Origin of the sequence: Halomonas terrestris (assembly GCF_049166755.1) — a bacterium.
Lineage (GTDB): Bacteria > Pseudomonadota > Gammaproteobacteria > Pseudomonadales > Halomonadaceae > Halomonas.
Genome location: NZ_JBMHFZ010000010.1, coordinates 55888 through 111261 on the forward strand (window position 1 = coordinate 55888; position 55374 = coordinate 111261).

Genomic DNA, 55374 nt, shown 5'->3' on the forward strand with positions numbered 1-55374 from the left:
CTGGGGCCGCCCGCGCCCAGCCGGACCGTCAGTGCCCGTGCTGGTCGTTGCCATGGCCGGACATGCCCCCACTCATCACCTCGATGCGCCGTACGGGGGCGGCGAGGGTCAGGGTCTCGTCGTTGTCCAGCACCAGGGTGATCTCGATCTCATCGCCCTCGTGGAGCGGCGCCACCAGGTCGATCAGCATCAGGTGCAGGCCGCCCGGGGCCAGTTCGGTGCTGCCGCCGGCGGGCACGCTGATCTCGGGCACGCGCCGCATCTGCATGACACCTTCCACGTCGACATGGTTGTGCAGTTCGGTGATCTCGGCGGCCGGCGAGCGGGCGTCGACCACCGCCAGGTCGGCCTCGCCGCCGTTGTGCAGGACCATGAAGGCGGCACTGGTCGTCGAGACCGGCGGCACGGCGCGCACCTGGGCCTCCTCGACGCCGAGCGACTGGGCCAGTACGCCCTGGCTGGCGAGGCCGAAGGCCAGGCCGGCCAGGGCGAGACGCAGGGTGTGCAGCGGGGTGATGGACATGCAGAGACTCCTTGTTGGCTTCGCTCTCGGGGCAGTGGCCGCCCGCCCCGTGGTGGCTGGCGGATCCGGCGGCCGGGACCACCCCGGTATCCTACTGCGGGATCGCGGTCACCGCCGTGCGGCATAACGCCCCAGAACGTCGATGGGGCCTGCCCGATAATACCGCGCTAATCCCGGGCTGCCACTCTCGCGGGCAGGCGCGTGCGCGGCCCCCGTTACCGCGCCATCCACTCTGCCCCCTTTCCGGAGCCATCTGCCCATGCATGCACTGAACCAGAGCATCGCGGTCGGCCCGCTCGGGCTCTCGATCGGCCAGCTGCTGCTCGTGCTGGCCTTCGTCATCGCCCTGGTCGCCGGCGCACTGATCGGCCGACGCCATCGAACGCCGACGGCCGACACCCTCCTCACCCTGCTGCTGGTCGTGCTGGTGGGCGCCCGCCTGCTGTTCGTGATCCGCTTCTGGGGCAGCTACGAGGGGATCCTCCCCCGTCTGGACATCCGCGACGGCGGCTTCGACCCGCTGGGTGGCCTGGTGGCCGGCCTGTGCTACGTCGCCTGGCGACTGTGGCGAGTCCCCCGCCAGCGCATGGCCCTGGGCGGCGCCCTGCTGGCCGGCGCCCTGGCCTGGGGGCTGACCGCCGGCCCCCTGCTGCTGCTGGAGAGCCAGAGCCGTCCCCTGCCGGACACGCCGCTCGCCACCCTGGAGGGCGAGCCCATCGACCTGCCGGGGCTCGCCGAGCGCGAAGCCCGGCCCATGGTGGTCAACCTCTGGGCCACCTGGTGTCCGCCCTGCCGCCGCGAGATGCCGGTGTTCGAGCAGGCCCAGCGGGAGGAGCAGGACATCACCTTCGTGTTCGTCAACCAGGGCGAGGACGTCGCCCTGGTGAACCGTTTCCTCGACCACGAGTCCCTCTCCCTGGAGAACGTGCTGCTGGATAACCGCAACGCCCTGGGCGATGCCACCGGCGCCATGGCCATGCCGACCACTCTCTATTACGACGCCGAGGGGCGCCTGGTGGACACCCATTTCGGAGAGCTCTCCCGGGCCTCCCTCCAGCGCGGGCTGGAGCGCCTGCGCTGAGGCGGCCCCATCGCCACGCACCACCGCCACTCGACCCTGTCTCCACCCAAGGAACCACCGATGCGACCACGAACCCTCCTCCTCCCCGCCGGCCTCGCGGCCCTTGCCGTGGCGCCCCCGACCCTCGCCGATGACCACTGGCCGGCCCCCGTCCGGGCCCTCACCGACCAGGGGATCAGCATCCATGCCGAGTTCGAGGCCCCCGGCGGCCTCACCGGCTACGCCGCCAGCTACCCGGGCGGCGAGGTAGCCATCTACCTGACACCGGACGGCGAGCACGCCGTGGTCGGCACCCTGGTGGATGCCGAGGGCGAGGACCTCTCCAGGGCCGCCCTCGACGAGCACGTGCGTGCGGCCCGGAATGCCGAACTCTGGGAGAGGCTGGAGACCAGTCACTGGATCCTCGACGGCGACCCCGAGGCCGAACGGGTGGTCTACACCTTCACCGACGCCAACTGCCCCTACTGCCGCCAGTTCTGGGAGGAGGCGCGACCCTGGGTCGAGGCCGGCGAGGTCCAGCTGCGCCATATCATGGTCGGCATCCTGGCCTCCAACAGCCCGGCCAAGGCCGCGGCCCTGCTCGGCGCCGACGACCCGGCCGCCGCCCTTCACGCCCACAGCGGCTCGGGCGAGGAGGTCGAGCCCGCCGCCCAGCCCCGCGAGATCGAGGAGCAGGTCTATGCCAACAACCAGCTGTTCGAGGAACTGGGGCTGATGGCCACTCCCACCACCCTGTACCGCGACGGTGACGGCCTGGAGCGCATCCAGGGCGTGCCCAGCCCGGAGCGCATGATCGAGGCCATGGGCGGCGAGGCCCCCTGACGCCTCGACTCCCCGGACGCAGAGAGCCCCGCCTGGCAGGCCAGGCGGGGCTCTCTTGTGACTGGCTGCCGCATCGGCTCGTGGGAGCCGTGCGGAGCCAGACAGGTCGCCTCAGTCCTCGAGGTCCTCGAAGCGTGGCTGACCCACGTTCCAGGGACGCACGTCGCCCTTCTCGCCCGTGTTGTCGTGGTCGGCCAGGCGTGCGCCATCATGCTCGCGCACCAGGCCGTACCGGGTGTGCCGGTGGAAGGTCGGGCCGAAGCGCTCCCGGGTCTCCTCGACGTCGCCGGTGTAGCGCGGGTCCTGCGGACGCTCCTGGCTGGTGACGTACAAGGCGACGTCCCAGGCCTCCTGGTCGGTCAGTGACATCGGCTGGCCCAGTGGCATGTTGTGCTTCACGAAGCCGGCCATGGTGAAGGTCCGCGAGATCCCCGCGCCCCAGTTGTTGGAGCCGTCGCCCCAGGGCGCCGGGAAGACGTACTCGCCCCCCTGGTAGAGACCGGAGCCGTCCTCGCTGTGGCAGATCGCACACTGCTCCAGGTAGACCTGCTCGCCGCGCTCGTAGCTCGGCTCCTGCTCGGGGTCGTCCAGGCGCGGGAAGCCGCGGCCGTAGATCGGCTGCTCCGGGTAGACCGGCGCCCCCTTGGCCAGCCACTGGTGGTAGGCGGTCAGGGCCAGCATGTCGTCACTGCCGTACTCCGGCGGCGTGCCGTTCATGGAGTAGGCGAAACAGCCGGCGATGCGCTCTTCCAGGTTGTTGACGTGATCGTTCTTGCCGCGGTAGTCGGGCAGCGTCACCGCTGCCGGCCAGACCGGACCACTGAACGGCTGGCGCCCTTCACCCAGGTGGCAGCTGGAGCAGTTCATGTCGTTGAAGACATTCTCGCCCCGCAACTGCTGAGTGTTCATGAAGAGGTCATGGCCGCGGCGGATGACCTTCTTGGTCTCCGGATGCAGGTCGGACTCCTCGAGATCCTGCATGGTCGGCGGCACATGCACCAGCTCGCCCTCCTGGGGTGCCGGGTAGCCCATCTCGACCAGCTTCTCGTACTCTGTCGTGACCGGCTCTGCCCAGGCGGCCATGCCCGCGCCGGCGGCCAGGGTCGCGACGACCAGGGCCAGGGTTGTCCTGTGATGGTTCATGATCTGCTCCCCTTTTATTCGGACGCCACGGACTGGTCGGCCAGCCAGGCGGAGACGGCGGTGATGTCGTCGTCACTCAAGCGCTTGGCGATGGCCCCCATCAGGTTCTGCGGGTCGTTGCCCCGTTCATCGGCCTGCCAGGCACGCAGCTGCTTCTCGATGTAGCCGGCATGCTGGCTGGCGATGCCGGGGAAGGTGCTGCCCACCCCCGCGTTGCCGGGACCGTGACAGCTCTTGCAGGAGACGATGTACTCGTTCCAGTCGCCGTGCAGGGCCAGCTGCTCGCCGCGGGCCAGCAACGCGTCGTCGACGTCGCCGCCCTGGGCCGCGGTCACCGGCATCTCGCTGTAGAAGGCCGCCACGTCGGCGATCTGCTGATCGTCGAGCATGTTGGCGAACGGCAGCATGGTGGCGTTCTGGCGGCGGCCTTCCTTGAAGTCGTGCAGCTGCTTGGCGATGTAGTCGGCATCCAGTCCCGCCAGGCGCGGCCAGGATTCACCACCGGGCACGTTCATGCCGCTGCCGTCGGCCTGGTGACAGGCCACGCAGGTTCCCGCAGCCGCCTGGCCGCGCTCGGCATCGCCTTCCAGCGCCATGGCCTGGCCGGCGGCCAGGCCGACGCCCAGCAGCAGGCCGAGCCCACCCGTGATCCTCTTGCTGGTCATTGTGTTCTCCCCCTCGTATTGTCATCGACCCCTGTACGGAGTGTTCAACGGCCCACCTCGACCGGGAAGGTCAGGCGGGCCTCCAGCCCGGCCCCGTCGGGACGGGCAAAATCGAGCCGGCCGGCGAAGCGTTCGGCGATGGCCACCACGATGGCCAGGCCCAGGCCGCTGCCGCGCTGCTTGCTGGCCCGCCAGAAGCGCTGGCCCATCTGGCCCAGGGCCTCGTCGTCGACCCCGGGCCCATGGTCGCGTACCCGGAAGGTCAGCTCACCGGCCGACGCGTCCAGGCGGGCCTCCACCGCCACCGGTTCCCCCTCGCCGCCGTGGCGCAGGGCGTTGTCGACCAGGTTGCGCAGCGCGGTGACGGCCAGCTCCCGGGGCAGCGCCAGCTCGACCTCCGGCCACTGCTCAGGCATCCGGAAGCGCGAGGTCGCGACCCCGGTGTCGCGCAGGGCCAGCTCGACCACGTCGTCGACCCGGCTGCGCTCGCCGTCCTCGAACTGCGCGCGCCCCTCGACCCGTGCCAGCATCAGCAACTGGTCGAGGGTGCGTGACAGGCGCGCCACGCCCTCCTCGGCATGCGCCAGCGCCTGGCGCGCCGTCTCGCCCTCGACCCGGCTCGCCACCTGCAGGTGGGTCTTGATGGCGGTGAGCGGCGTGCGCAGTTCGTGGGCCGCATCGTTGGTGAAGCGCTGCTCGCGGATGATGGCCTGCTGGATGCGCGCCAGGAGTCCGTTGAGCGTCTCGATCAATGGCCGCACCTCGCCTGGCACCCCGTAGGTGGCCACCGGCGCCAGGGCATCCGGGTGGCGCCGGGCCAGGGAGTCGCGCAGACGCTGGAGCGGCTTGAGGCCCCGCACCACACCGAGCCAGAGCGCCGCCATGCTGCCGAGCAGTGCCACGATGAAGGGCACCACCGCCACCTGGATGACGTTGCGCAGCAGCAGGTTGCGCTCATCCATGCGGTCGGCGGTGGTGATGGTCAGGCCGCCGCGCTCGTAGGTGAACACCCGCCAGGTGACCCCACCCTCCTCGCGGTAGGCGTGCCCGCGCTCGCCAGCCGCCAGGATGGTCTCGAGGTCGGTGTGGGTGCGCGCCATGATCTCGCCGCGGGGCGAATGCACCTGGCAGGCCAGCCCCTCGATGGGCGGAATCGACAGCGCCCGCTGGTCGGCCTGCAGCCACACCTCCTCGGGGAGTTGCGCCATCAACCCGGCCACCATGCGTGCCGACTGGGCGAGCCGCTGGTCGAGAGTGGCGACGAACTGCTGGTGCAGGTCGCGCATCAGCCAGGCCGCCGCCAGGCTCCACAGCAGCGCCAGGGTCAGCCCCAGGGTCAGCAACAGGCGCGTGCGCAGGCTCACGACCGCCTCCCGCCGCCGGTGTCCGCATCCATCGGCACCTCCACCGCCGATGGCTTGCCGAGGCGATACCCCAGCCCGCGGACGGTCTCCACCACCCGGCTGCCGAGCTTGCGCCTCAGGTGGTGGATATGCACGTTGAGGGCGTTGCTCTCCACGTCATCGTTCATGCCGTAGAGGCTGTCCTTGAGCTGGTCGGCGGAAAGCACGCTGCGGGGTGCCTGCAGGAAGGCCTCCAGCAGCACCAGTTCCCGACGCGACAGGGCCACCGGCCGCCCGGCCACGGTGACCTCCCGCGCCACGGGGTCGAGGCACAGCGGGCCGTGCTCGATCAGCGCCCGGGGGCGCCCGGCGGCACGGCGCAGCAGCGCCAGCAGGCGGGCCACCAGTTCGTCGAGGTCGAAGGGCTTGACCAGGTAGTCGTCGGCACCGCCGTGCAACCCCGCGACGCGGTCGCTCACCGCATCACGGGCGGTGAGGATCAGTACCGGCGTGGTGATGCCCGCCGCTCGCCACTCCTCGAGCAGGGCCAGGCCATCGCCATCGGGCAGGCCACGGTCGAGAATCACCACATCGCTCGACACGGCCTCCATCGCCGACCGCGCCGCCGCCAGCGACGCCACATGGTCGACCACGAAGTCGTAGACAGTGAGCCCGGCCTGGATGCCGGAAGCGACGAGGGTGTCATCCTCGATGAGCAGAACGTGCATGGCATGGGATCCTTGTTGTGTGCGACATCCTGTCACTCGACCATTAAGAAGGCGTTAAATGGTTATAAGGCTAGAACCTCAAGCCGGCATCCATTGGTCTAACGGCAAAATCCCCCGACGGCCAGGCCAACGGGGGATGGGGCTGCCTCGGGTGCAGTGCTGTCAGGACCTGGCGGGAATCGCCCGGGCCAGGAACCAGCCGGCGATCATCGCCACCAGCATGGCAACCAGCGGTGCCGTGAGCCCGCCGATGGAAGCGAAGGCCGGGCCCGGGCAGTAGCCCGAGAGCCCCCAGCCGATGCCGAACAGCGCCGCGCCACCGATCAGCCTGCCGTCGAGGTCCTGCCGGGTCGGCAGCTGGAAGGCCTCGCCGTAGATCGGGTTGGGCCGCTTGAAGACCAGCCGATAGCCGATGAAGTTGGTCACCACGGCGCCGCCCAGCACGAACATCAGGGTCGGGTCCCAGGCGCCGAAGATGTCCAGGAAACCCAGCACCCGGGCCGGATCGGTCATGCCGGAGATGCCCAGGCCGAGGCCGAACAGCAGGCCGGCGACATAGCCCATCACGCTTCTCATGGTCTCGGTCTTCATGCGCCACCTCCGATCAGGTGCCGTACCGCGAAGACGGTGATGATGGCCGTCACCAGGAAGGTCACCGTGGCCACCATGGAGCGCACCGACAGCCGCGACAGGCCGCAGACGCCATGGCCGCTGGTGCAGCCGCTGCCCAGCCCGGTACCCAGCCCCACCAGCAGGCCGGCGAAGAGCATCAGCACCACGCCGCCCGCCGGCTCGCCGACCACCTCGCCCGGGTGGCCAACCACATTGCCCAGCCCGCCGCCGACCAGCATCAGCAGGATCGGGCCGCTGACGAGGCCGAGCAGGAAGGTCAGGCGCCAGGCGCTGTCGCCCCGGGGCCTGGCGGTGACGAGATTGCCGATGATGCCGCTGATGCCGGCGATACGCCCCAGGGTCGCCATCAGCCAGGTGGCCGAGAGGCCGATCAGCACGCCGCCGATCAACCCCTGAAGGCTCGCTGTCCAGTCCACGTGTCGTCTCTCCTCGATAGGTTCGCGTTCCACCAGCCGCCGGCTGGCGTCAGGATTTTCCCTTGCAGGTACTGATGCCCAGCAGGCTGTAGGCCGGGCAGGTATTGAGCACGCCGGTGGCCAGCGGCAGGATGCCGATCCAGCCCCAGGCGCCGATGGTGCCGGTCACTGCCAGCCCGATCAGCAGCGCCCCGACGACGATGCGTGCGATCTTGTCGATACCGCCTACGTTCTTCTTCATGGTGAGTCTCCTTGGTTCCAGCTGTGTGATCCGGCCGGTGGCCGGACACGGGTCATCTCATGGGAGGACCGCTACTTGCCGCTCGCCAGGTGCGCCTCCGGACAGGCCTTGCCGGCCGAGGGGGAAACGCCCTCCTCGTGCAGCGCCCGCCAGGCATCGTAGGTGCTGAGGAACACCTTGCCGGTCAGCTCGTGGCAGAACTCGGTGTTGTGCAACCGATCCATCACCGGCCCCTTCACCTCGGCCAGGTGCAGGCTCACCGCCGAATCCTTGAGCCGGGCATTGATCGCCTCCAGGCTCTCCAGCGCCGAGGCGTCGATGACATTGACCGCCTGGCAGGCCAGCACGAGGTGCCGAAGGCCCGGCTGCCGGGCGGCGATCTCCATCACGGTGTCCTCGAGATAGCGCGCATTGGCGAAGTAGAGGCTCTCGTCGACCCGCAGGATCACCAGCCGCTCGTCGGTCTCCACCGCGTGGCGCTGCACGTTGCGGAAATGCTCGCTGCCCGGCACCCGGCCCACCACCGCACTGTGCGGGCGGCTGGTGCGGTAGAGATGCAGCGCCAGCGACAGGCCCACGCCGACCAGGATGCCGCTCTCCACGCCATGGCCCAGGGTCACCACGATGGTCGCCAGCATGGCGGCGAAGTCGCTGCGGGAGTAGTCCCAGGTCCGCTTCACCGCGCCGATGTCCACCAGCGAGAGCACGGCCACGATGATGGTCGCGGCCAGGGTGGCGATCGGCAGATAGGCGATCAGCGGGGTCAGCAGCAGTGCCGCCACGGCGATACCCACCGCGGTGAAGGCCCCGGCCGCCGGCGTCTCGGCGCCGGCATCGAAGTTGACCACCGAGCGGGCGAAGCCGCCGGTCACCGGCATGCCCCCGGTGAAGGACGCGGCGATGTTCGAGGTCCCGAGTCCCACCAGCTCCTGGTCGGGGTCGATGCGCTGGCGCCGCTTGGCGGCCAGGGTCTGGCCCACCGATACCGACTCCACGAAGCCGATGATGCTGATCAGCAGCGCGGCCATGAACAGCTCGCGCCACAGGTCGAGCTCGACGCCGGGCAGGGTCAGCGGCGGCAGGCCCGCCGGCACGCTGCCGACCACGGCCACGCCCCGCGCGTCGAGGCCCAGCGCCCAGGTCGCCAGGGTCGTCACCGCCACGGCGAGGATGGGGGCCGCCTTGGTCAGCATGTCCGCCGGCCTGTCCGGCATGCCCAGGCCCAGCAGACCCGGCTTGAGCCAGCGCCGTGCCGCATAGAGGAAGACCAGGACCGACACCCCGATCAGCAGGGTCGGGGCGTTCACCCCGCCCAGGTTGGCGACCAGGCTCCCCACCAGTTCCAGCAGGTTGTGGCCCGAGGCCTCCACGCCCAGCACATGCTTGGCCTGGCTGGCGGCGATGATCAGCCCCGAAGCGGTGATGAAGCCGGAGATGACCGGGTGGCTGAGGAAGTTGGCCAGGAAGCCCAGCCGCGCCACCCCCATCAGGGTCAGGATCAGCCCGGACATCAGCGCCAGCACCAGGGCGGCACCGAGGTACTCCGGCGTGCCCTGGGGAGCCACCTGCCCCACCGCCGCCGCGGTCATCAGCGAGACCACCGCCACCGGCCCCACCGCCAGGGTGCGACTGGTGCCGAACACGGCGTAGACCACCAGCGGCGCGATGCTGGCGTAGAGCCCCACCTCCGGCGGCAACCCGGCCAGCATGGCGTAGGCCAGCGACTGCGGGATCAGCATGATGGTGACGATCACCGCCGCCAGCAGGTCGCTGGTCAGGGTGGCGCGACCATACTGGGGCAGCCACTGCAGGATGGGCAGATAGCGCTTCGGGTTCATCGCTCAGTTCTGCCCGGCGGCGGCTTCCAGCAGCGGACGCCGCTCCTCCAGGTCATGCCCGGCGGCGCGGGCCGCGGCCAGCAGTGCCGGGATGTCACAGGTCGCGCCCTGGCTGCGGGCATGGGCCCAGAGGTGCACGGCACGCCTTCCGGTCCTGCAGAAGGCCAGGATCGGGGTGGGCAGCTCGTCCAGGGCCCGGCCGAAGGCCGCGATGTCGGTGTCGCCGTACTCGCCCGGGGTCACCGGGATGCAGCGCCACTCGAGGCCGAGCTCGGCGGCCCGCTCGCTCAGGGCGCGATCGTCGGGGTGATCCTCGGCCGCGCCGGGGCGACGGTTGCAGATCACCGCACGGAAACCGCGCCGGGCGACTTCCTCGAGGTCGGCAGGGGTGATGGCGTCGGCGATGGCGAAGCCGGGTTCGAGTTCGTGGATCTGCATGGGCACTCCTCCGCAGGAAGGCGTTGAACGGGATGGACCAGGATCAGAACTTGTTGATCGGCACTTTCAGGTAGACCTGGCCGTTGTCCTCGGGCGGCGGCATGTGCCCGGCGCGCATGTTGACCTGCACCGACGGCAGGATCAGCCGCGGCATGTCGAGGGTCGCATCGCGCTCGGTGCGCATCCTGACGAACTCCTCCTCGCTGATACCCTCGTGCACATGCACGTTGTGGGCACGCTGCTCGGCCACGGTGGTCTCGTGCTGGTACTCCTCGCGCTCCGGCGCCTTGTAGTCGTGGCACAGGAAGAGGCGGGTCTCGCCGGGCAGGGCCAGCACCTTCTGGATGGAGCGGTAGAGGGTGCGGGCATCGCCGCCGGGGAAGTCGCAGCGGGCGGTGCCGTAGTCGGGCATGAACAGGGTGTCGCCGACGAAGGCGGCATCGCCGATCACGTAGGTCAGGCAGGCCGGGGTATGACCGGGAGTGTGCAGCACTCGCCCTTCCAGCTTACCGATGGTGAAGGTGTCGCCCTCCTCGAACAGGCGGTCGAACTGGCTGCCGTCGCGGGCGAACTCGGTGCCGGCATTGAAGGCCTTGCCGAAGACGTCCTGGACGACGGTGATGTTGGCACCGATGCCGGTCTTGCCTTCCAGCGCCTCGTGCAGGTAAGGGGCCGCGGAGAGGTGGTCGGCATGGACGTGGGTCTCGAGGATCCACTCCACCTCCAGGCCGTTGTCGCGCACGAAGGCGATGATCTCGTCGGCGGAGCGCACGTCGGTGCGCCCGGCGGCGTAGTCGAAGTCGAGCACCGAGTCGAGGATCGCGCAGGACTGGCTGTCGGGATCCTTCACCACATAGCTGAAGGTGTTGGTGGGCTCGTCGAAGAAGGGAGTCACGATGGGCCGGGACATGGCAGTCACCTCCAATGGATGTCGTTGCCTCTGCTATGCAAGACATTATAACGAAGTTTTCGTTCTATATATATACTGATTACTCATAAAAAAGAGCGAAGGGAAAGGCCCCGGGCATACCCCTGAGGATCCTGTTCCCCTCGCACGACCGCCTCATGCGGGCGGCTTCCCGGAGCCGACAGGCGTGCCGGCCCCGGCAACCTGGCCACCCATTTCCAACACACTGATAATGAAGAAATATTCCTGGGAATCCCTCAGGATTGGAGCCCGGCGGCTGCCGGCATCGAACCCTGTTTCACCCTAGTGTCAGGCCCGCGCGGACTTCTTGATCTGCAGCAAGACCATGGGGCCCGGCAGGGATGAAAAACATCAGCCGGCCCGCTCATTCCTGCAGCCTATCCGAGCGGGTCCCGACATCAGGATGGCCATCCCTGGCCCGAGGCTTCGATCACCACATCTCACCCCTCTCCCTCCGGTTGCCGGCGCGGGGAGCCGCGCCGGTCATTCAGTCCCAGGCCGCACCTTCCAGGGCGTCCAGGGGAATCTTCAGGTAGCGCCGGCCGTTGGCCTCGGGTTCGGGGAGTCGACCGCCCCGGGTGTTCACCTGCAGCGAATGCAGGATCAGCTTGGGCATCGGCAGTTCGCTGTCGCGCTGCTCGCGCAGGGCGACGTAATCGTCCTGGGTCATGCCGGCCAGGTGCGGGTTGCGGCTTCGCTGCTCGGCCACCGTGCTCTCCCACTCCGGCTCTCGCCCGCCGGGCATGTAGTCGTGGCCGGTGAACAGGCGCGTCTCGCCGGGCAGCGCCAGGATCGCCTGGATCGAGCGCCACAGCTGATGGGCGTCGCCACCGGGGAAGTCGGCCCGGGCGGTACCGAAATCCGGCTGGAAGAGGGTGTCGTGAACGAAGGCGGCATCGCCGATCACGTAGGTGATCGAGGCCAGGGTATGGCCCGGCGAGAACATCACGCTCGCCTCCAGCTCACCGATGCGGAAGGTGTCGCCCTCGGCGAACAGTCGGTCCCACTGGCGCCCGTCGGCAGGAAAGTCGGGCCAGTGGTAGATTCCCTTCCACAGCGCCTGCACCTCGACCACATGCTTGCCGATGGCGGTCGGCGCCCCGGTGCGCTCCTTGAGGTAGCGGGCCGCGGAGAAGTGGTCGGCGTGGGGGTGGGTGTCGAGGATCCACTGCACCTCGAGCCCCTGCTCCTTCACGTAGGCGAGCAGCTCGTCGGCATGGTGGGTGGCGGTGGCACCGGACTTCTCGTCGAAGTCGAGCACCGGGTCGATGATGGCGCACCGCCGTGAGACAGGATCGCTGACCACGTACTGCACGCTGAAGGTCCGCGGATCGAAGAAGCCGGCGACATCGGGCTTGCCGGCTCCCGTGCTGCGGGAAAGGGAAAACGTCTTCATGTTGGCCTCCTTACGCCTGAAACGTCGACTCGGGCCATGGGCCCCGGCAATCCACTGGGGCCCGGTTCGACCCGTGCTTACAGGGTCTTCTTGGAGAAGTACCAGTCGGTGTACTCGTAGCCCTGGTCCTTGCGGGCCTCGGCCTCGGCATCGGTGTGCGGCGGCGGCACGATGACCGGCTCGCCCGGCTGCCAGGCTTCCGGGGTGGCCACGCCATGCTCGTCGCTGGTCTGCAGAGCCTTGACCAGGCGCAGCACCTCGTCGACGGAGCGGCCGTTGCTCATCGGGTAGTAGATCATCGCGCGCAGGATGCCATCCGGGTCGATGACGAAGGTGGCACGCACCGCCGAGGTGTCGCTGGCACCCGGCTGCACCATGCCGTAGGCGTTGGCCACCTTCATGTTCAGGTCGGCGATGATCGGGAAGGGGATCTCGATACCGAAGTTCTCCTTGATGCTGCGGGTCCAGGCGATATGCGCATGGATGCCATCGATGGAGAGCCCCAGCAGTTCGGTGTTGACCGCCTTGAACTGCTCGGCACGGGTGGCGAAGGCCGAGAACTCGGTGGTGCACACCGGAGTGAAGTCGGCGGGGTGGGCGAACAGCACCAGCCACTTGCCCTTGTAGTCGGCCAGTGACTTCTCGCCCTGGGTGGTCTTGGCGGTGAAGTCGGGGGCCGGACGGTTGAGCTGCGGCATGACGGGCTGCTGGACGGCTTGCATTTCCATTATCGAACTCCTCGGGTCGCGATCGTGGAGAGCGACATGCCCTCCGCGTTTCTACGGTTATAAAGTTAGCTCAATATGGAATATATTGACCAATAAGTCTTTCCGATGAGCCGGATAGCCTGGCTACATCGTTGTTTTTTCAAGAAAATAAACAAGAAAGCCGCAACCCCCGGCAAAGGTCCGGGGGTCACGGCAAGGAGGTTCGGCACTCGCGCAACCGGCACGGAAGCGCGAGCGGCAGCCGGTATCAGAAGCTGTAGACGGGTATCGCCGGGTCGCGCATCATCTCTGCCATGGGGCCGGGAGCCGCCACGCCCACGCCCTCGCGCAGATCGCCTTCCTCGTGGTCGCTGTTGGGGAGGTAGATGGCGCAGACATCCACGCTGGCCCCGTTGCCCATCAGCATGCCCAGAATGCCCTCCGGCTTGACCTGGCCCGCCGGGTTGCTGGGGGGCGTGTTGATCGCCTCGGCGCTCTCGTAGCCCTGGATGGCCAGTTCGCCCGCTGCATCACACAGCAGGATGTGCAGGTCGGTCCCCTGCTGCTGCATGGCGTTGGAGAGGATCATCGCCATGCCCTGGGTCTGCAGGGAGTCGCTGGTGAGGATCACCAGGGCCCTGTCCTCGTGAGCGTTGCCACCGTGGCTGTCGGCCAGGGCAGCGCCGGAGAGGCCGATGGCAGCGGCAGCGGCCAGGATTGCCGTCTTCTTGATGGTCATGCTGTCACCTCTTGCTGGTTGTCGCGTTTCACGCCTCGGCGAGGCGTGTCTTGCGGTGTCAGGATCCGTCCGCGGGGCGCCAGGCGACGCCGGGGTCGATCTCGTAGCTCCAGGGCAGACCGGAGTTGCGCCAGCCGTTCAGTGCGCGCACGCCCCTGGAGTCGCCTTCCTTGAGGGTACTGCCCTCGAAACCGTCGCTCACCGAGTAGACCTGGCGGTAGCCCATCTCGGCGATCGCGTCGGCACCCGGCGCGCTGCGGGTGGAGCCGGAGCGGCAGATGACGATGATCGGGTCGTCCTCGGCCACGCCCAGGGCCTCGAGGCGCTCCTTCACCCGGGGCTCGAAATCGGCGTTGCGTACCATGGGCCAGGTCTTCGCCTCGTCGTCGAAGTTGCCGCGATCGGCCAGCACCCAGGGCACATGGATATCGGTGGGCTCGGCGAAGCCGGTGAACTTGATCTCGATCGGGTCGCGCACGTCGATCAGCACGGCGCGTTCGTTCTCCTGAAGCAGCTCGAAGGCCTCGACCGCCGAGACGTAGAGCCCGAGCCGGGTCTCGCGGTAGGCGTCGGCCTCCTGGGCCAGCCCGGGAGTACTCGCCAGGGCCGTGGCCAGGACGGAGCCTGCCAGCAGGCGCTTCATCAAAACGCTCATAACACATCCCTCTAAGCAAATAACTTATTGCAGTCAGACAAGCCTAGGGCATCCCGGGATGTTTCGCATGGGGCATGTGGCCGCACCTCGATCGAGGTCACGAGAAGGCTTCGCTCACCGACAGCCTGCTGCCGCCGGCCGAGGTGGCAGCGCGGCTCGGGGCCGGCGAGTCGCGCTGCCGCCGGGGGCAAGACGGCAGTTTGTCGCGGCTCAGAGCTCGATACGGTCGCCGTAGGCGGGTATCTCGGCCTCGATGTCGCTCTCGGCCAGGGCGGCCTTGAGCACTTGCTGGGTCTCGGGCTCGCCGTGCACCAGGTAGAAGCGCGGATCATTGCGGAAGGCCCCGGCCCAGCCGATCAGCTGGGTCTGGCCGGCATGGGCCGAGAAGCCGCCGATGGTGTGGACCTGCGCCTTGACCGCCAGATCCTGGCCGAAGACGCGCACCCGCTCGGCCCCGTCGACGATCTGCCGCCCGAGGGTACCGGCGGCCTGGAAACCGACGATCACCAGCCGGGTGGCGGGCTTCTCGAGGTTGTAGCGGAAGTGATGGATGATGCGCCCGCCATTGCACATGCCCGCACCGGCAATGATGATGGCGCCGCCATGGATGCGGTTGATGGCCATGGACTCCTCCACCGTGCGAGTCAGGCGGAGGATGGGCAGGTACTGGCTGGTGTCGCCGCTGGCGGCGATGTTGAGCACCTTGAGGTCCTCGGCATCGAGCGCCTTGCGCGCGCGATGGTAGAGCTCGGTGACCTTGATCGCCATGGGGCTGTCGAGGAACACCATCTGCTGGCGCAGCCGACCCTCGTGGTAGAGCACGCTGAGGTGGTAGAGGATCTCCTGGGTGCGCCCCACGGCGAAGGCGGGAATCAGCACATTGCCGCCCTCCTCGTGCGCCTCCTCCAGCACTCGGGCGAACTCCTCGAGGGTCTCCTCCAGGGGACGATGGTCACGGTCGCCGTAGGTGCTCTCCATCAGCACCAGGTCGGCATCGTAGACCTTCTCGGGATCCTTCATCAGCACCGAGCTGGGGTTGCCCAGGTCACCGGAGAACACCAGGCGCCGGGTCTGGCCGCCGGAGGGAATCCCCAGCTCGACGATGCCCGAACCGAGGATGTGGCCCGCATCGCGGAACACCAGGGTCGCGCCCCCGGGGAGGTTCACGGGCTGGCCGTAGCCATGGGACTCGCAGAGCGCCAGTGTCTGCTCCACGTCCTCCAGGTCGTAGAGCGGCTCGACCGGCGGCTTGCCGTTGCGCTTGCGCCACTTGTTCTCCCACTCGACGTCCTTGGCCATGACGAAGGCGGCATCACGCAGCATGATGTCCAGCAGGTCCCGGGTACCGCGGGTGCAGTGGATCGGCCCCCGATACCCCTCGCGCACCAGCTTGGGCAGCAGCCCCGAATGGTCGAGGTGTCCGTGGGAGATCACCACCGCCTCGAGCTGCCCGGCCAGGGCACCGAAGGGCCTGGCATTGGCCTCGTCGGCGTCGGCACCGCCCTGATGCAGGCCGCACTCGAGCAGCAGCTTGTGGGAGCCCCCATCGCCGTCCACCTCGATGAGATAGCGCGACCCGGTTACCTCCCCGACCGCGCCCTGGAATGTCAGTGTCGACATGGTGTTTCGATCCTTTCCCTGCTGAAGCCATGGCTTCAGCATACTGGATCGTGACGGCTCACGCGCTGCCCGCGGCCAACATCCTCACCTCAGCGATAGACCGGGAAGCGGGCGCAGACCGCCGCGACCTTCTCCTTGACGTCGGCCTCGATGGCGGCCGTGTCATCGCCGGCCGCCATGACGTCGAGGATGTCACAGATCCAGCCGGCCAGGTCGGCGCACTCGGTCTCGCCGAAGCCGCGGGTGGTGACCGCCGGGGTGCCGATGCGCAGGCCCGAGGTGACGAAGGGGCTCTGGGGATCACCGGGCACGGCGTTCTTGTTGACGGTGATGTGGGCGCGACCCAGGGCGGCGTCGGCGTCCTTGCCGGTCAGGCCCTGCTTGATCAGCGAGAGCAGGAAGAGGTGGTCCTCGGTGCCGCCGGAGACGATGTCGAAGCCACGCTCGATGAACACGCCGGCCATGGTCCGGGCATTCTTCACCACCTGCTGCTGGTAGTTCTTGAACTCGGGGGCCATGGCCTCCTTGAAGCAGATCGCCTTGGCGGCGATGACGTGCTCCAGGGGGCCGCCCTGGCTGCCGGGGAAGACCGCTGACTGCAGCTTCTTCTCGATGTCGGCGTCGCCCTCGCTGGAGAGGATCAGGCCGCCGCGTGGACCGCGCAGGGTCTTGTGGGTGGTGGTGGTGACCACATGGGCGTGGGGCAGCGGGGTCGGGTAGACGCCGGCGGCCACCAGGCCGGCGATGTGCGCCATGTCGACCAGCAGGTAGGCGCCCACCTCGTCGGCGATCTCGCGGAACCTGGCCCAGTCGATGACCTGGGAGTAGGCGGAGAAGCCGGCGATGATCATCTTGGGGCGGTGCTCGCGGGCGAGGCTGGCCACTTCCGCGTAGTCGATGCGGCCGTTCTCGTCGATGCCGTACTGCACGGCATTGTAGTGCTTGCCGGAGAAGTTGGGCCTGGCGCCGTGGGTCAGGTGGCCACCGGCATCCAGGCTCATGCCCAGCACGGTGTCGCCCGGCTTGACCAGAGCCTGGAAGACGGCGGCATTGGCCTGGGAGCCGGAGTGGGGCTGGACGTTGGCGTAGCTGGCGCCGAACAGCGCCTTGGCGTAGTCGATGGCCAGCTGCTCGACGATGTCGACGTACTCGCAGCCACCGTAGTAACGCTTGCCGGGATAGCCTTCCGCGTACTTGTTGGTCAGCTGGCTGCCCTGGGCCTCGAGCACCCGGGGGCTGGCGTAGTTCTCGGAGGCGATCAGCTCGATGTGGGCTTCCTGGCGGGCGACCTCCTTCTGCATCGCATCGAACAGGGCGTCATCGAAACCGGCAATCGTCATGTCACGGCTGAACATCGGCGGGAAACCTCGCATCAGGGGGAAATCCGAAAGGCGCATGATACCCCAGCCCATGACGGCTTTCACATGAAAGGCCGTCATGGGGAAGCCCATCTTTTCTCATGCAGGCTTTAGCCAGGCTACAGCGTCAGCGAGCCTCCACGCTCAGCGAGAGCTTGTCGGGCAGCGCCAGGGGGTCACCGGCCCAGGTTTCCAGGTCGCTCTCCGCCGGCAGGGTGATGCCGATCGCCAGCTCGCTGGCGTTCCCCTCCAGCAGGTCGACCAGCCCCATCAGCACGGACTGGACCTGGGGGCCGAACATCATGCCGAAGCCCTGGGCCTGGGTACGCGCCTGCTCGATGTACTGCGCCTCGGTCACCCCCTCCATGGCGGCCCCCAGGGTGGCCAGGCGGCCGAACAGTCCCAGGTCGGCCAGGGTCAGGTGGATCTCGCCTCCCAGCAGGGTGGCCGCCTCCAGCAGGTCGGTATCGGCGAACACCTCGACCGGGGCGATGCCGTCGGGCAGCACCAGCGGCAGCTCGATGTCGAAGAGCAGGCGCAGGGCGTCATGGGCGGTGACCTGGCTGTCGCTCCTCAGGATGCTGCGATCGCCGTCCTCCTCCCAGTTGCCGAGGAAGGCGGCATCCAGGCGCAACTCGCCGCTGCCATCGGTGAGCACGTTGCTGGCCATGCGCAGCTGGGTCCGCTCCTCCTCCGGGGCGAGCTCGATCATGCGTGCCAGGTCGAGGTGGAAGCCCTCGAGGCGCAATCCGCCGACACCGTCGCTGAAGTCCCCGTCGAGGTTCAGCTCCTCCAGCGATCCCACCAGACGGTCGGAGGCGATATCGAGGTCGCGCAGGGCCAGCAGGTCCAGGGTCTCCTCCTCGCCATCCAGCCCGGCCAGCCCCTCCAGGCGCAGCGAGGCGAGGCTGAAGGAGCCGGTCCCCAGGTCGCCCAGGTCCTGCCCGGTGCCGGCCACGTCGCTGAACTCCAGCATGCCGATGGCCGAATGGGATAGCGCCTCGCCGCGCACCCTGTCGATGGTCAGCCGGCCCTCGCCCTCGCGGAAGGCCGAGCCCTGGAAGAGGTCCTCGGCGATCTCCGAGGCCAGGTCGATGTCGATGCCGTCGATGGCCAGGCTGCCGATGCGCAGCGCCTCCGGGGCCAGGCCGCCATCCAGCGGCAACACGGCCCGGGAAGGCTCACCCAGGACGATGCGCTCGACGCTCACCAGCATCAGCTCGGTCAGGCTGTCCTCGATCCGCAGCCCCTCGAGGATCACCTCGTCCGGGCTGTCGTAGTCGCCGCTGACGATGTATCGCTCGATCAACAGGCGCTCGCCCTCCTGCGCCTCGAAGACGATATTCTCGGCGCTGACGCGTGAGCGCATCATGGCACTCGACACCTCCCCCAGCGAGAGGTTGCCGCCCTCGCCGAACAGCGCCCGCAGGTCGGCCTCCAGACGCTCGGCATCGGCGGCCGCGACACCGCAGGCGCCCAGGAGCGTAGCGAAGACCAGGATCTGGCCCAGGCGAGTCGCCTGGGGACGAAGTGCATGCATCGGCATCACCTCCTGTGTATGGACTCTCGCGCAGGGAAAGCGGCGACGTCAGCCGGCGCCACGATTACACAGTGTAACCGTAATGGCGCTATCGCTGCGGCATCGTGGGCGACGATGGCCAATGCCGGTTCAACGCAGTGGCCGACGTCGCGGCTCGGGTTCAGGCCTCTCCCAGCAGCCCGAGGCTGGCCGCCGGCGCCTGGCGGCGCAGGCTCCGGGAGAGCAGGTGGCCGATGACGCCGATCAGCAGCGCTCCCCCCAGCGGCAGCACCAGCCACAGCCAGCCATGCAGCCGTGGTGCCAGGTCGAACCAGGCCAGGTAGATGGCGGCGGTGGCGAGCTCGGCGAGCAGCGCCCCCATCAGGCCGCTGGCCAGTCCCAGGATGGCGAACTCGGCCCCCTGGGTCCGGGAGAGCAGCCGATTGCCGGCGCCGAACACCCGCAGCAGGCCGCTCTCGTGGGCACGCACCGGGCGGCTGGCGGTCAGGGCGGCATAGAGCACGCTGATGCCGGCCAGCAGCACGAAGCCGAGCACCAGCTCCACCGCCCGGGTCACCTGGGTGAGCACCTCGCGCACCTGGCCGAGGATCGCATCGATATTGAGCAGCGAGACCCCGGGGAACGCCCGCACCAGGTGGCGCAGGGTCTCGCCCTGCCCGGCATCGAGGTGGAAGGCGGTGATGTAGCTGTGGCCGAAGCGCTCCAGAACGCCGGGGGGGAAGATCACGTAGAAGTTGGGCCGGAAGCTGTCCCAGTCGAGGTCCCGCAGGCTGGTCAGCTCGCCGATGATCTCGGCCCCGCCGATGGTGAAGGTGAGGGTATCGCCCAGGGTGAGGCCGAAGCGCTCGGCCAGGCCGTCCTCCATGGAGATCGGCACCCTCTCGACGCGGGGCTCGGCCTCCACGGCACCGAGCCAGCCGGAGGCATCCGGCGCGTCCAGATCATCGAACCACTGCCCCGCCACCAGGCGGTTGCCCTCGGGCAGGGTCTCGCGCCAGGTCAGGTTGAGCTCACGACGCAGGGCGTTGTCGCCCCGGGACTCCACCGGCACCGCCTCGCGGGGCGGCATGTCGTTGATGGCGGTGATGCGTCCGCGCACCATGGGATAGAGGGCACTGCGGGCGTCGGCGGCATCCCCCAGGGCGTCCTCGAAGGCCTCGCGCTCCGCGGGCTGGATATTGATGGCGAAGTAGTTGGGGGTGTCCTCGGGCAACTGGTCCTGCCAGGTGGTCAGCAGATCCCCGCGTACCAGGGCGATCATCGCCATGGCGAAGAAGGTCACCGAGAAGGCGAGCAGCTGGCCGAGGCTGGCCCGCCGCCGACGGGCGAGCTGCTGCCCGCCCAGCCTGAGTGCCTGGGCGAGGCCGCCCTCCTGCCCGCCCCGCCGGGGAAGGCGCGCAGCGAGCCGCAGCACCAGCGAGAGCAGCAGCGCGCCCAGCCCCCAGAGCACCACCAGCATCACCAGGCCACCGAGCAGCAGCCCGGCGGAGAGGCCCGGGTCGCCGGAGTAGAGCCACAGCAGGCCACCGAACACCAGGGTGGCCACGGCCACCACCAGCCAGGCCGAGACGGGCAGCGGGTCGAGTTCGCGACGCAGCACCTTGAGGGCGCTGACCCGCTTGAGGCGCAGCAGGGTCGGGCCGGCGAAGCCCACCAGCACCGCCAGGGCGGTGAGCACCCCGAGCCACAGTGGCAACACCCCCGGCGGCGGCAGCTCCAGCGGCAGGAAGGCGGTCAACAGGCGCAGCAGCGCCGCCTGTCCGACCAGCCCCAGGGCGGCGCCGATCGCCGAGGCGACCAGCGCCAGCCACAGCAACTGCAGCGCGAAGAGCCCGGTGAGCTCGCGCTGGGTCGCCCCGAAGCAGCGCAGCAGCGCCGCAGTATCCAGGTGGCGGTCGACATAGCGCCGGGTGGCCATGGCCACGGCCACCCCCGCCAGCAGCACGGCGGCCAGCCCGGCCAGGCTCAGGTAGCGTTCGGCCCGCTCCAGGGCATTGCCGAGTTGCGGCCGGTCGCGACGCACGTCGCGAACCTCCACGCCGTCCCGGCGCAGCCGCTCGAGCAGCGGGGCGAGGCCATCCACCGCCTCCACCGGACCGGCAGCGAGCAGCTCGAAGGAGACCCGCGAGCCATCCTGCACCAGGTGGGTCGCCGCCAGGTCGTCGGCATGCATCATCAGCCGCGGATTGAAGTTGCCGAAGCCGCCCTGCTGGTCGGGTTCGCGCTCGATCAGGCCGGCGACGGTCAGCTCGGCCTCGCCCACCCGCACGCTGTCGCCGAGGTCGACCTCCAGCAGCAGTGCCAGCCGCGGCGCCAGCCAGGCCTCGCCGGGCGCCGGCCCATGGGCGACCGTCTCGCGCCCCTGCCCCTGATCGACATGGACCTCCCCGTAGAGGGGGTAGCGCCGGTCCACCACCTTGAGGCTGGCGGGCTGGAAGGCATCGCCGAAGCTGACCATGGAGACCATGCCGACCTGGTCGCTCAGGGTCAGGCCCGCCGCCTCCAGGTCCTGGCGCAGCGCGGCATCGAAGGGGCGGCTCTGCTCCAGCACCAGGTCGCCACCGAGCAGCTGGCCCGCCTGCCGGGTCAGCCCGCGGTCGAGGCGGTCGAGGAAGAAACCGATCATGGTGGAGGCGGCCACCGCCAGGGCCAGGGCCACGAAGAGCGCGCGCACGTCGGCCGCACGCAGGTCCCGGACCAGACCGCGGGCCGCCAGCCGCGGCATCCGCATCCTGCGGCCCAGGAAGGAGGCGATGTCACTCATGCGTCCACCTCATCGCGGGCCATCTCCACCAGCCGCCCCTCCTCCAGGCGCAGGCAGCGATCGCAGCGCCGGGCCAGGGCCTGGTCGTGGGTCACCAGCACCAGGGTGGTGCCCGCCTCGTGATTGAGCGTGAAGAGCGCCTCGATGATGCGCTCGCCGGTGGCCGGGTCCAGGTTCCCCGTGGGCTCGTCGGCGAACACCAGCTCGGCGCCGGTGACGAAGGCCCGGGCCAGGGCCACCCGCTGCTGCTCACCGCCGGAGAGCTGCTTGGGCAGGTGGTCCAGCCGCTCGCCCAGGCCCACCCGGGTCAGCCAGTCGCGGGCACGGGCCTCGGCGTCGGGCCGGGGGCTGAGCTCCAGCGGCAGCAGCACGTTCTCCAGCGCGGTCAGGGTCGGCAACAGCTGGAAGTTCTGGAACACGAAGCCCACCCGGCCGGCACGCAGCCGGGCCCGGCCATCCTCGTCGAGTGCCGCCAGCGACTGTCCGAACAGCTCGAGCTCGCCGCTGCTGGGGGCATCGAGCCCGGCCAGCAGTCCCAGCAGGGTCGACTTGCCGGCACCGCTCTGGCCGAGGATCGCCACGCTCTCGCCGGGGAACACCGTGAGCCCGAGGCCACTCAGAATGGTGAGCCGTCGCTCGCCGCTCCGGACCTGCTTGGCCAGCCCGTCGGCGTGTAGAATCGGTGCAGCATCCGTTCGAGAGGTGGTAGGCATGATGAAAGGGTTCCCTGTTGGTCTGGTACACGTACGGCAGTGGCCCGCCGGTCCCGCACGCCGGCGGGCATGGCGCTGCGGCCACCCGTGGTATCCGCTGGCACTCGCCTGGCTGGCCCTGGTGCTCGTCCTGGCGGGCGCCCCGGCACATGCCGAGTCGCGCCCGGTACTGCTGGTGCTCGGCGACAGCCTCAGCGCCGCCTACGGCATCGAACGGCAGGAGGGCTGGGTCAGTCTGCTGGAGGCGCGCCTGGACGGGAAGGTGCAGATGGTCAACGCCAGCATCAGCGGAGAAACCAGCGGTGGGGGCGCCAGCCGGCTGCCCGAGCTTCTCGGACAGCACGAGCCGGACATCGTTCTGCTCGAACTCGGTGGCAACGATGGCCTGCGCGGCCTGCCGCCGGGCCAGTTCGAAGCCAACCTGGCGACGATGATCGAGGCCAGCCGGGAAGCCGGCGCCGAGGTGCTGCTGCTGGGCATCGATATCCCGCCCAACTACGGCCAGGCCTACCGGGACGCCTTCACCGGGGTCTTCCACCGCCTCGCCGACGAATACGAACTGGCCCTGGTGCCCTTCCTGCTCGAGGGGGTTGCCCTCGAGGATGGCCTGATGCAGTCCGACGGCATCCACCCCACCGCCGCCGCCCAGCCGATCATCCTCGACAATGTCTGGCCGGCCCTCGAGCCGCTGCTGCAGGCGCATGATGTCCTGGTGGCGGAAGTCGATCAGGACTGAGCCGCCGGCGCCGGGCTCTTCTGCCACTGCTGAAGCCCCAGGCCACCGAGGATCAGCACCAGCCCCACCAGGGTCGAGGGCAGGATCGGCTCGCCGACCACCAGGAACAGCAGCACCAGCGACACCGGCGGCGAGAGGAAGATCAGGTTCGACACCTTGGCGGTACGCGATACCTTGTGCACCGCCAGCTGCCAGAGCACGAAGGCGATACCCATCTCGAACAGCCCCACGTAGACCCCGGCGCCGAGGCCTGCCCAGCCGTGCCATTGCAGGCCCGGCCCGGCCAGCAGCAGCACCGTCAGCACCGGCATCCCGACGCTGAAGTTCTGCCACTGAGCCACCAGCGGCGGACGGTGGTCGCGGGCGTTGAGCAGCCAGTAGAACGCCCAGAGCAGGGTCGAGGCGAGTGCCAGGCCGACACCCAGCGGGTCGGCGAAGGCGACGTCGAACACCGCCCCGCGGGTGGCGATCACCCACACGCCCGAGTAGGCCACCAGCCCGGCGACCACGTCGGTGCGGGTGAGGCGCTGGCCCAGGATCGGCACGGCGAGGAAGGCCATGGCCAGCGCCCAGGTATAGTTGAGCGCCATGGCCTCCTGCCCCGGCAGGCGGTCGTAGGCGGCGAACAGCACCAGATAGTAGGCCACCGGGTTCATCAGCCCGGCCCAGGCGGCGGTGCGCCAGCCACGCCTCAGCGCCTCGCCCAGCAGCCCCTGGCGGGCCACCAGCACGCCGATCAGCGCCCAGGAGACCAGCGAGGCGAGCCAGATCAGCTCCAGCGGCGACATGTAGGCGAGCGCCACCTTGAAGGCGGTGGCCACCGTCGACCAGAGCGCCACCGCGCCCAGCCCGTAGAGCATGGCCTGACGATCCCGTGTCATGTATCCCCTCCCTGTGGGCAGTGGCGGCATCCCGCTATCGATCGATGTGTCCCAGGTCGCGTTCGGGGTCGAGGCGATCCCGTACCGCCTGTTTCAGCGTCCTGCTGTCGGGAAAGCCGCCGTCGCGCTGGCGTTCCCAGATCGACTCCTCGTCGTGGAAGATCTCGAAATGGCCGCCGTGGGAGGGCACCAGGGCCACCTCCTCGAGCGCCTCGCCGAAGGTGGAGAGCAGCTCCTGGGCCAGCCAGGCGCTGCGCAGCAACCACTGGCACCGGGTACAGTAGTGAATTCGAATGCGTGACATGGCGCCCCCCGGGTCGCGACAATGACGCCTCGGATGATAACAGTCAGGACGCCCCATGGCCGAACGCGAGACCAGCCAGTCCCGCCTCTACGAGTGGCTCACCGGCGACGAGGACAGCCGGATGTGCCGGGACATCCCCGACGAGGCCTGCGACGAGCAGCCCCGCAACTTCTTCCTGCACCTGGTGGCCTCGCTGGGCAACAAGCTCGCCGACGAACTCGCCAGTGCCCGCCTGGTGCTGCCCTGGCTGCTCGGGGTGATGGGGGCACCACTGTGGATGGTCGGCCTGCTGGTACCGATCCGCGAGGCCGGCGCGCTGCTGCCGCAGCTGCTGGTGGCCGGCTTCATCCGCCTCCAACCCGAGCGCAAGTGGGCCTGGGCGATCGGTGGGGCGCTGCAGGCCGCCGCCGCTGCCGGCCTCGCGCTGCTGGCACTGTTCGGTGGAGGCGGGATCGGCGGCGCCCTGGTGCTGATCGTGCTGGTGCTCCTGTCGCTGGCCCGGGGGCTCTCCTCCATCGCCACCAAGGATGTGCTGGGCAAGACCATCGCCAAGCGCCGCCGCGGCACCCTGATGGGCTGGAGCGGCGGCGTGGCCGGGGGCGTGACGCTGCTCGCCGGCGCAGTGCTGATGCTGTTCGAGGATCGCCCCGGGGAACTGGCGCTGGCGGTGCTGCTCGGGGTGTCGGCCCTGGGCTGGTCGCTCAACGCCCTCTGCGCGGCGCGCATCCGCGAGACCCCGGGTGCCGTGGAGGGCGGCGAGAACGCCTGGGACAGCATCCGGCTCGGCCTGCGCCTGCTGCGCGACGACCGCGCCTTCCTGCACTTCAATGTCAGCCGCGCCCTGCTGCTCTCCAGCGCCCTGGCCCTGCCCTACGTGGCGCTGCTGGGCCAGCAGCAGAGCGGCAGGGAGCTGGGCGGCCTCGGCGTGCTGATCCTGGTCTCCGGGGTGGCCGGCATGGTGGCCAGCCCGGTGTGGGGGAAGCGCGCCGATGCCTCCAGCCGCCGGGTGATGCGCGATGCCGGGCTGGGGGCTGCCGCCTGCTGCCTGCTGGGGGCCGCCTTCGCCTGGCTGCAGGCCGGCTGGACCGCCACGGTCTGGCCCTATGCCCTGGTCTACGCCCTGCTGGTGATCGTCCATGCCGGGGTACGCCTGGGCCGCAAGACCTACATCGTCGACATGGCCGGGCAGGACAACCGCGCCCTCTACGTGGCCCTCTCCAACACCCTCACCGGGGTGCTGATGCTCGCGGTCGGCGGCATGGTCGGCGCCCTGGCCCAGTGGCTCGGCACCCACTGGCTGCTGGTGGTGCTGGCGGCCACGGCGCTGGCCGCGGCCGCCAGTGCCCAGCGGCTGCCGGAGGTGGAACAGTGAGCATGATGCCGGGCCGGGTGCCCGGCGCGTTGAAATCCGGGCCCCGGCTGGCCATGATGGAGTCAACACAACGCTCCCGGGCGGCGCCCCCAGGCGCCCGGACGGGAACCGCGACAGGAACCCCTGCATGAAACGACCATCCCTGATCAACCCGCAACTGCTGGAACGCATCATCGATGCCTCGGAAGACGGCATCGTGGTCGCCGAGCAGGAGGGCGACGAGAACATCCTGATCTACGTGAACCAGGGCTTCGAGCGCCTGACAGGTTACAGCGCCGACGAGATCCTCTACCGTGATTGTCGCTTCCTGCAGAACGAGGATCGCGACCAGCCGGCACTGGACGTGATACGCAAGGCCCTGCAGGAGGGTCGCCCCTGTCGCGAGGTCCTGCGCAACTACCGCAAGGACGGCACCCTGTTCTGGAATGAGCTGTCGATCACCCCCGTCCACGACGAGGACGACAACCTCACCTACTACATCGGCGTGCAGAAGGACGTCACCGAACGTGTCGAGGCCCAGCAGGAGCTGGAGCGCCTGAAGGCCGGGCAAGGTCCCGCGTGAGGCCCGCCGAGCCCCGCCGGAGCCGGCCTCCTGCGGATACGCTTCACGGTGGCCTGCGAGGCGCCGAAAAAAATCGCTCGGGGGGCTTGCCCCGGGGCGTCGCGGGATATATATAGCCAGCAGGCAACCGCGGTTGCCGGCTGGCGCTTCAGGGTCCGCGCATTCGGACGAGAAGCGATTCCGAATGGTACTGGGTCATGGGAGGGCATCGCATGAGCCGTGAACCCCTGGTCAATGATTCGCTCGACGACGAGCAGGACTACCAAGAGGCGGTCAACGACGACGACTACGGCCGCTCACGCCCCACCAGTCGTGCCGACACCCTGCGCGCCCGCCGACGCGTCGAGTCGCTGCTGGAAGAGCGCCGCCTGCGGCGCGCCATCGAGGATGACTGGATGCTCCTCGACGACGACGAGGAGGAGTGACAGCCTGCCTGCCCGAGTCGACGGGGCACGCCCCGTCGGCCGTGCGCCTCCCCGCGACAGGGGGGCACTCGCCTCCCGCCAACGCTTCCTCCGAGTCACCGCTGGCCTTTCCCCGGCCCGGCCACTATCATCGTGGCCACTGAAATCCTCCAAACAAGTGGCATTCCATGGCGCAATACGTCTACACCATGAACCGGGTGGGCAAGATCGTGCCCCCCAAGAAGCAGATCCTCAAGGACATCTCCCTGTCCTTCTTCCCCGGCGCCAAGATCGGCGTGCTGGGCCTCAACGGTGCGGGCAAGTCGACCCTGCTGCGCATCATGGCCGGCGTCGACACCGAGTTCGAGGGCGAGGCCCGCCCCATGCCGGGCATCAATGTCGGCTACCTCCCCCAGGAGCCCCAGCTCGACGACGACAAGAACGTCCGCGAGACCGTGGAAGAGGCCCTGGGTGCGATCAAGGAGGCCCAGGAGAAGCTCGACGCCGTCTACGCCGCCTATGCCGAACCGGATGCCGACTTCGACGCCCTGGCCAGCGAGCAGGCGCGCCTGGAAAACATCATCGAGGCCTCTGACGCCCACAACCTGGACCGCAAGCTGGAAGTGGCCGCCGAGGCCCTGCGCCTGCCGCCCTGGGAGGCCCGGGTCGGCCACCTCTCCGGCGGCGAGCGCCGCCGCGTGGCGCTGTGCCGGCTGCTGCTCTCCAGCCCCGACATGCTGCTGCTCGACGAGCCCACCAACCACCTGGATGCGGAATCCGTGGCCTGGCTGGAGCGCTTCCTGCACGACTACAGCGGCACCGTGGTGGCGATCACCCACGACCGCTACTTCCTCGACAACGTGGCCGGCTGGATCCTCGAGCTCGACCGCGGCCAGGGGATTCCCTTCGAGGGCAACTACTCGGGGTGGCTGGAGGCCAAGGAGAAGCGTCTCGAGCAGGAGGCCAAGCAGGAAGCCTCCAGGAACAAGGCCATCAAGCAGGAGCTGGAGTGGGTGCGCAGCAACGCCAAGGGCCGCCAGGCCAAGAGCAAGGCACGCCTCAACCGCTTCGAGGAGATGCAGTCCGGCGACTTCCAGAAGCGCAACGAGACCAACGAGATCTATATCCCGCCCGGCCCGCGCCTGGGTGACAAGGTCATCGAGTTCCACGGCGTCACCAAGGCCTTCGATGACAAGCTGCTCTACGAGGACCTCTCCTTCACCGTGCCCAAGGGGGCCATCGTCGGCATCGTCGGTGGCAACGGCGCCGGCAAGTCGACCCTGTTCAAGCTGGTCAAGGGCCTCGAGCAGCCCGACGCCGGCGAGGTGGTGGTCGGCGAGACCGTCGACATCGCCTACGTCGAGCAGCTGCGCGACGCCCTCGACGACAAGCAGACGGTCTGGGAAGCGGTCTCCGACGGCCAGGACATCCTCAACATCAACGGCTACGAGGTGTCGTCACGGGCCTACGTGGGCCGCTTCAACTTCAAGGGCAACGACCAGCAGAAGCGCCTCTCGGACCTCTCCGGCGGCGAGCGCGGCCGCCTGCAGCTGGCCCAGACCCTGAAGCAGGGCGCCAACGTGCTGCTGCTCGACGAGCCCTCCAACGACCTGGACATCGAGACCCTGCGGGCGCTGGAGGAGGCGCTGCTGGCCTTCCCCGGCTGTGCCCTGGTGATCTCCCACGACCGCTGGTTCCTCGACCGCATCGCCACGCACATCCTGGCGTTCGAGGGCGACTCCCACGTGGAGTTCTTCGAGGGCAACTACACCGAGTACGAGGCGGATCACCGGAAGCGCGTCGGCGACGACACCCCGCACCGCATGAAGTACAAGCGCATCGACGCCTGAGTCGACGCCTGTCGCTCCTGCGCGAAGGCCCCACCCCCGCGGTGGGGCCTTCGTCGTTCCGGTGAAGGGCTGTCGGATGGTTCGGACGTCAGCGTCGCCCGCGGATCAGCGACACCACGAACAGGATCAGGAACAGCACGAAGAGAATCTGGGCGATCCAGGCGGCGGCACCGGCGATTCCGGTGAATCCCAGAACGGCCGCGATGATCGCAATGATCAGGAACAGCATGGCGTTGCCAAGCATGTGGAACCTCCTTTTTCCGGTCGGCGTTTCCGGTGCGAGGTGTTCGCCCGGCGGCCCCTTCAGGCTTGTCGTGCTGGCCCGCCATTGCAAGTTACCGCTGGTAGCGACTTGTGACGGCAGGCACCGCTCAGTAGGGGTAGGGCTCGCCCTCGGGGCGGGTCTTGAAGCGCCGGTGGAGCCACAGGTACTGCTCCGGATGCTTGCGGATCGCCCCCTCGATGAAGGCGTTCACCCGTGCCGCATCCGCCACCTCGTCACCGCTGGGGAAGCCCTCCAGCGGTGGCAGGTACTCCAGGGTATAGGTGCGGTCGTCGGGGTTGCGATGGAAGATCAGCGGCATCACCGGCGCCCCGGTCATGCGGGCGATCTTGGCGGTGAGCCTGACGCTGGCCGCCTCGATACCGAAGAAGGGGGCGAAGACACTGGCATGGCGGCCGAAGTCCTGGTCCGGCGAATACCAGACGGCATGGCCCTCCTTGATCCGCCGCACCACCCCGCGCAGGTCACGGCGGTCCAGCGTCGCATCGAAGTAGTCCTGGCGGGAACGGCCCATGAAACGGTCGAAGAGCGGGTTGTTGTGGGGCCGGTAGACCGCATCCGCCCGGAAGAACAGCGAATGCAGCGCCGCCCCCAGATCGAGGGTCGAGAAGTGCACGCCGATGATCAGCGCCCCCTTGCCCTCGGCCTGCACCCGCGCCATGTGCTCCTGCCCCTTGAAGGTCACCCGGTGGCGCAGGTGCTCGGGGTCGCGGCACCAGCCGGTGGCCGTCTCGAGGAGGCCGATGCCGTTGGCGACGAAGGTGTCGCGAACGAGTCGCTGCAGGCGATCCTCGCCAAGTTCCGGAAAGCAGAGCCGCAGGTTGGTCTCGACGATGTGCCGGCGGCGCGGCACCAGCCGCATGGCCAGCAGGCCGATGGCCTTCCCGAGCCACAGCTTGAGCCGCCAGGGCAGCCAGGCGGCGACGTGCATCAGGCCGATGGCCAGCCACACCGGCCAGTAGCGGGGATGGGCGAAGGACCTGGGATAGTCTTTCCGTGACATGCCGTTATCCGTCAGCAAAACCGCCATGATACCGTCTCGGCACCCGCGGCAGCACCCCGGTGAGCAGGGTATAGCTGATGGTATCGCAGTACCGCGCCACCTCGTCCACCGGCAGCACGGCCCCGTTGGCCGCCCGCCCCCAGAGCACCACCTCGCTGCCGATGTCGGCACCCGGGATGTCGGTGATATCGACCGTCAGCATGTCCATGGAGACCTTGCCGGCAATGGCGGTGCGCTGCCCCTCGACCAGTACCGGGGTGCCGTCGACGGCGTGCCGGTCATAGCCGTCGCCATAGCCGCAGGCCACCACGCCGATCCGCGATGGCCGCGGCGCCTTCCAGCGCCCGGCATAGCCCACCGGCTCGCCGGTGGCGAGCTCGCGCACGGCGATGAGGCGTGAGCGCAGGGTCATCACCGGCGCGAGTCGGCGACTGGCCTCGCTGGAGGCCTCGAGGGGGTCGCCACCATAGAGCATCACCCCGGGGCGGTTCCAGGCGCCATGGGCCTCGGGCCAGGCCAGGGTCGCCGGCGAGTTGGCCAGGCAGGTGGGCGCCTCGAGGCGCATGGCCAGCCTCTTCAGCAGCGCCAGCTGGTGCTGGAAGTAGCGCGGTTCCAGGGCATCGGCGGTGGCGAAGTGGCTCATCAGGTGCAGATCACAGGCGTGCTGCGGCGCTTCGGCCAGACGCGCCCAGACGGCCTCGGCCCGCTCCGGGGGAAAGCCCAGCCGGTGCATGCCGGAGTCCACCTTGAGCCAGACCGGGATCGGCCGGGCCGGCCGCCGGGCCAGCAGTGCATCCAGCTGCCAGTCGCTGTGCACCGCCATCCACAGCCCCAGCGCCTCCACCTGCTCGAGCTCGCCTGCCTCGAAGATGCCCTCGAGGAGCACGATCGGCGTGGAGACACCCGCCTCGCGCAGGGCCACGGCCTCCTCGAGACAGGCCACGGCGAAGGCCGGGGCCAGGCCTTCCAGTGCACGGGCGCAGGCCACTGCACCATGGCCGTAGGCATCGGCCTTGAGCACTGCCAGGGCTCGGCTGTGGGGGGCGAGGTCACGAGCGATCCGGTAGTTGTGACGCAGGGCGTCGAGGTCGATATCGGCAAGCAGTGGCCGGGTCATGGCGGTTTCCTGAAACAGCGGGCGGAAAACCTGGCATTATCCACCAGAGTCACAGCATATTCATGGAAAAAACCACCAAATATATGGTGGTTTATCATTATCTTGCCTGCAGAAGGTCATCTGACCAGCAGGAATTATCGACACTCCGGTTTCAGTCGGGGGCCCGGGGACGCTCGCCGATATTCATCACCGGGTCATCGTTCGCCTCATCCGGCAGGTCGAGGGAGACCGCCTGCTCGCTGCGCAGCCAGGCATTCACCGCCTGGATCGATTCGGCGTCGAGCAGGCCGGCCTGCTGCTGCAGGCGCAACAGGCCCAGCACGTAATCGTAACGGGCCTCGGCATGATCGGCCACGGCATTGAACAGGTTGCGCTCGGCATTGAGCACGTCGACGATGTTGCGGGTCCCCACCTCGTAGCCCGAACGGGTGGCCTCCAGGGCGCTCTGGTTGGACACGATCGCCTGGGCCCGCGCTTCCACGGTTTCCACGTCGTTGCTGACCTGGGTGAACAGCGAGCGTACCTGCTGGATGGTGGTGCGGCGCTGGGCCTCGAAGTCGTACTGGCTCGCCTCCAGGGAGAAACCGCTCTGGCGAATCTGCGCCTGGGTGGTGCCGCCGGTGTAGAGCGGCACGCTCGCCCTCAGGCCGAGCTGGCTGCTGGAGTTGTAGCCGGTCACGCCGCTGCGGTCGCTGTCGGCATAGTTGTAGGCGGCGAAGGCCTCCAGCCTCGGCATCCGGCCGGCCCGCGAGACCTCGAGTTCGCTGCGCGCCACCTCGATGCCGGCCTCGGCCATCTGCAGCATGGGGCTGTTGTCCATGGCGAGCGCCACCCAGTCGTCGCGGCCGAGCGGCTGCGGGGGCTCGATGGGAACGTCCGCCGCCAGCCCGTCGATGCTCTGGTAGCGCTGCCCGGTGAGCCGCTCCAGCGCCTCGAAGCTGACCTGCATGGCGCTCTCGGCGGCGATGCGCTGGGCCCGGGCCAGGTCGAAGGAGGCCTGGGCCTCGTGGACCTCGGTGATGGCGATCAGGCCCACCTCGAAGCGCTCGCGCGCCTGCTCGAGCTGGCGGCTGATGGCCACCTCCTGGGAACGCCGGGCGGAGAGGATGTCGTGGGCCCGCAGGATCTCGAAATAGGCATCGGCCACGTCGAGCAGCAGTTGCTGCTCGGCGGCGGCCAGCGACAGCGCCTCGCGGTCGATCTGCCGCTCGGCGCGCTCCAGCTGGGCACGTCGGCCGGCATCGAACACGGTCTGGCTCGCCTCCAGGCTCAGGCCCAGGCTGTTGTAGTCGTCGTCGCTGCCCTGGACGCCGAACTCGCCGCCGACGTCCTGGGGCACGCCATTGCCCTGGCTCTCGTAGGTGCGGTCATGGGTCAGGCTGCTGCCGGCCGAGATCTGGGGCAACAGGGTCCCGAGCTGGATGTCGCGCCCCGCCTCCACGGCGGAGAAACCCGAGCGGGCAGAAGCCAGGCCGGCGTCGTTGTCGAGGGCGTCGCGGGCGACGGTCCAGAGGTCGGCTGCCGGGGCAGGCCCGGCGGCTGCCAGTGCCAGCAGCAGGACCAGGCCGCGGCGCGCCAGGCGGGGAGAGGTTACACGAGACATGGGTCGATATTCCTGGTGAGAGTCGGAGCATGTGGCCGATATCCCGTCATGCTCGAACATCACCTTGCAGAAAATCAGTACGCGGGACAGACGATCCACAATCGAGGCCGACAGGGCTTCGCTGCCCGGTCACTCGAAGATGGCATCCAGCGACAGTCCCTGCTTGTCGAGCAGGCGGCGCAGCTTCTTGAGCGCCTCGACCTGGATCTGGCGCACCCGCTCGCGGGTCAGGCCGATCTCCTCGCCCACCTGCTCCAGGGTCGCCGCCTCGTGACCGCGCAGGCCGAAGCGGCGCACCACCACTTCCATCTGCTTGTCGGTCAGTTCGGCCAGCCACTCGTCGACATGCTGCTTGACGTCGCCATCGACCAGCGAGGACTCGGGGCCCTGGTCGTTGTCGTCGGCGAGGGTCTCGATCAGCGGCTTGTCGCTCTCCCCGCCCATGGGGTAGTCCACCGAGGAGACCCGCTCGTTGAGCCCCATCATCTTCTTGACGGTCTCCACCGGCTTGTCGAGGTAATCGGCGATCTCCTCGGCGGTGGCCTCGTGGTCGAGCTTCTGGGTCAGCTCGCGGGCCGCCCGCAGATAGATGTTGAGTTCCTTGACCACATGGATCGGCAGGCGGATGGTGCGGGTCTGGTTCATCAACGCCCGCTCGATGGTCTGGCGGATCCACCAGGTGGCATAGGTGGAGAAGCGGAAACCGCGCTCCGGGTCGAACTTCTCCACGGCGCGGATGAGGCCCAGGTTGCCCTCCTCGATCAGGTCGAGGAGGGACAGGCCGCGATTGAGGTAGCGCCGGGCGATCTTGACGACCAGGCGCAGGTTGGACTCGATCATTCGCGAGCGCCCCATGGGGTCGCCCTTGCGCGCCAGGCGGCCGAAGTGGACCTCCTCCTCGGGTGTCAGCAGAGGGGAGAAGCCGATCTCGTTGAGATAGATCTGGGTGGCGTCGAGGCTGTGATGGTAGTTGCGATCCTCGCGACTGAGGGCCTTCTCGAAGGCCTCGTCGTCGCTGGTGGCATCGCCTTCGCCACCCTCCGCGGCCTCCCCCACTTCCTCGATGCTCTCGTCGTCCGAGCTCTCGTCCGACTCGAGATTCACATCCTGAAGGTCCCGTTCAAGCATGCTCATCGGTTGCTACCCCATGGTTGCGACTTGGCGCCGGCAGGCCCCTGTCAGGAGGAATGGCGCTGGCGGTTATTATTGTGCTACACACCGGTGGCAATGAATGCACCCTCCCGCTCGACGAGCCGCCGCACTCAGCGCGACGGCAGGAACTCGAGGGGATCCTGAGGCTGGCCATCCTTGCGCACCTCGAAATGCAGCCTGACGTCCTCGGCATCGCTGTCACCCATGGTGGCGATCACCTCTCCGGCCTCGACCACATCGTTCTCGCGCACCCGCAGGCTGTCATTGTGGGCATAGGCGCTCAGGAACTGGTCGTTGTGCTTGAGCAGGACCAGGTTGCCGTAACCCCGCACCCCGCTACCGGCATAGACCACGATCCCCGGCCCGGCTGCCCTGACAGGTTGCCCCTTTTGCCCGGTGATATCAATGCCGGCGGTGATGGTCGAGCCCTCGCCGAAACGCCCGACGATCTCGCCGTCCACCGGCCATTGCCAGCTCACCTCGTCGACCGGCGTGTAGCTGCGCCCGTCGCGATCCTGGCTCGGCTCGCTGGCACCGGCCACCGCCGTTCCCGCGTCGGGCCGGGGTGCCGTCTCCTCCCGGCGCTGCTCGGGTTCGGGCTCCGGCTCGGCCTGGGCCACCTCGCGGCTCGGCTCCGCTGCCGGCTCGGCCGCCTCCCGCTCTTCGGGCTCGCCGGCGGCCTGGGCTTCCCGGGCCTGACGCTCGGCCAGGTCGCGCTCGCTCAGCGAACCGTCGGCCCCGGGGCTGTCGAAGTCGTAGACCGGGCCGGGCCCCTGATCCGACCCCGCCACCCCGGCGGCGCTCTCCATGGCCGCCTCGCTGGGACCGCCGACCTCCTCGATGCGCTGGGCGGTGAGACGCCGGTTTCGTTCGATGGCCTCCTCGTCGGGGAGCAGCCAGTCCATGTCGCTCCCCGGCTCGGCGGACACCTGCTGGCCACCGAGTCCGGTGGCCACCACCCCGCTCCTGTCGGCACCCTCGTCGCCCGCTGCCGTCGCCGGCTCGCCCCCCTCCCGGGTCAGCGCCAGTTCCTGGCCGGGCTGGATCTGGTAGGGGGGGCTGATCCGATTGATCCGCGCCAGGTCGCGGTAATCCATGTCGTGCCGCCAGGCGATGCCGTAGAGGGTATCGCCGGCCTCCACGGTGTAGCTGCCGGCCGCCCTGCCCTCGCGACTCGTCGAGAGGTCACGGACCTGCACCTGGGGGGTCCCGCCCTGCTGGGCGGCACAGCCCGCCACGGCCAGGGCCAGGGTGGAAATCAGCAATACCTTACGCATCGGAGCCTTCCTCCTTGTTGTCTGACCGATGAGAAGTGTCGGGCCCACGGGAAACGCTGGGCTCGGGGGCGTCATGGGGTCGTGCCGGCGCGGCGTGCCGCCCGGTGCGACCCAGCAGCAGCACCAGTCCCGCCCCGACCAGCATCAGCGCGAGCACCGCCGGCAGCTGTGCGGCCTCGCCGGTCAGCAGGGCATAGTCCCCCGGGGTCAGGTAGCGGTAGTCCAGCGGAATCATCTGCCCCTCCCGGCCGAGCTGATAGCGTACCAGCTCACGCCAGGGCCAGAGTACCGGCAGCGAGCCCAGGATGAAGCCCACCAGCAACTGCAGGGTGGCGGTGTGGTGGTGTCTCAGCAGCCAGGAGAGCAGACGCGAAAAGAAGAACAGGCCGATCAGGCAGCCCACCCCGAAGATCGCGATCAGCCCCAGGTCGAGGCTGCGGATGCCCTGCATCACGGTACCGTAGAGCCCCATGGTCAGCAGCAGGAAGCTTCCCGACACCCCCGGCAGCAGGAGGGCACTGATGGCGATGGCGCCGCCCACCACCAGCACCAGGTTGGCGCTGCCGAGCTGGGTGATCAGCGGCATCAGCGCCGGCAACCAGTGGGCCAGCAGCAGCCCGGCCACCAGCGGCAGGAGGTGCCACCATTTCCAGTCGGCCGGGTGGCGACTGACCACCACCGCCGATGCCGCCACCAGGCCGAAGAAGAAGCCGTTGAGCAGCAGCGGATGGCTGTCCATCAGCCATACCACCAGGTGCGCCACGCTGACCAGGCTGGCGGCGATGCCGGCCAGCAGGGGCAGCACGAAGGCGAGATTGAGGTGGGTGACCAGCAGCGGCACGCCTCCACGGCGCCAGGCGACGAAGGCGCTGGGGCCGAACTGCCTGATCGAGTGGATCAGCTCCTCGTAGATCCCGGTGACGAAGGCGATCGTCCCGCCGGAGACACCGGGTACGGCGTCGGCGGCCCCCATGCCGGCTCCCCTGAGAAAGATACCCAAATGTCGCTTCAACAGCTGGCTCCTATCAACGAATGACGCCTTCCAGCAGCGGCACGAAGCGTACCGACTCCAGCCGCTGTTGCTCGAATTGTTGGCCCTGGCGCTGCACCCGGGTCAGCCACTGCCGCCCCCGGGCATCGGCCAGGGGCGTGATCAGCACCCCCTCCTCGCCGAGCTGCGCCAGCAGCGGCTCGGGCAGTTCGGAGGCGCAGGCGGTCAGCAGGATGACATCGAAGGGCGCTGCCTCCGGCCAGCCATGGCCGCCGTCGGCCAGCCGCAGTCGCGCCTGGTGGGCCCCCAGCAGCCGCAGGCGCTGTGCGGCACGACGGTGCAGGGCATTGATCCGTTCCACCGACCAGAGTTCCGGGACCAGCCGCGAAAGCACCAGGGTCTGGTACCCGGAACCGGTGCCGATCTCCAGTACCCGGGCCGGGCACGCCTGGATCACCAGCTCGGTCATGCGCGCCACCATCCACGGCTGAGAGAGAGTCTGGCCATGGCCGATGGGCAGCGAGGTGTCCTCGTAGGCCCGATGCGACAGCGCCTCGTCGAGGAAGAGGTGGCGCGGCTCGCGGGCCATCACCTCCAGCACCCGGGGGTCACGGATGCCCTGGTCGGCCAGGCGAGAGACCATGCGGTCGCGGGTTCGCTGCGATGTCATGCCGACCCCTTGCAACAGGTCGGGGCGTAGATCAGGTGAGTGCATCCAGCCAACCCTGCACGTCGTCGAGCGCCGCATGCCGAGTCAGGTCGGTCTGCAGCGGGGTGATGGAAACGAAGCCGGCCTCCACGGCGGCGAAGTCGGTGTCCGGGCCATCGTCGGCGTTCTCGCCGACGGCGGCGATCCAGTAACGCAACCGGCCACGCGGGTCGCGCACCTCCAGGGGCCGTGCCGCTGGGCCGCGATAGCCCAGGCGAGTGACGCGGAACCCCTGGATCTCGTCCCAGGGGAGATCGGGCACGTTGACGTTGAGCAGGCTGCGCGGCGGCAGCGAGAGCTGGTCGGCCGCCCCCACCAGGCTGGCCGCCACCCGGCCGGCGGTGTCGAAATGGCGCGAGCCCACCAGCGACATGGCGATCGCCGCCATGCCCAGGTTGCGCCCCTCCATGGCCGCGGCCACGGTGCCCGAATAGAGCACGTCGTCGCCCAGGTTGCCGCCGTGATTGATCCCGGAGATCACCAGGTCGGGCTTCTCGTCCCACACCCCGTTGACCCCCAGGTAGACACAGTCCGCCGGGGTGCCGTCGACGCTGTAGAAGCCGTTGTCCAGGGCGGAGAGCGCCAGCGGCCGGGTCAGGGTCAGGGAGTTGCTGGCCCCGCTCTTGTCGCGATCCGGCGCCACCACGCGTAGCCTGGCATGACGAACGAGGGCGTCATGCAGGGCACGCAGGCCCGGCGCATGCACCCCGTCATCGTTGGAGAGCAGCAGTCGTCGCATCGTCATTCCTCGCTTGCCTCGCCCCCGGTCACAGGCCGGGGTGCATGATCAGTTCCCGCAGCACCGCGGTGGCGAAGCCTCCCCGCGGCAGTGCAAACGACAGCCACAGCTCGCCGTCGCCCCGCTCGAGGACCGGGTCGGCCAGGCGCAGGCGCAGCGCCCGGCGCCCCAGGCGCACCCCGGCGCGCTCGAGCCCCTGGCACAGCGCCGGGAAACGCTCGGGCAGCCTCGCCTCGAAGGCCCGGGCCTCGCCGTCGGCCACCGAGCCGCCGCGCCCCCAGAGCACCCCGCCGGGATGCAGGTCGAGTCGCCCGGCCCGGGCCGCGAGTTCGGCATCGGGCGCCTCCACGGTGAACTGGCTGGCGGTGCCGTCGAGCATCACCACCTCGCCGGGCAGTGGCGTCGCCCAGTTGCCGGCGCCGATGCGCGCCGCCAGCAGCTCGTTGAACAGGAAACTGCGCGCCGCCGAGAGCAGCATCCCGTCGCGGTCGTCGCGCTTGCGCCAGCCGCGGGCCAGCAGGGCGCGGGCCCGCAGCAGGTTGCGGCCGTCGGGGCCGAAGCGCTGGGGGCCGAAATAGTTCGCCACCCCATGGCGACACAGCCACTCCCAACGCGCCTGGAACCGCGGGTCCTCGGCCGCCGCCCCGGTGATCCGCAGGCGGAAGCGGTTGGCACGGTGCACGCCGCGCTTGAGCTTGCGGGGATGACGCCGCTGGTCGAGCACCCGGATGCCGTGGGCGGCGAGACGCTCGGCCAGGGCCTCCGGCGCCGCTCGGCCGGGCAGCTGCACCGAGAACCACTGGCGGGTCACGGCGACGCGATCCTTCATGCCCGAGTAGCCGACCTCGCGGGGCGAGGCCTCACAGAGCCGGGCCAGCTCGCGTGCCACCATCGCCGTGGTCAGGTCGCGCTTCTCGACCCACAGCCAGAGGTGCTCCCCCTCGCCCTCGGGGGCGAAGTCGAGGCACTCCTCGACGACGAAGTCCTCGGGGCTGGCACGATAGCCGCCGGCGACCGGGGGGCCGAACTCGCCATCCAGTACCCGCGGCCAGGCCGGCGGCCAGTCGATGGGGTCGCTCACCGGATCACTCACCCGCCGACTCCCGTCCCAGCAGCAGGACCACCGCCTCGGCGGCGATGCCCTCGCCGCGGCCGGTGAAACCGAGACGCTCGCTGGTGGTGGCCTTGACGTTGACGGCGGAAGCCTCGACAGCGAGGTCCTCGGCGATGCGGGCCTCCATGGCGGCGACGTGCGGGGCCAGCTTCGGCGCCTGGGCGATCACGGTGGCGTCGAGGTTGCCGACCCGGTAACCGGCGGCCCCGACCAGCCCTGCCACATGGCGCAGCAGCAGGCGGCTGTCGGCGCCGCCCCAGGCCGGGTCGGTGTCGGGGAAGTGGCGGCCGATGTCGCCCAGGGCACAGGCGCCGAGCAGGGCATCACAGACGGCGTGCAGCAGGACGTCGCCATCCGAGTGGGCGACGAAGCCATGCGCGAAGGGCAGCCGGACGCCGCCGATCATCAGGTGGTCCCCCTCGCCGAAGCGATGCACATCGAAGCCATGGCCAATCCGGATCATGCTGTTCTCACCCACTCAGGTCGACTCCTCGGTCGTTGACGGCGAGGCCTGCTGGGCGGCCAGCACCAGTGCGGCCAGACTCAGGTCCTCGGGATGCGTGATCTTGAGGTTGTCGCGGCGCCCGGCCACCAGCCGCGGCGCCTGCCCCAGGGCCTCCACCGCCGAGGCCTCGTCGGTGACCGGGATGCCGCCTTCGCGCGCTTCCCGCAGGGCCCGGCGCAGCAGGCCGTAGCGAAACCCCTGGGGCGTCAGGGCGTGCCAGAGGCCCTCCCGGGACTCGGTGGCCCTCACCCGCCCGGCGCCATCGTCACGCTTCATGGTGTCGGCCACCGGCGCGGCGAGCAGGCCGCCCACCGGATCGTCGACGAGCTGGGCGTGAAGGCGCACCAGGTCGTCGACGGTGACACAGGGGCGGGCCACGTCGTGGACCAGCACCAGGTCGCGCTCGCCGGCCTCGCCGGCGATGGCCTCCAGGGCGTGGATCACGGAATCGGCCCGCTCGGCCCCGCCGGGCACCCGGCGCCAGTCGCGGAAGGGCACCCAGGCCGGGTCGAAGTGGCGGTCATCGGCATCCAGGCAGAGGCAGAGCCGGGCCGCAGGGAAGGCCTGGTGCAACCGTGCCAGGGTATGCGCCAGCACGGGCCGCCCGTGCAGCTCCAGGTACTGCTTGGGCCGGTCGGCGCCCATGCGCCTGCCCCTGCCCGCGGCAGGCACCACCAGCCAGGGAGCGGCACTCACCGGCGCACCTCCGTGGCGGGCGCGTCGAGCAGGCCGGCATTGGCCTCGATGCGGGCCGCCTCCACCGCCACCCCCGGGACCCAGAAGAACTGCTCGTCGGCGCGCACCATGCCGATGTCGCTGCGCCCGCGCTCCTCGATGGCGTCGAGGCCGGTCTTGAGGTCGACCACCTCGGCGGCGAGCCGGGCATTGCGGTCGCGCAGCGGCTTGTTCTCCGCCTCCAGGACAGCGACCCGCTCGCGCACCTGGGCGAAATCACGAATGCCCCCCTCCCCCAGCCACAGGCGGTACTGCAGCATGGCGAGCAGGACGATCAGCACGATGGCCAGCCACTTGAGCATCCGGAAAATCCGCCTCGACACGACAATGGCAGGCATTATGCCACCTTAACCCGCCACCCTCACGCCCGAAACGGCAGTGCCTGCTCTGCCGCGTGACGATAGGCGTCGACATGGACGCGCTCCTCGGCACAGAAGCGCGCGATGGCGGCACGCAGGCCGGGGTCGGCGATATGGTGAAGCGAGCGCAGCCGCTGCGGGGCGAAGCCACGGGCCAGCTTGTGCTCGCCCTGGGTGCCGGGATCGAAGGTGGTCAGCCCCTTCGCCAGGCAGTGCTCGATGCCCTGGTAGTAGCAGGCCTCGAAGTGCAGGCAGTCGGCCACCACCTCGCTGCCCCAGTAGCGGCCGTAGAGGGTGCGGGCGCCCTGCAGGCAGAGCGCCGCCGCCACCGGCCGGCCGTCGAGGCGTGCCTGGATCAGCACCAGGGCCTCGGGCAGGGTGCGGCGCAGGCGGTCGAAGAAATCGAGGTTGAGATAGCCGTGTCGCCCTCGCTCCAGGTAGGTGATCTCGTAACAGCGGAAGAAGTGGGCCATGGCAGGCGCATCGATCTCGTCGCCCTCCAGCCGGTGCAGGGTCAGGCCCTGGTCGGCCACCAGTCGCCGTTCGCGACGAATGGCCTTGCGCCGCTTCGACGTCAGGGCGGCCAGGAAGCCGTCGAAGTCGCCATAGCCGCGATCCTGCCACTGGAACTGCACCCCGTGGCGCATCAGCAGTCCGGGCAGGGCCGAGCGCCACGCCTCCACCTCGCCCTCCATGGCGAACAGCAGGTGCCAGCTGGACAGCCCGCTCCCCTCCCAGGCGGTCGCCAGCACCCGGCGAGCCTCACCCGGATCGACGCCCTCCGCCAGGACCAGGCGTGGCCCGGGTGCCGGCGTGAAGGGGATGGCGCTGAGCCCCTTGGGATAGTAGCGCCCGCCGGCGCGCTCCCAGGCTTCGGCCCAGGCCCAGTCGAAGACGTACTCGCCGAAGGAGTGATGCTTGTGGTAGTGGGGCAGGACACCCGCCAACGCATCGCCTCGCCACAGCGTCAGGTGCCGCGGCACCCAGCCGGTGGCCGGCCCCACCGCGCCACTGGCCTCCAGTGCATGCAGGAATTCGTGGCGCAGGAAGGGATGGTCGTCGCCCACCAGGGCATTCCATTGCACGGCGCTCACCGCCTCGATGGCAGGCAACGCTTGCAGCACGAGCTTGGACATGACGGCTCCTGAAGATGTGGGTCCATGGCGAGGGGCTCCGGGGACGGACCGAGGAGGAGGTCCGATGCCAGGGATGAGGCGCATGGCTCCGCACGGGCTGGCCAGCACCGGCAGCTGACAAGCGACCGGCCGAAGGCCTACATTGTGCGCAGACCTTCCCGCCCGTTCCACTGCCGGATTTTCCACATGCCTAGGGAGATGTGCATGGCAGACGCCCGCCACCTGCAGGCACGCCTGGACGAACAGCGACGCGCCTTCACCGCCGAGCGCTATCCCTCGCTGGCGGTCCGGCGCGACCGACTCGCCCGCCTGGCGGCGATGACCCGCCACCACCGCGACGAGATCGCCCAGGCGATCCACCAGGACTTCGGTCACCGCGCCGAGGCCGAGACCCGCCTCGCGGAGATCGCCACCGTGCTGCAGGCCGTGGGGCACACCCGGCGCCACCTGAAGCGCTGGATGCGTCCGAAGCGGGCCGCCATGCCGCTGCGGCTGTGGCCGGCCCGCGCCCGCGTCCACCGCCAGCCGCTCGGGGTGGTGGGGATCATCGCCCCCTCCAACTACCCCTGGAACCTGGCCATGCTGCCGGCGGTGGACGCCCTCGCCGCCGGCAACCGGGTGATGATCAAGCCCAGCGAGCACACGCCCACCACCAGCAAGCTGATGGCGCGGCTGGCGGCCCGCCATTTCGACCCCGACGAGCTCTGCGTGGTGACCGGCGAGGTCGAGACCGGCCGCGCCTTCGCCGCCCTGCCCTTCGACCACCTGCTGTTCACCGGCAATGCCCTTGTCGGCCGCGAGGTGGCCCGGGCAGCGGCCGCCAACCTCACGCCGGTGACCCTGGAGCTGGGCGGCAAGACACCGGCGATCGTTGCCGACGACGCCGACCTGGAGCACGCCGCCCGGCGCATCGCCTTCGGCAAGTGGCTCAACGCCGGCCAGACCTGCATCGCGCCGGACCATGTGCTGGTGGACGAGCCCCGCCTGGGGGCCTTCGTGGAGGCCCTGACCCGCACGGTGAAACGCTTCCACCCCCGCGGGACCGCCGGCGACGACTACAGCGCCATCCTCGGCGAGCGACACCGCGAGCGCCTGGATGCCATGCTGGAGGAGGCACGGGATCATGGCTGCCGGGTGATCCCGCTGGGCGAGCCGGTCGAGCTGCGCACGGGGGCCAAGCTGCCCCCGACCCTGGTGATCGACCCCCACGAGGGGCTCGCGCTGATGCGCGAGGAGATCTTCGGGCCCTGGCTGCCGATCCTCGGGGTCCGCGACCTCGATGCCGCCATCGGCCACGTCAATGCCGGCCCCCGGCCACTGGCGCTCTATGCCTTCACCGATGACCCGGCGCGGCGCCAGCGCATCCTGCGCGAGACCCATTCCGGCGGCGTGGTGTTCAACGACACCCTGTGGCACAACGCCGTGCCCGCGCTGCCCTTCGGTGGCGTGGGCGAGAGCGGCATGGGCGCCTACCAGGGCGAGGCAGGGTTCCTGCGCTTCAGCCTGGAACGCAGCGTCTTCCAGCAGGCCAGGCGCAACGCCGTCGGAGTGCTCGACCCGCCCTATCGACGCTGGCTGCTACGATTACTGGGGCTCTGACATCAGGATCGCGACGAATGTCGCGGTAATAAAACTACAAATCAGGCCAGTCACGGCGTACCATTGGCAAAAAGCCGGATTGTTTTTGGTAAGTTTACTAAACACCCAACGCTCGATTCCGAGGTGCCCCATGGCCAGCACGACCCCTGCCCTCAACGACACCGTCGCCGACGTCACCCGGCGCATCCGCGAGCGCTCCAGCGAGCGCCGCGCCCTCTACGAGAGCCGCATGGCCGACCAGCACAAGCGCGGGGTGCACCGCGGCGAGCTCTCCTGCGGCAACCTCGCCCACGGTTTCGCGGCCTGCGGCGCCGAGGACAAGAACCAGCTCAAGCTGATGAACTCCGCCAACCTGGGCATCATCTCGTCGTACAACGACATGCTCTCGGCCCACCAGCCGCTGGAGACCTTCCCCGCGATCATCAAGGACGCCGCCCGGGCCATGGGCTCCACCGCCCAGTTCGCCGGCGGGGTGCCGGCCATGTGCGACGGGGTGACCCAGGGCCAGCCGGGCATGGAGCTGTCGCTCTTCTCTCGGGACGTGATCGCCATGGCCACCGCCGTGGGGCTGTCCCACAACATGTTCGACGCCGCCCTGTATCTCGGCGTGTGCGACAAGATCGTGCCGGGGCTGTTCATCGCCGCGGCACGCTTCGGCCATCTGCCGGCCATGTTCGTGCCCGCCGGCCCCATGCCCAGCGGCCTGCCCAACAAGGAGAAGGCCCGCATCCGCCAGCTGTTCGCCGAGGGCAAGGCCAGCCGCGAAGACCTGCTGGAGGCCGAGGCCGCCTCCTACCACAGCCCCGGCACCTGCACCTTCTACGGCACCGCCAACTCCAACCAGCTGATGATGGAGATGATGGGCCTGCACCTGCCGGGTACCTCCTTCGTCAACCCCGGCACCGAGATGCGCGAGGCGCTGACCCGCTTCGCCACCGAGCAGGCGATCCGCAATACCGAACCCGGCGGCGACTACCGCCCCTTCTACAAGCAGATCGACGAGCGCGCCATCGTCAATGCCATCGTCGGCCTGCTCGCTTCCGGTGGCTCCACCAACCACACCCTGCACCTGGTGGCCATGGCCGCCGCCGCCGGCCTGACCATCACCTGGGAGGACTTCACCGACCTCTCCGCGGTGACCCCGAGCCTGATGCAGGTCTATCCCAACGGCCAGGCGGACATCAATCACTTCCAGGCCGCCGGCGGCATGAGCCTGCTGATCCGCGAGCTGATCGGAGCCGGCCTGATCCATACCGACATTCCCACGGCGTTCGGCACCGACATGACCGCCTACACCCAGGAACCCTTCCTCGATGACGGCAAGCTGGTGTGGCGCGAGGGGCCCAGCGAGAGCCTCGACCCGGAGGTGCTGCGCCCGGTGGCCGAGCCCTTCGCCCCCACCGGCGGGCTCACCGTGCTGAACGGCAACCTGGGCCGCGGGGTGATCAAGGTCTCGGCGGTCAAGCCCGAGCACCGCCTGATCGAGGCACCGATCAAGATCTTCGAGGACCAGAACGACCTCAAGGCGGCCTTCGAGGCCGGCGAGCTGGATCGCGACGTGATCGCCGTGGTGCGTTTCCAGGGGCCCAAGGCCAACGGCATGCCCGAGCTGCACAAGCTCACCCCCTACCTGGGCGTGCTGCAGGACCGCGGCCACAAGGTCGCCCTGGTCACCGACGGCCGCATGTCCGGCGCCTCGGGCAAGGTGCCGGCGGCGATCCACATCAGCCCCGAGGCCCTGGACGGCGGGCCGCTGGCCAAGCTCAGGGATGGCGACATCGTGCGCCTGGATGCCGACCGGGGCAGCCTCGAGGTCAAGGTCGACGCCCATGAGTGGGCCGAGCGCGAGCAGCGCATCGGCGACCTGGACCACTATCACGTGGGCCTGGGGCGCGAGCTGTTCGGCGGTTTCCGCCACCTGGCCATGCGCGGCGAGGAGGGAGCCGGGGTATTCGGCGGCTTCGAGGCCGACGACCTGGCCCGCCAGGAGGGCCAGATCCACGAAGACGACGCCTGAGTCACTGCCAGAACAGGGCTACCGCAGTTGCAAGGCGAGAAGCGCCAGGGACAGGTCGGAGAGGGGGCCTGTCACCGGAACAGCTTCGAGCGATTGCCATCTGCAACGGCCCTGACGGCCAGAAGGGACGAATTGACGATGACAAGACCCGCACTGATCGGTGATATCGGTGGGACCAATGCCCGCTTCGCCCTGGTGACCCCGGGTGCCTTCGAGCCCCATGACATCCTGAGCCTGCCCTGCGCCGACTACCCGGGGCTGGTCGAGGCGGTCAACGACTACCTGGGCCGGGTCGGCGCCACGGGGGAAAGCGCCCCCCGCGAGGCCTGCCTGGCCTTCGCCTGCCCGATCCGCGACGACCGGGTGAGCATGACCAACAACCACTGGACCTTCTCCCGGGAAGAGACCCGGCGGGTGCTGGGCCTCACCCTCTTCAAGGCGATCAACGACTTCACCGCCCAGGCGCTGGGCGTGCCCCATGTGGCCGACAGCGACCTGGTGGAGGTACAGCGCGGCGAGGCGATCCCCCATGCGGCGCGACTGGTGATCGGCCCCGGCACCGGGCTCGGCGTGGCCGGGCTCTTTCCCGGCCGCCACGCCTGGATCCCGCTGCCCGCCGAGGGCGGCCACGTCACCTTCGCCCCCACCGACGAGCGGGAACAGAACCTGCTGCGGCATTTTCGCAACCGCTACGGCCGTGTCTCGGTGGAACGCATCCTGTGCGGCCAGGGTATCCTCGACCTCTACCTGGCCCACTGCTCGCTCAAGGGGGCACCACCGCGCTACGCGACCCCGGCCGAAGTCACCGAAGCGGCCTCCGGCGGCGACCCGGTGGCCCGTGATACCCTGCTGCGGTTCCTGAAGATCCTCGGCGACGTCTGCGGCGATGCCGCCCTGACCCTGGGGGCCCGCGGCGGGGTCGCCCTGTGCGGCGGCATCCTGCCACGGCTGCTCGAGTGGCTGCCCGAGAGTCGCTTCCTCGAGGCCTTCACCGCCAAGGGACGCATGAGCGCCTACACCCGGGCGATCCCGGTACAGGTGGTCACCGCGCCCTGGACGGGCCTGCTGGGCGCTGCCGAGGCCCTGCACAATGAAGAAGTCGAATGAATCGACGGAGGAGGACGAATGATTCCCGAATCGCTTGCCCGGCTGGTCGAGGAGACCCGCGGCCAGCGCCGCGCCGAGTGGGCCGACCGCGAGGTGTGGCTGGCCAACGAGGCCTGGGGTCAGCTCGCCGTCTCGCTCCAGGGCGCCCAGGTGCTTCACTATTTACCAGCGCCCAATGCCGCGCGCGCTGAAGGCTCTCTTTCGGCGCCGCTCTCTAGCGTGTCCGAAGCCACACGCACACGCGCTGACACTGGCGGTCCCGGCCCGGTCGAGCAAGAAGAGGCGCTGGTGCCCGGCGGCTGGCTATGGGTCACCCCCACCCCCCAGCCACAGCCCGGGGCGATTCGCGGGGGTATCCCGCTGTGCTGGCCCTGGTTCGCCGACGAGAACACCGCCGACGAGACGCCCGACCGCTCCGGCCCCATGCATGGCCCGGCGCGCAAGGCCACCTGGCGACTGGATGCCGTGGACGAGCACGAGGAGGGCGTGGAGCTGCACCTCTCCCCCGAGGAGCGCCTGCACGGCCAGCTGGTGCCGCGCGCGGTGATCCAGGCCAACGCCCATCGGCTGCACGTGGAGCTGATCACCGAGCATGTCGGCGAGACCCCGGTGAAGATCACCGGGGCCCTGCATACCTACCTGGCGGTCGACGATGCCTTCGCCTGCAAGGTGGAAGGCCTGGCCGGCGCCCTGTACCTCGACAAGCTGGCCGACTTCGCCGAGCGCGACCAGCAGGGTGAGCTCGGCGTGCGCGGACCGCTCGACCGCATCTATCGCAGCAATGCCGAGCTGTGCCTCGACGACGGCACCCGCCGGCTGAGGATCGCCCGCCAGGGCAGCGACTCCGCGGTGGTCTGGCATCCCGGCGAGGCACTCCCCGAGGACACTCCGGTGGAAGCCGCCCGCCACTTCCTGTGCATCGAATCGGCCAACACCCGCCTCGACCCGGTATGGCTGGTGCCCGGCGCCCAGCACCTGCTGGGTACCACCCTCTCCATGGAGACCACCCCATGACCCCCGTGATCGCCTTCGGCGAGGCCCTCGTCGACATGCTCTCCAGCCGCCTGGGAGACGCCCCGGCCGGCACCACCGAGACCTTCACCCCCTACGCCGGCGGGGCCCCCGCCAACGTGGCCGTGGCCTGTGCCCGGCTCGGCGTGCCCAGCCGTTTCCTCGGCATGCTCGGCGATGACCACTTCGGCGACTTCCTCGCCGCCGAGCTCGCCGCCCATGGTGTCGACACCAGCGGCGTGGTACGCACCCGGGAGGCACGCACGGCGCTGGCCTTCGTCTCCCGGGACGCCTCGGGGGAGCGCACCTTCGACTTCTACCGCCCGCCGGCCGCCGACCTGCTCTACCGGCTCGAGCATCTGCCCCAGGGCGTCTTCGCCGAGCCCGCCATCCTGCACCTCTGCAGCAACAGCCTGACCGAGCCGGCAATCGCCGAGACCACCCTGGCCATGGCCGAGATGGCGCGCCGCGCCGGCTGCGTGGTCAGCGTGGACGCCAACCTGCGCCACAACCTGTGGGAGAGTGGCGCCGCCGACATCGCGCTGGTCACCCGCCTGCTCGACGCCGCCGACCTGCTCAAGCTCTCGGCCGAGGAGCTCGACTACCTGCGCGCCGACCATCCCCGCGACGCCTGGCTCGCCGGGCGTCTCGCCAACGGGGTGAAGGTCGCGGTGATCACCGACGGCCCGGGGGAGGTCCGGCTCTACACCGCCCACCTCGACGACCGGGTAACGCCACCGCGGGTGGACGCCGTGGACACCACCGCCGGCGGCGACGCCTTCATCGGCGGGCTGCTGGCCGAACTCGCCGAGCATGGCATCGAGGAGGCCTGGCACCAGGATGCGACCTTCCTGCACCGCGCGGTGGACACCGCCTGCCGCTGCGGCGCCCACGCCGTGGCCCGGCCCGGCGCCTACGCCGCCCTGCCGACCCGCGACGACCTGGCCGGTCTGAAGGGGTAGGCCGAGCTCCCTGGCACCAAGAAAGCTCGCGCCATGCTGGCAGTCGCCTGGGAGTCCGACAGTCGGCGTGGCCCAGCCTCAGGATTGGATGAAAGGGTTCGGTGAATCTCGATATCCACGAAGTCGCCGGTTTCGGCGAAGTTCGGCCTCGGGATCACCGGCCTGTCGACACTGCTTGCGAATACGGGCAATGCCGCTATCCCGCTGCTCGATGTCGCCCAGCGCCTTGAATACACCCTGTTCGGATCTCCTCGCCTGTCAGGACCTCATGGCCTCAACTTCGGCTTTCGTCAGCCACTTGATCGACAACTTTCCACCATCCATGTGGACAACGCCCTGGCCAGCGTTTGGCTGGCCGTGCTGCGCCCGATAGGTCAGCAAGGTATCCAGCAGCTCCATCATTTGCAGCTTGAAGTCTGATCCCTGGATAGCCTCGTCGTCCTCGTCGTTATCAAACTGCCAGGCTGCCAGGTCCAGACGGTTCTCCTCGGGGTCACCGAAGAACAGTATCCGACCGGTCATGTCGGTGTTGCGCAAGTGTTGTCTGGCCAGTTGATCGAGGCGGGATTGGTCAAAGGTGCTATCGTAGGTCATCAGCTTGCTTCCGTGACGTTCCAGCATTTGGAGATGTGATTGATGAATCGTTGCTTGCTGTTCACGCCATCCTGCTTCCGGTTCCACCATGGGCAAGCTGGATGATGAACGCCAAAGGAGTTTTGGCCAAGCTGCTTGCCCACAGTTCTTTTGGCCTTGGTTGAAACGAAAACGATGTGGTCAGGCCTCAAGGCCTCTATCACCTGGTTGATAGTCTCGACTGCGACCTCGATATCCTGTTTCGTCTGCTTGATGGAGTCTCCGTGCTTCGCCGGGCGCTGGAAGGCGTTCATGAAGGCCACCTGCCGGAAAACGCTGTCGTTGGCCGGCAATCCTGCTTTCAGCAACGCTGACTCGATGTTTCGGTAGATGGCATGCCCTTTGGCCGTCCAGCCTTTCAGCGGCTTATTAAGAATCCGTCTGGTACGCATCCAGGGCTGTTCGTGCGTCGAGCACAGATCACCCTCTACGCCTCTATACCAGCGTTCTGGATCTCCATGTACGGTGCTTTCTCGAGGCAGGTAATGACTCTCAGCAATCAGAAGAATCCTGGGGCCATTGCGCCCGTAGTCTGAGCCAACGAAGGGCTTGAGCAACGGATAGCGCTGGTAGATCGCTATCCCATCCAACTGGTCGTCGAAATCTTCGGTGTAGTAATTCACTACTTGCTCCAGTGGTTCGAGAGCACTTCCGCCTGCTGCATGATCAGCTCCACGGCCTCCGGTGCCTTGTCGGGCGGGTACTTGTAGCGCTGCAGCGTTCGCCTCACCAGGATGCGCAGCTTCGCCCGCACGCTCTCGCGCACCTGCCAATCTACCGTGGTGGAAGCCCTGAGCTTCCGTGTGATCTCGATGGCAATCGCCTTGAGGGTGTCATCACCCAGTTCACGGACGGCACTTTCGTTGTTGGCCAGGGCGTCGTAGAAGGCCACCTCGTCCGGGTTCAGTCCCAGGGAAGCGTCCCGCTCCATCTCGGCCTGGAACTGCTTGGCCATGGCGATCAGCTCTTCGATCACCTGCGCCGTCTCGATGCCCCGGTTGTTGTACTTGCGCAGGGTCTCCTGCAGGCGGTCGGCGTATTTCCTCTCCTGCACCACGTTGTGGCGGGTCCTTGCCTTGATGTCGTCCTTGAGCAGCTTCTCCAGCAATTCCACGGCGAAGTTCCTGTAGGGCATCTGCCGCACGTCTTCCAGGAACTCGTCGGAGAGCAGGCCGATGTTGGGCTTGTCCAGGCCGCACAGGGCGAAGACATCGGTCACCCCCTCGGCGACCAGGGCATTGTCCAGGATCTGCTTCAGGGCGGTGTTCTTCTCTTCCTCGGAGCGCTTGCGGTCCACGCTGGTGAACTTGGTGATGGCGGTCTTCACCTGTGACAGGAACGCCACCTCCTTCTGCAGTGCCTGGGCCTCGTCCAGGGTGGCGCACAGGGAGAAGGCCTTGTTCATGGCCAGCACGGTATCCAGGAAGCGTTTCTTGCCGTCTTCGAGGCCGAGCACGTAGTTGGCGGTGGGCACCAGCAGCCTATGGGGCTCATCCTCGAAACTCGTTCCCTGATAACGGCGGTAATCGAAGCCATTTCCCTTGGGGCCAGGAGCGAACATGCCGTGGATGATGTCCAGCTTCTCCAGCAGGATGGCATAGGCCTCCTCCACGCTGTGGGTGGGGGAGCCCTTCCCCTTGGCGTCGGTGTAGGCCTTCAGGGCCTGCTTGAGCTCGTTGGCGATGCCGATGTAGTCCACCACCAGCCCACCGGGCTTGTCCTTGAACACGCGGTTCACCCGGGCGATGGCCTGCATCAGGTTGTGGCCCCGCATGGGCTTGTCCACGTACATGGTGTGGCAGCAGGGGGCATCGAAACCGGTCAGCCACATGTCGCGCACGATCACCAGCCTGAGCGGATCATCCACTTCCTTGAAACGCTTCTCGAAGCGCTTCCGGGTCGCCTTGTTGTAGATGTGTGGCTGCAACAGGGCCCGGTCCGAGGCGGAGCCGGTCATCACGATCTTGATGGCGCCTTTCTCGGGGTCAGCGTCGTGCCACGCCGGACGCAGGGCGACGATCTCGTTGTAGAGGTGAACCGCGATCTCCCGGCTCATGGCCACGATCATCGCCTTGCCGCTGATGGTAGCGGTACGGGTTTCGAAGTGGTTGACCAGGTCCTCCGCCACCTGCTTCAGGCGCGGACCGGCGCCCACCAGCTTCTCCAGCCGGCTCCACTCGCCCTTGGTCTTCTCGCGACTGCCAAGGTCCTCCTCGTCTTCCACCACCTCCTCGACCTGGTCGGAGAGCGCCTCGATCTGCTCGCGATTGATGTCCAGCTTGGCCAGGCGAGATTCGTAGAAGATCGGCACGGTCGCGCCATCGTCCACGGCATCCTGGATGTCGTAGATGGAGACGTAGTCGCCGAACACGGCGCGGGTGTCCTTGTCCTCGCTCTCGATGGGGGTACCGGTAAAGCCGATGAACGAGGCGTTGGGCAGGGCATCGCGCATGTGCCGTGCATAGCCGAACCTGTAGGTGCCGTCCCTCTTGAGGGTAGCCTTCAGGCCGTACTGGCTGCGGTGGGCCTCGTCCGAGATCACCACGATGTTGTGCCGTTCGTTCAGCGCCGGGTGGTCGGTCTCATCGGTCAGCAGGGCGAACTTCTGCACCGTGGTGAAGATGATGCCGCCGGATTCCCGCTCCGACAGCAACCGGCGCAGGGTATCCCGGTCATCGGCCTGCACCGGTTCCTGCTTGAGCAGCTCCCGGGCGGCGCTGAAGGTGGCGCACAGCTGGCCGTCCAGGTCGTTGCGGTCGGTGACCACCACCAGGGTGGGGTTGTTCATCTCCGGTTGCTGCAGCAGCTTGCCGGCATAGCAGCACATGGAGATGCTCTTGCCGGAGCCCTGGGTATGCCACACCACCCCGGCCTTCTTGCTGCCCGGCTGCACCTCATCGCCGTAGGTGGCCCGCCTCTCCCTGGCCCCCTGCTCCGGCGCCCGGGCGGCGATCACGGTGGCCTTCACCGCCTCACGCACGGCGTGGAACTGGTGGTAGCCGGCGATCTTCTTGACCAGCCTCTCGGCATCCGTCTCGAAGATCACGAAGTAGCGGATATAGTCCAGGAACAGCTCCCGGTCGAAGAAACCCCGCACCATGGTCTCCAGCTGCCACTCCAGCTGGGGCCTGTCGTCCTCGTGCTTCAGGGTGCGCCAGGGCATGTAGCGCTCCTGGCTGGCGGTGAGCGAACCGACCCGAGCCAGGTAGCCATCGCTGATGACGGCGGCCTCGTTGTAGGCGAACAGGTCGGGTATCTCCTCCTTGTAGGTCTGGACCTGGTGGAAGGCGTCCCAGATGCTCACGTTCTCGGCACCGGGGCTCTTCAGCTCCAGCATGGCCAGCGGCAGGCCATTGATGAAGCAGACGACATCCGGGCGGCGCAGCTGCTTGGCCCCTTCGAGGGTGAACTGGTTGATGGCCCGGAAGCGGTTGGCGTTGAGATTGCCGAAGTCCACCAGGAAGGCCTGGTCGTGGATCACCCTGTCGTCGCGCTTGTACTCGACCGGCACGCCGTCCAGCAGCAGGCGATGGAAGGCGCGGTTGCTGATCGCCACGTCCAGGCTTTCCGGCTTGCGCACCACGGCGATCGCCTGCTCGACGGCGTTCTGGGGCAGGTGCGGGTTGATGCGCCGGATGGCCGCCTCGAGATCCTCCAGCAACAGTACCTGCCGGTAATCGCCCCGCTCCGGGGCCTCGCCATCCGGTGCCAGGTCCGGCCCGTGGGCGATCTCCCAACCTCCCTCGGCGAACCACTGCAGGCACTGCTTCTCCAGCTGGCTCTCATTGATCATGGCCTGGCTCCTCCGTGATATAGGCCTGCTGGGGGTGGTTGGGCTTGGTTGGGTACAGCAGCTTGAGCCGCCGAGCCCTGACCATGGGCTGCAAATAGTGCTTGCGCAAGGATTCCGCCGAGCGATTGAGCAAGCGCGTCAGTTCATCCAAGCGCAAGGGACGCCGGCAACAGAGGGCCAGGATGACCTCCTCAACCTTGACCCTCGGTGCCTTACCCCTCTCGGCGATTGGCCTTGCCAGTGCCTCAAGCTCCTCCCAAGGTCCGGAGCTAATGCCCAAAGGTCCGGAGCCCGCCTCCAAAGGTCCGGAGCTGGATGGCAAAGGTCCGGAGCTCATATTCAAAGGTGTCGAGCCGGAGCCAACCGCCCCTTCCGCCATCTCAAGTTCAGTGAAGATATCCTCCAGGTGCGCGTCAGGCAGGAAGTACACCGTCCCACGGCCAGCTCCGCCGCGCAGCATCAGACGCTTCTCCACCAGCCCAGCAAGCAGCTGGCTAAGGTCTCTAGGATGAATATCCAGAATGGACATCATGCGCCCATGGTCCACCGTCCTCTCGATGGAGGCGGTCACGAGGACAAGGCGCTCCTTGTCCGACAGGCTGGCGAAGACATCCTCGCCCAATGAGGCGTGCAGCTCGGCCAGTACCGACTCCGGCACCAGGCTGAGCATGTGCAATTCCAGCAGGGTCTGATCGGAGGGCGTCTGGGTTTCGCGCAGCACCGGTTTTCGCCAGTGCTGACTCGACCAACCCTGGAAAATCTTGGGCAGCCCAGAGCCAGCATTCTCCCCCAGGCCGATATAACGAAACATGTTCTGCAGCAATCGATTACGACAATCGCTGTGCCCCCCGGCCATAGCCTGGTCCACCGGCACCCGCATCAGGCCGGGATTGCGGAACCCGAACATGTCCGGTCGTTTGACCACCAGTATCGAGGCCCGCCCGCTATAGTCCGCATGCACCAGGGTGTTGACCAGGGCCTCCCGCAACGCCTTGTGGACCAGAGTGTCATCCTGGCGTTGATCGCCCTCCAGCGTGAAGGGCACCTTGAGATCGGCGGTCAGCTTGCGAATCACTCGGCGATAGAAGTCGAACACGTTCCCCGACCAGCTGCCGTCCAGGGTGAATCGATCGATCCAGCGAAGCTCCGCTTTCGGCTCGGGGCGCTCCTGGTAGTCGAGCATGTAATTGGGAAATGCTTCGATGATGGCGACCTGCTGGCCAAACATCAGAAGACCAGCGCGCGTCAGCCCTGAACGCCCGGTTTCACGGTCCTTGCGCCAGCCCCCGATCTGGTACAGAAACGCCTGGGCATCCAGCTGGTTCCAGGGGTGGTCTGGCTGCCGATTTGCGTAGAGCTGGCGATACTGATTGAAGCTCTCGATATCCAGATCATCCAGGCCAAAGCCCCGCAGGATCTCACTGTCACGGCTGTCCTCGACCTGCTCGGCCAACATGCGTCGCACCTGCTCTTCATCCAGCAGATGGTCGGTGCTGTTGAAACGGCGATAGGTACCGCTCAGGGGATTGCCGCGCAGATAGACAGGCCGCTGCTTGCGAGTCGCCGCCGGCACATGGATATGCAAGACGGTCTTGTCCTCGATCTCGATGAGGCGGACCCAGTGATCACTAAGCAGGTTGACGCTGACCTTCTGAGGGTTGTTGAGCCCGGTCCAGAGCTCATCGACCACCTTCTGGGGATCAGCGACGCCGGCCAGCTCGAAATGGCCACCGGATCGCTCACGCACCCCCAGGAAGATATCGCCACCACGGGTGTTGGCGAATGCGCTGTAGGTCGGCCAGAACTCCTTGGGCAGCGCTCCCTTGCCATCGCGCCCCTGAGCCAGCTTGCACTCCACATCCACGCTTTCGCGCAGGGCGGTGATGTCCTCCAGGGAGTCGATTTCAAGCATCGCCATCTTCCTTTGCCAGCAGAGTGAAATGCTCGATGGTGGCCAGGGGCGAGCCCAGGCCGTCGCCGAGCAGCTGACCGAACAGCTCCGTGGCCCTACCCATGGCGATCAAGGTCTGCTTGCGCTCACCAATGGCTGGGAGTGCTTCATCCAAAGCGACCTGGTACGTCTTGCCGTCGGCGGCAGTTGTTGCATTTTTTGCAACAACTGAATCGCGGTCGAGCTCGCCTTCCTTGAACACCTTGCCTATGTGGCGGGAAATGACGGATTTATCCCGATCGAACAGTCTGGTCATCTGGTCCAGGCTGAGCCAGGCGGTTTCCTGATCCAGCGCCACTTCCAGCTGCGCCTTCCCGTCCCGCGAGACGAAAAGCTGGACCTTCTGCTGGTCAGGAGGTGGCATCGGCGACATCCCGAGAAACAGGCTGGGAAACGGTATTCGGCAGGCTCAGCTCGCCGGAGATGAGTTTAGGAAGCAAGGTGTCCCGCAGCGCAGATAGGGTTGTTGCTTCAAGCCGAAGTTCTATCTGCTTGTTCAAGATATTCTCTAGTGCCTCTCCGAACTTTTCTATGGCCTTCGCATCTGGAATCGCACATAGCGCACGCTTGAGGTGCTCTCGTTTTATGTGCCCCATGGTGACTGCCTTATCTGCAGCGATGCGTTGGAATTCTTCAAGATGATGTCGGGTAAAGTGAAAGTAAAGCCATTTCGGGTAGTTCTCAGAGGTCACCTTGAATAAATGTTGATTGAGCGCTGCCTTGCCTCCACACCATGCATCAACCATCAATGAACCAGACCAAGAAAACACAACATCACCATTATCGATAATGCAATCTGGTTTGATATTGGGAGATGCTTTTTCTTCGCTATCTGCGTAGCCCTTCTTGAGCTGAGCAATTTTCACTACCGGGAGGTAATCATCTTCGTCTTCAGGTCGGAATTTTTGGAGAGCTAACCCGTTCTGGTACTTGGCTATCTGGTCAAGAGCCAAGCATTCCCACCCCTCCGGGATCTCCCCTGAATCACTCTCCTGCATCGCCGACGGGAACAGCTTGGCGGTGGCGCGAAGCTCGGCGTATTGCTCGGGCCGTTCGGCCTGGAGGCGAGTCAGCTCCTCTTCGCCTTTGCCGGAAATGGCCTGCATGGCGGCGAGCAGGGCGTCTTCCTCGCTCCCGCCGGCTTCCAGTGCGGCGGCCTTGGCCTTGACCGGCTCGAA

General features: G+C 68.2%; 54 protein-coding genes (1 of these 54 only partly in view). 12 read left to right on the forward strand and 42 right to left on the reverse strand.

Annotated elements, in window-relative coordinates:
* Positions 1 to 28: 28 nt before the first annotated feature.
* Entirely contained in the window at positions 29 to 523 is a 495-nt protein-coding gene (locus ACOMD9_RS11435; RefSeq protein WP_421414881.1) for a copper chaperone PCu(A)C, read from the reverse strand.
* A 259-nt stretch (positions 524 to 782) separates the two neighbouring features.
* On the opposite strand from ACOMD9_RS11435, the gene ACOMD9_RS11440 reads away from it, so the two are divergent.
* Together ACOMD9_RS11440 and dsbG are read left to right on the forward strand one after the other, a co-directional pair.
* On the forward strand, positions 783 to 1604 hold the full coding sequence (locus ACOMD9_RS11440) for a TlpA family protein disulfide reductase (protein WP_421414883.1): 822 nt from the start codon (positions 783 to 785) through the stop codon (positions 1602 to 1604).
* Positions 1605 to 1664: 60 nt separating this feature from the next.
* Positions 1665 to 2426 carry a thiol:disulfide interchange protein DsbG gene (dsbG, locus tag ACOMD9_RS11445; RefSeq protein WP_421414885.1) on the forward strand — a complete coding sequence of 254 codons (762 nt, stop codon included), beginning with the start codon at positions 1665 to 1667 and terminating at the stop codon, positions 2424 to 2426.
* A gap of 111 nt (positions 2427 to 2537) precedes the next feature.
* Here the strand turns inward: dsbG and ACOMD9_RS11450 are convergent, their stop codons facing one another.
* From ACOMD9_RS11450 to ACOMD9_RS11540, 19 genes are all read right to left on the reverse strand, one after another.
* Entirely contained in the window at positions 2538 to 3569 is a 1032-nt protein-coding gene (locus tag ACOMD9_RS11450) for a c-type cytochrome (protein ID WP_421414886.1), read from the reverse strand.
* Between the two features lie 14 nt (positions 3570 to 3583).
* Complete coding sequence (locus ACOMD9_RS11455) at positions 3584 to 4234, reverse strand: c-type cytochrome (protein WP_421414888.1); 651 nt, start codon at positions 4232 to 4234, stop codon at positions 3584 to 3586.
* Positions 4235 to 4278: 44 nt separating this feature from the next.
* Positions 4279 to 5598, reverse strand: coding sequence for an ATP-binding protein (locus ACOMD9_RS11460; protein ID WP_421414891.1), 1320 nt, complete (start codon positions 5596 to 5598; stop codon positions 4279 to 4281).
* Positions 5595 to 6305, reverse strand: coding sequence for a response regulator (locus ACOMD9_RS11465; RefSeq protein ID WP_421414894.1), 711 nt, complete (start codon positions 6303 to 6305; stop codon positions 5595 to 5597). Before ACOMD9_RS11465 ends, ACOMD9_RS11460 begins: the two co-directional genes overlap by 4 nt.
* Positions 6306 to 6467: 162 nt before the next feature.
* Complete coding sequence (locus tag ACOMD9_RS11470; RefSeq protein ID WP_421414897.1) at positions 6468 to 6896, reverse strand: DUF6691 family protein; 429 nt, start codon at positions 6894 to 6896, stop codon at positions 6468 to 6470.
* Entirely contained in the window at positions 6893 to 7354 is a 462-nt protein-coding gene (locus ACOMD9_RS11475) for a YeeE/YedE family protein (protein WP_421414899.1), read from the reverse strand. The genes ACOMD9_RS11470 and ACOMD9_RS11475 overlap by 4 nt, the downstream gene beginning before the upstream one ends.
* 49 nt (positions 7355 to 7403) lie before the next feature.
* A complete protein-coding gene (locus ACOMD9_RS11480) occupies positions 7404 to 7595 on the reverse strand; it encodes a YgaP family membrane protein (protein WP_421414900.1) in 192 nt (63 codons plus the stop codon).
* A gap of 71 nt (positions 7596 to 7666) precedes the next feature.
* Positions 7667 to 9433, reverse strand: coding sequence for a SulP family inorganic anion transporter (locus tag ACOMD9_RS11485; protein WP_421414902.1), 1767 nt, complete (start codon positions 9431 to 9433; stop codon positions 7667 to 7669).
* A 3-nt stretch (positions 9434 to 9436) separates the two neighbouring features.
* Positions 9437 to 9871, reverse strand: coding sequence for a protein tyrosine phosphatase family protein (locus ACOMD9_RS11490; protein WP_421414905.1), 435 nt, complete (start codon positions 9869 to 9871; stop codon positions 9437 to 9439).
* Positions 9872 to 9914: 43 nt separating this feature from the next.
* A complete protein-coding gene (locus ACOMD9_RS11495) occupies positions 9915 to 10781 on the reverse strand; it encodes an MBL fold metallo-hydrolase (RefSeq protein ID WP_421414908.1) in 867 nt (288 codons plus the stop codon).
* Positions 10782 to 11286: 505 nt separating this feature from the next.
* Complete coding sequence (locus tag ACOMD9_RS11500; protein ID WP_421414909.1) at positions 11287 to 12195, reverse strand: MBL fold metallo-hydrolase; 909 nt, start codon at positions 12193 to 12195, stop codon at positions 11287 to 11289.
* A 77-nt stretch (positions 12196 to 12272) separates the two neighbouring features.
* Positions 12273 to 12923: a peroxiredoxin gene (locus ACOMD9_RS11505; RefSeq protein WP_421414911.1), complete on the reverse strand. Its 651-nt coding sequence runs from the start codon at positions 12921 to 12923 to the stop codon at positions 12273 to 12275.
* A gap of 247 nt (positions 12924 to 13170) precedes the next feature.
* Entirely contained in the window at positions 13171 to 13641 is a 471-nt protein-coding gene (locus ACOMD9_RS11510) for a DsrE family protein (RefSeq protein WP_421414913.1), read from the reverse strand.
* 58 nt (positions 13642 to 13699) lie between these two features.
* On the reverse strand, positions 13700 to 14296 hold the full coding sequence (locus ACOMD9_RS11515; RefSeq protein ID WP_421414916.1) for a rhodanese-like domain-containing protein: 597 nt from the start codon (positions 14294 to 14296) through the stop codon (positions 13700 to 13702).
* 210 nt (positions 14297 to 14506) lie between these two features.
* Positions 14507 to 15916 carry an MBL fold metallo-hydrolase RNA specificity domain-containing protein gene (locus ACOMD9_RS11520; protein ID WP_421414919.1) on the reverse strand — a complete coding sequence of 470 codons (1410 nt, stop codon included), beginning with the start codon at positions 15914 to 15916 and terminating at the stop codon, positions 14507 to 14509.
* Positions 15917 to 16005: 89 nt separating this feature from the next.
* Positions 16006 to 17271, reverse strand: coding sequence for a serine hydroxymethyltransferase (gene glyA / locus ACOMD9_RS11525; protein WP_421414922.1), 1266 nt, complete (start codon positions 17269 to 17271; stop codon positions 16006 to 16008).
* A 130-nt stretch (positions 17272 to 17401) separates the two neighbouring features.
* The gene (locus tag ACOMD9_RS11530; RefSeq protein WP_421414923.1) at positions 17402 to 18814 is read right to left on the reverse strand and encodes a hypothetical protein; all 1413 of its coding nucleotides are present in this window, start codon (positions 18812 to 18814) and stop codon (positions 17402 to 17404) included.
* A gap of 160 nt (positions 18815 to 18974) precedes the next feature.
* Positions 18975 to 21578 (reverse strand): ABC transporter permease, encoded by a 2604-nt coding sequence (locus tag ACOMD9_RS11535; protein WP_421414926.1) that lies wholly within the window; start codon positions 21576 to 21578, stop codon positions 18975 to 18977.
* Positions 21575 to 22291: an ABC transporter ATP-binding protein gene (locus tag ACOMD9_RS11540; RefSeq protein ID WP_421414928.1), complete on the reverse strand. Its 717-nt coding sequence runs from the start codon at positions 22289 to 22291 to the stop codon at positions 21575 to 21577. The genes ACOMD9_RS11535 and ACOMD9_RS11540 overlap by 4 nt, the downstream gene beginning before the upstream one ends.
* Between ACOMD9_RS11540 and ACOMD9_RS11545 the strand changes: the two genes are divergently transcribed.
* Entirely contained in the window at positions 22290 to 23027 is a 738-nt protein-coding gene (locus ACOMD9_RS11545; RefSeq protein ID WP_421414929.1) for an arylesterase, read from the forward strand. The genes ACOMD9_RS11540 and ACOMD9_RS11545 overlap by 2 nt on opposite strands.
* On the opposite strand, the gene ACOMD9_RS11550 is transcribed toward ACOMD9_RS11545, so the two are convergent.
* Both ACOMD9_RS11550 and ACOMD9_RS11555 read right to left on the reverse strand, forming a co-directional pair.
* The gene (locus ACOMD9_RS11550; protein ID WP_421414930.1) at positions 23018 to 23908 is read right to left on the reverse strand and encodes a DMT family transporter; all 891 of its coding nucleotides are present in this window, start codon (positions 23906 to 23908) and stop codon (positions 23018 to 23020) included. The genes ACOMD9_RS11545 and ACOMD9_RS11550 overlap by 10 nt on opposite strands.
* A 34-nt stretch (positions 23909 to 23942) precedes the next feature.
* Positions 23943 to 24212: an Rdx family protein gene (locus ACOMD9_RS11555; RefSeq protein ID WP_421414932.1), complete on the reverse strand. Its 270-nt coding sequence runs from the start codon at positions 24210 to 24212 to the stop codon at positions 23943 to 23945.
* Between the two features lie 55 nt (positions 24213 to 24267).
* On the opposite strand from ACOMD9_RS11555, the gene ACOMD9_RS11560 reads away from it, so the two are divergent.
* The 4 genes from ACOMD9_RS11560 to ettA all read left to right on the forward strand — a co-directional run bounded on the left by ACOMD9_RS11560 (position 24268) and on the right by ettA (position 28400).
* Positions 24268 to 25584 (forward strand): MFS transporter, encoded by a 1317-nt coding sequence (locus ACOMD9_RS11560; protein WP_421414933.1) that lies wholly within the window; start codon positions 24268 to 24270, stop codon positions 25582 to 25584.
* Positions 25585 to 25711: 127 nt separating this feature from the next.
* Positions 25712 to 26146 (forward strand): PAS domain S-box protein, encoded by a 435-nt coding sequence (locus ACOMD9_RS11565; protein ID WP_421414935.1) that lies wholly within the window; start codon positions 25712 to 25714, stop codon positions 26144 to 26146.
* Positions 26147 to 26358: 212 nt separating this feature from the next.
* Complete coding sequence (locus ACOMD9_RS11570; protein ID WP_421414938.1) at positions 26359 to 26571, forward strand: PA3496 family putative envelope integrity protein; 213 nt, start codon at positions 26359 to 26361, stop codon at positions 26569 to 26571.
* Between the two features lie 167 nt (positions 26572 to 26738).
* A complete protein-coding gene (ettA, locus tag ACOMD9_RS11575; RefSeq protein ID WP_421414940.1) occupies positions 26739 to 28400 on the forward strand; it encodes an energy-dependent translational throttle protein EttA in 1662 nt (553 codons plus the stop codon).
* A gap of 88 nt (positions 28401 to 28488) precedes the next feature.
* Here the strand turns inward: ettA and ACOMD9_RS11580 are convergent, their stop codons facing one another.
* The 14 genes from ACOMD9_RS11580 to ACOMD9_RS11645 form a co-directional block, all read right to left on the reverse strand.
* Positions 28489 to 28644, reverse strand: a complete 156-nt coding sequence (locus ACOMD9_RS11580) for a DUF1328 domain-containing protein (RefSeq protein WP_421414941.1) — start codon at positions 28642 to 28644, stop codon at positions 28489 to 28491.
* A gap of 127 nt (positions 28645 to 28771) precedes the next feature.
* Positions 28772 to 29686 carry an LpxL/LpxP family Kdo(2)-lipid IV(A) lauroyl/palmitoleoyl acyltransferase gene (lpxL, locus tag ACOMD9_RS11585; RefSeq protein ID WP_421414943.1) on the reverse strand — a complete coding sequence of 305 codons (915 nt, stop codon included), beginning with the start codon at positions 29684 to 29686 and terminating at the stop codon, positions 28772 to 28774.
* Positions 29687 to 29690: 4 nt separating this feature from the next.
* Positions 29691 to 30803 carry an alanine racemase gene (alr, locus tag ACOMD9_RS11590; protein WP_421414945.1) on the reverse strand — a complete coding sequence of 371 codons (1113 nt, stop codon included), beginning with the start codon at positions 30801 to 30803 and terminating at the stop codon, positions 29691 to 29693.
* A gap of 151 nt (positions 30804 to 30954) precedes the next feature.
* Positions 30955 to 32406 carry a TolC family outer membrane protein gene (locus ACOMD9_RS11595; protein ID WP_421414947.1) on the reverse strand — a complete coding sequence of 484 codons (1452 nt, stop codon included), beginning with the start codon at positions 32404 to 32406 and terminating at the stop codon, positions 30955 to 30957.
* 129 nt (positions 32407 to 32535) lie between these two features.
* On the reverse strand, positions 32536 to 33540 hold the full coding sequence (rpoS, locus tag ACOMD9_RS11600; protein ID WP_421414949.1) for an RNA polymerase sigma factor RpoS: 1005 nt from the start codon (positions 33538 to 33540) through the stop codon (positions 32536 to 32538).
* 128 nt (positions 33541 to 33668) lie between these two features.
* Complete coding sequence (locus tag ACOMD9_RS11605) at positions 33669 to 34835, reverse strand: peptidoglycan DD-metalloendopeptidase family protein (protein ID WP_421414952.1); 1167 nt, start codon at positions 34833 to 34835, stop codon at positions 33669 to 33671.
* A complete protein-coding gene (locus ACOMD9_RS11610) occupies positions 34828 to 35808 on the reverse strand; it encodes a DUF368 domain-containing protein (protein ID WP_421415048.1) in 981 nt (326 codons plus the stop codon). The genes ACOMD9_RS11605 and ACOMD9_RS11610 overlap by 8 nt, the downstream gene beginning before the upstream one ends.
* A gap of 52 nt (positions 35809 to 35860) precedes the next feature.
* The gene (locus ACOMD9_RS11615) at positions 35861 to 36541 is read right to left on the reverse strand and encodes a protein-L-isoaspartate(D-aspartate) O-methyltransferase (protein WP_421414954.1); all 681 of its coding nucleotides are present in this window, start codon (positions 36539 to 36541) and stop codon (positions 35861 to 35863) included.
* Positions 36528 to 37274 (reverse strand): 5'/3'-nucleotidase SurE, encoded by a 747-nt coding sequence (gene surE, locus ACOMD9_RS11620; protein ID WP_421414956.1) that lies wholly within the window; start codon positions 37272 to 37274, stop codon positions 36528 to 36530. Before surE ends, ACOMD9_RS11615 begins: the two co-directional genes overlap by 14 nt.
* Before the next feature lie 28 nt (positions 37275 to 37302).
* Positions 37303 to 38367: a tRNA pseudouridine(13) synthase TruD gene (gene truD, locus ACOMD9_RS11625; protein WP_421414959.1), complete on the reverse strand. Its 1065-nt coding sequence runs from the start codon at positions 38365 to 38367 to the stop codon at positions 37303 to 37305.
* On the reverse strand, positions 38360 to 38851 hold the full coding sequence (gene ispF / locus ACOMD9_RS11630; protein ID WP_421414962.1) for a 2-C-methyl-D-erythritol 2,4-cyclodiphosphate synthase: 492 nt from the start codon (positions 38849 to 38851) through the stop codon (positions 38360 to 38362). Before ispF ends, truD begins: the two co-directional genes overlap by 8 nt.
* 15 nt (positions 38852 to 38866) lie before the next feature.
* Positions 38867 to 39589, reverse strand: a complete 723-nt coding sequence (gene ispD, locus ACOMD9_RS11635) for a 2-C-methyl-D-erythritol 4-phosphate cytidylyltransferase (protein WP_421414964.1) — start codon at positions 39587 to 39589, stop codon at positions 38867 to 38869.
* Positions 39586 to 39930 (reverse strand): cell division protein FtsB, encoded by a 345-nt coding sequence (ftsB, locus tag ACOMD9_RS11640; protein ID WP_421414967.1) that lies wholly within the window; start codon positions 39928 to 39930, stop codon positions 39586 to 39588. The genes ispD and ftsB overlap by 4 nt, the downstream gene beginning before the upstream one ends.
* 59 nt (positions 39931 to 39989) lie before the next feature.
* Complete coding sequence (locus tag ACOMD9_RS11645) at positions 39990 to 41123, reverse strand: GNAT family N-acetyltransferase (protein WP_421414968.1); 1134 nt, start codon at positions 41121 to 41123, stop codon at positions 39990 to 39992.
* A 204-nt stretch (positions 41124 to 41327) separates the two neighbouring features.
* Here ACOMD9_RS11645 and ACOMD9_RS11650 point away from each other — a divergent pair, with 204 nt between their 5' ends.
* The 5 genes from ACOMD9_RS11650 (at position 41328) to ACOMD9_RS11670 (ending at position 47819) form a co-directional block, all read left to right on the forward strand.
* A complete protein-coding gene (locus ACOMD9_RS11650; protein ID WP_421414970.1) occupies positions 41328 to 42722 on the forward strand; it encodes a coniferyl aldehyde dehydrogenase in 1395 nt (464 codons plus the stop codon).
* 130 nt (positions 42723 to 42852) lie between these two features.
* On the forward strand, positions 42853 to 44739 hold the full coding sequence (gene edd / locus ACOMD9_RS11655) for a phosphogluconate dehydratase (RefSeq protein ID WP_421414973.1): 1887 nt from the start codon (positions 42853 to 42855) through the stop codon (positions 44737 to 44739).
* Between the two features lie 138 nt (positions 44740 to 44877).
* A complete protein-coding gene (gene glk, locus ACOMD9_RS11660) occupies positions 44878 to 45846 on the forward strand; it encodes a glucokinase (protein ID WP_421414975.1) in 969 nt (322 codons plus the stop codon).
* Between the two features lie 18 nt (positions 45847 to 45864).
* Positions 45865 to 46860 (forward strand): aldose epimerase family protein, encoded by a 996-nt coding sequence (locus ACOMD9_RS11665; protein WP_421414978.1) that lies wholly within the window; start codon positions 45865 to 45867, stop codon positions 46858 to 46860.
* Positions 46857 to 47819, forward strand: a complete 963-nt coding sequence (locus ACOMD9_RS11670; protein WP_421414980.1) for a carbohydrate kinase family protein — start codon at positions 46857 to 46859, stop codon at positions 47817 to 47819. Before ACOMD9_RS11665 ends, ACOMD9_RS11670 begins: the two co-directional genes overlap by 4 nt.
* Positions 47820 to 48077: 258 nt before the next feature.
* Here ACOMD9_RS11670 and ACOMD9_RS11675 read toward each other — a convergent pair whose 3' ends face one another.
* The 6 genes in view from ACOMD9_RS11675 to ACOMD9_RS11700 are tightly spaced (each overlapping or abutting the next) and all read right to left on the reverse strand, a layout consistent with a single transcriptional unit that may run on beyond the window.
* Positions 48078 to 48413: a hypothetical protein gene (locus ACOMD9_RS11675; protein ID WP_421414982.1), complete on the reverse strand. Its 336-nt coding sequence runs from the start codon at positions 48411 to 48413 to the stop codon at positions 48078 to 48080.
* On the reverse strand, positions 48413 to 49075 hold the full coding sequence (locus ACOMD9_RS11680; RefSeq protein ID WP_421414985.1) for a hypothetical protein: 663 nt from the start codon (positions 49073 to 49075) through the stop codon (positions 48413 to 48415). Before ACOMD9_RS11680 ends, ACOMD9_RS11675 begins: the two co-directional genes overlap by 1 nt.
* Positions 49075 to 52242: a type I restriction endonuclease subunit R gene (locus ACOMD9_RS11685; protein ID WP_421415051.1), complete on the reverse strand. Its 3168-nt coding sequence runs from the start codon at positions 52240 to 52242 to the stop codon at positions 49075 to 49077. Before ACOMD9_RS11685 ends, ACOMD9_RS11680 begins: the two co-directional genes overlap by 1 nt.
* On the reverse strand, positions 52235 to 54157 hold the full coding sequence (locus ACOMD9_RS11690; RefSeq protein ID WP_421414988.1) for an ATP-binding protein: 1923 nt from the start codon (positions 54155 to 54157) through the stop codon (positions 52235 to 52237). Before ACOMD9_RS11690 ends, ACOMD9_RS11685 begins: the two co-directional genes overlap by 8 nt.
* Entirely contained in the window at positions 54150 to 54560 is a 411-nt protein-coding gene (locus ACOMD9_RS11695) for a hypothetical protein (RefSeq protein WP_421414990.1), read from the reverse strand. The genes ACOMD9_RS11690 and ACOMD9_RS11695 overlap by 8 nt, the downstream gene beginning before the upstream one ends.
* On the reverse strand, positions 54547 to 55374 hold the 3' portion of the coding sequence (locus ACOMD9_RS11700) for a restriction endonuclease subunit S (protein ID WP_421414993.1). It continues 576 nt past the right edge of the window; 828 of the gene's 1404 nt are visible here — the last part of the coding sequence; its start codon lies off the right edge, out of view; it ends in the stop codon at positions 54547 to 54549. The genes ACOMD9_RS11695 and ACOMD9_RS11700 overlap by 14 nt, the downstream gene beginning before the upstream one ends.

What these genes read in the sequence shown, in the direction of transcription:
- ACOMD9_RS11435 (WP_421414881.1), bottom strand. Translation starts at nt 523, where the DNA reads ATGTCCATCACCCCGCTGCACACCCTGCGTCTCGCCCTGGCCGGCCTG.
- ACOMD9_RS11440 (WP_421414883.1), top strand. Translation starts at nt 783, where the DNA reads ATGCATGCACTGAACCAGAGCATCGCGGTCGGCCCGCTCGGGCTCTCG.
- dsbG (WP_421414885.1), top strand. Translation starts at nt 1,665, where the DNA reads ATGCGACCACGAACCCTCCTCCTCCCCGCCGGCCTCGCGGCCCTTGCC.
- ACOMD9_RS11450 (WP_421414886.1), bottom strand. Translation starts at nt 3,569, where the DNA reads ATGAACCATCACAGGACAACCCTGGCCCTGGTCGTCGCGACCCTGGCC.
- ACOMD9_RS11455 (WP_421414888.1), bottom strand. Translation starts at nt 4,234, where the DNA reads ATGACCAGCAAGAGGATCACGGGTGGGCTCGGCCTGCTGCTGGGCGTC.
- ACOMD9_RS11465 (WP_421414894.1), bottom strand. Translation starts at nt 6,305, where the DNA reads ATGCACGTTCTGCTCATCGAGGATGACACCCTCGTCGCTTCCGGCATC.
- ACOMD9_RS11470 (WP_421414897.1), bottom strand. Translation starts at nt 6,896, where the DNA reads ATGAAGACCGAGACCATGAGAAGCGTGATGGGCTATGTCGCCGGCCTG.
- ACOMD9_RS11480 (WP_421414900.1), bottom strand. Translation starts at nt 7,595, where the DNA reads ATGAAGAAGAACGTAGGCGGTATCGACAAGATCGCACGCATCGTCGTC.
- ACOMD9_RS11485 (WP_421414902.1), bottom strand. Translation starts at nt 9,433, where the DNA reads ATGAACCCGAAGCGCTATCTGCCCATCCTGCAGTGGCTGCCCCAGTAT.
- ACOMD9_RS11490 (WP_421414905.1), bottom strand. Translation starts at nt 9,871, where the DNA reads ATGCAGATCCACGAACTCGAACCCGGCTTCGCCATCGCCGACGCCATC.
- ACOMD9_RS11495 (WP_421414908.1), bottom strand. Translation starts at nt 10,781, where the DNA reads ATGTCCCGGCCCATCGTGACTCCCTTCTTCGACGAGCCCACCAACACC.
- ACOMD9_RS11500 (WP_421414909.1), bottom strand. Translation starts at nt 12,195, where the DNA reads ATGAAGACGTTTTCCCTTTCCCGCAGCACGGGAGCCGGCAAGCCCGAT.
- ACOMD9_RS11505 (WP_421414911.1), bottom strand. Translation starts at nt 12,923, where the DNA reads ATGGAAATGCAAGCCGTCCAGCAGCCCGTCATGCCGCAGCTCAACCGT.
- ACOMD9_RS11510 (WP_421414913.1), bottom strand. Translation starts at nt 13,641, where the DNA reads ATGACCATCAAGAAGACGGCAATCCTGGCCGCTGCCGCTGCCATCGGC.
- ACOMD9_RS11515 (WP_421414916.1), bottom strand. Translation starts at nt 14,296, where the DNA reads ATGAGCGTTTTGATGAAGCGCCTGCTGGCAGGCTCCGTCCTGGCCACG.
- ACOMD9_RS11520 (WP_421414919.1), bottom strand. Translation starts at nt 15,916, where the DNA reads ATGTCGACACTGACATTCCAGGGCGCGGTCGGGGAGGTAACCGGGTCG.
- glyA (WP_421414922.1), bottom strand. Translation starts at nt 17,271, where the DNA reads ATGTTCAGCCGTGACATGACGATTGCCGGTTTCGATGACGCCCTGTTC.
- ACOMD9_RS11530 (WP_421414923.1), bottom strand. Translation starts at nt 18,814, where the DNA reads ATGCATGCACTTCGTCCCCAGGCGACTCGCCTGGGCCAGATCCTGGTC.
- ACOMD9_RS11535 (WP_421414926.1), bottom strand. Translation starts at nt 21,578, where the DNA reads ATGAGTGACATCGCCTCCTTCCTGGGCCGCAGGATGCGGATGCCGCGG.
- ACOMD9_RS11545 (WP_421414929.1), top strand. Translation starts at nt 22,290, where the DNA reads ATGATGAAAGGGTTCCCTGTTGGTCTGGTACACGTACGGCAGTGGCCC.
- ACOMD9_RS11540 (WP_421414928.1), bottom strand. Translation starts at nt 22,291, where the DNA reads ATGCCTACCACCTCTCGAACGGATGCTGCACCGATTCTACACGCCGAC.
- ACOMD9_RS11550 (WP_421414930.1), bottom strand. Translation starts at nt 23,908, where the DNA reads ATGACACGGGATCGTCAGGCCATGCTCTACGGGCTGGGCGCGGTGGCG.
- ACOMD9_RS11555 (WP_421414932.1), bottom strand. Translation starts at nt 24,212, where the DNA reads ATGTCACGCATTCGAATTCACTACTGTACCCGGTGCCAGTGGTTGCTG.
- ACOMD9_RS11560 (WP_421414933.1), top strand. Translation starts at nt 24,268, where the DNA reads ATGGCCGAACGCGAGACCAGCCAGTCCCGCCTCTACGAGTGGCTCACC.
- ACOMD9_RS11565 (WP_421414935.1), top strand. Translation starts at nt 25,712, where the DNA reads ATGAAACGACCATCCCTGATCAACCCGCAACTGCTGGAACGCATCATC.
- ACOMD9_RS11570 (WP_421414938.1), top strand. Translation starts at nt 26,359, where the DNA reads ATGAGCCGTGAACCCCTGGTCAATGATTCGCTCGACGACGAGCAGGAC.
- ettA (WP_421414940.1), top strand. Translation starts at nt 26,739, where the DNA reads ATGGCGCAATACGTCTACACCATGAACCGGGTGGGCAAGATCGTGCCC.
- ACOMD9_RS11580 (WP_421414941.1), bottom strand. Translation starts at nt 28,644, where the DNA reads ATGCTTGGCAACGCCATGCTGTTCCTGATCATTGCGATCATCGCGGCC.
- lpxL (WP_421414943.1), bottom strand. Translation starts at nt 29,686, where the DNA reads ATGTCACGGAAAGACTATCCCAGGTCCTTCGCCCATCCCCGCTACTGG.
- alr (WP_421414945.1), bottom strand. Translation starts at nt 30,803, where the DNA reads ATGACCCGGCCACTGCTTGCCGATATCGACCTCGACGCCCTGCGTCAC.
- ACOMD9_RS11595 (WP_421414947.1), bottom strand. Translation starts at nt 32,406, where the DNA reads ATGTCTCGTGTAACCTCTCCCCGCCTGGCGCGCCGCGGCCTGGTCCTG.
- rpoS (WP_421414949.1), bottom strand. Translation starts at nt 33,540, where the DNA reads ATGAGCATGCTTGAACGGGACCTTCAGGATGTGAATCTCGAGTCGGAC.
- ACOMD9_RS11605 (WP_421414952.1), bottom strand. Translation starts at nt 34,835, where the DNA reads ATGCGTAAGGTATTGCTGATTTCCACCCTGGCCCTGGCCGTGGCGGGC.
- ACOMD9_RS11610 (WP_421415048.1), bottom strand. Translation starts at nt 35,808, where the DNA reads ATGGGGGCCGCCGACGCCGTACCCGGTGTCTCCGGCGGGACGATCGCC.
- ACOMD9_RS11615 (WP_421414954.1), bottom strand. Translation starts at nt 36,541, where the DNA reads ATGCACTCACCTGATCTACGCCCCGACCTGTTGCAAGGGGTCGGCATG.
- surE (WP_421414956.1), bottom strand. Translation starts at nt 37,274, where the DNA reads ATGCGACGACTGCTGCTCTCCAACGATGACGGGGTGCATGCGCCGGGC.
- ispF (WP_421414962.1), bottom strand. Translation starts at nt 38,851, where the DNA reads ATGATCCGGATTGGCCATGGCTTCGATGTGCATCGCTTCGGCGAGGGG.
- ftsB (WP_421414967.1), bottom strand. Translation starts at nt 39,930, where the DNA reads ATGCTCAAGTGGCTGGCCATCGTGCTGATCGTCCTGCTCGCCATGCTG.
- ACOMD9_RS11645 (WP_421414968.1), bottom strand. Translation starts at nt 41,123, where the DNA reads ATGTCCAAGCTCGTGCTGCAAGCGTTGCCTGCCATCGAGGCGGTGAGC.
- ACOMD9_RS11650 (WP_421414970.1), top strand. Translation starts at nt 41,328, where the DNA reads ATGGCAGACGCCCGCCACCTGCAGGCACGCCTGGACGAACAGCGACGC.
- edd (WP_421414973.1), top strand. Translation starts at nt 42,853, where the DNA reads ATGGCCAGCACGACCCCTGCCCTCAACGACACCGTCGCCGACGTCACC.
- glk (WP_421414975.1), top strand. Translation starts at nt 44,878, where the DNA reads ATGACAAGACCCGCACTGATCGGTGATATCGGTGGGACCAATGCCCGC.
- ACOMD9_RS11665 (WP_421414978.1), top strand. Translation starts at nt 45,865, where the DNA reads ATGATTCCCGAATCGCTTGCCCGGCTGGTCGAGGAGACCCGCGGCCAG.
- ACOMD9_RS11670 (WP_421414980.1), top strand. Translation starts at nt 46,857, where the DNA reads ATGACCCCCGTGATCGCCTTCGGCGAGGCCCTCGTCGACATGCTCTCC.
- ACOMD9_RS11675 (WP_421414982.1), bottom strand. Translation starts at nt 48,413, where the DNA reads ATGACCTACGATAGCACCTTTGACCAATCCCGCCTCGATCAACTGGCC.
- ACOMD9_RS11690 (WP_421414988.1), bottom strand. Translation starts at nt 54,157, where the DNA reads ATGCTTGAAATCGACTCCCTGGAGGACATCACCGCCCTGCGCGAAAGC.
- ACOMD9_RS11695 (WP_421414990.1), bottom strand. Translation starts at nt 54,560, where the DNA reads ATGCCACCTCCTGACCAGCAGAAGGTCCAGCTTTTCGTCTCGCGGGAC.